The following is a 45,964-nucleotide window of genomic DNA, read 5'->3' on the forward strand; positions in this document are numbered from 1 at the left end:
GGCGTCGACGACGTGCTCGCAGTTGTCCAGTACGAGCAGCATCCGGCGGCCCGCGCAATGCTCGGCGAGCTGCGCAAGCGGGTCAAAGGCGAGCGGGTCGGCGGCAGCGCGCAGCCCCTCGGCGGCGCTGCCGCGGACCACGGTCTCGCGGGCGCCGAGCGCGGTGAGCACGGCTTCCGGCACGGTGTCGGGGTCCGCGACGGGGCCCAGCTCCGCGAACCACACGCCGTCCGGCCAGGCCCCGGGCGCGGCGGCCGCCGCGGCCTCCGCGCCCTCCTGCGACAGCCGCGTCTTCCCGGCGCCGCCGGGCCCGAGCAGCGTCACCAGGCGGTGACCCGACAGATCCGCGCGGAGCGCGGCCAGCTCCGCCTCGCGCCCGACGAACGAGGTCAGCCGCGCCCGCAGATTCCCGGCGGGCCGCGACGCCGGACCGGTGCCGGAGGCCGCGGCCGGACCGGTACCGGACGCAGCAGCCCGACCGGACGCCACAGCCGAGCCGGTGATCGCAGCCGCACCGGACGCCGGACCGGCACCGGAGGCCGCAGCCGGACCGGACACCCCAGCCGAGCCGGGGCTCGGAGCCGCACCGGACGCCGGACCGGGCACCGCAGCCGGACCGGACACCCCAGCCACACCGGACTCCGCAGCCGCACCCGATACCGCTCCCGCCTCCAACAGCTCCGCGTGCAACGCCCGCAGCGGCGGCGACGGGTCCGTGCCGAGGCGGTCGGCGAGGTCGGCGCTGAGGGCCGCGTACGCGTCCAGCGCCTCGGCCGTGCGGTCCGTGGCGCGCAGGGCGCGCAGCCGCAGGAGCTGCAGCGGCTCGTCGAGGGGGTGCCGGCGGCACAGCGCGGTGAGGGCGGGCAGCGCCTCGTCCGCGCGGCCGAGCGCGAGATCGGCGGCGAGGCGGGTGCGCCGCGCGTCCAGGTGCAGCCGTTCGATCCCGGCCGCCTCCGCGACCGCGTCCGGGAGGTCGGCGAGGGCGGGCCCGCGCCACAGCGCGAGCGCGTCGTCCAGCAGCGCGGCGGCCTTCGCCGGGTCGCCGTCCGCCAGTGCCCGCTCGCCCTCGCCGGCCAGCCGCTCGAAGCGGTGCAGGTCGACGTCGTCGGGCTCGGCGGCCAGGTAGTAACCGCCGGTCACGGAGACGACCGCGGCATGGCCGAGGGTCCGCCGCAGCCGCCCGACCAGCGCCTGGAGCGCGGCCCCCGCGTCCCGCGGCTCCGAGCCGGGCCCCCAGACCTCCGCGATCAGCGTGTCGGGGGTGTGCGGGCGCCCCGGCGTGCGCGCGAGGGCGGCCAGGAGTGCGCGCAGGCGGGCGCCGCCGAGGGCGACGTCGGTCCCGTCGTCCCGGCGTGCCTGGGTCGTCCCGAGGATTCCGTAGCGCACCGGCCCATTGTCGTTCACGCCCCGCACGCCGCGACCGTCCCCCGCCACTGTCCGCACCCCGTCGCCCCCACTCCCGCACGCCCCGTCTCCCCCATACGGCCCGGCCCCCGCCGGCCACCCGACGGCCACCGCGGATCCGTCACCACAGATCCGTCACCGCGATCCGCCACGTCACCACGGATCCACCGCCAAGGATCCAGCCTGCCTGGAACCACGGCATACCGCTCCTCGTTTTCCGTTGTACGATCCGCCGCCCGCCCATCCGCCACCGGACCCCGCCCACGACCCGCCGCGCACGACCCGCCCCGCATGCCCCGCCCACCCCTCAGGAGCACCGCACGATGACCACCGCAGTACAGCGCGCGGACCGGCGCGTCAGTCCCGTCTTTCTCGCGCTCGTCGCCGTCATGGCGGCGTCGGGCTGGTACGTGTGGACGGACAAGCTCGCCACGAACACCGGCGTCGCCGTGTTCCTTTTCGTGGTCTCGGGGTGGATCGTCTCGCTCTGCCTGCACGAGTACGCACACGCCCGTACGGCGCTGCACAGCGGCGACATCTCGATCGGCGCGAAGGGCTATCTGACGCTCAACCCGCTGAAGTACACGCATGCGCTGCTCAGCATCGTGCTGCCGGTGATCTTCGTCATCATGGGCGGGATCGGGCTGCCGGGCGGCGCGGTGTTCATCGAGCGCGGCCGGATCAGGGGCCGCTGGCGGCACAGCCTGATCTCGGCGGCGGGCCCGCTGACGAACATCCTGTTCGCCGCCGTGGTCACCGCGCCGTTCTGGCTGGGCGCGATGGACGGCGTGCCGCAGCCGTTCCGGTACGCGCTCGCGTTCCTGGCGCTGCTGCAGGTGACGGCCGCGATCCTGAACTTCGTCCCGGTGCCGGGGCTGGACGGGTACGGCGTGCTCGAGCCGTGGCTGCCGTACAAGCTGCGGCGGCAGGTGGAGCCGTTCGCGCCGTTCGGCCTGCTCGCGGTCTTCGGGCTGCTGTGGGCGCCGGGCGTGAACCAGGCGTTCTTCGAGGCGGTGGACGCGATCCTGCGGGTGCTGGGCGTCTCCCAGATCGACACCTACCTCGGCCAGGAGTTCTTCCGCTTCTGGCAGGGCGAGCCGCAGACGTTCTAGCGGGCCGAGCCCTCGGGGGCCTGCGCCTGCTCCTCCGCGGCCGTCCGCTCCTGCTTGGCCCGGCGCAGGTAGAACCACGCCATGTTGCTGGAGACGCCGGCCATCAGGACCCAGGCGATGCCGATGAGGTTGCCCGCCACGAAGGAGACGACGGCCGCGGCGACCGCCAGGACGCAGACGACGAGGGCGAAGACGGCGAGGCGCCGGGCCGGGCCGGACGGGGGCAGGGCGGGCATGGGACGGGGCTCCTGTCGGGGTACTGCGTATGCGGTCCCCTCCAGTGTCCCCCATGCCCGGCTCCGCCCGACTCCGGCCCGCTCCTCACCGCCGGACCGGCCACCCCGGCCCCGGCGACGCGCGGCCCCGGCCCCGGCCGCGGCCCTGGCCCCGCGCCCGTCGCTCACACGTCCGTGACGCGCAGCCCCGCGTGTGCCTTGTACCGCCGGTTGGTGGAGATCAGGTTGGCGACCAGGGACTCGACCTGGTGCGCGTTGCGCAGCCGGCCGGCGAAGACGCCGCGCATGCCGGGGATGCGCCCGGCCAGCGCCTGGACCACATCGGTGTCGGCCCGCTTCTCGCCGAGCACCATGACGTCCGTGTCGATCTCCGCGACCTCGGGGTCCTGGAGGAGCACCGCCGAGAGGTGGTGGAAGGCGGCCGTGACGCGCGACTCCGGGAGCAGCGCGGCGGCCTGCTCGGCGGCGCTGCCCTCCTCGGGCTTCAGCGCGTAGGCGCCCTTCTTGTCGAAGCCGAGCGGGTTCACGCAGTCGACGACGAGCTTGCCGGCCAGCTCCTCGCGCAGCGTTTCGAGGGTCTTGGCGTGGCCCTCCCACGGCACGGCCACGATCACGACATCCGCGCGGCGCGCGCACTCCGCGTTGTCCGCACCCTCGACGCCGAGGCCGAGCTCGTCCGCCGCGGCCTGCGCCCGCTCCGCCGCGCGCGAGCCGATGATCACCTTCTGGCCCGCCCTGGCGAACCGGTACGCCAGGCCGCGGCCCTGGTCACCTGTGCCGCCGAGCACGCCGACGACCAGGCCGGCCACGTCCGGAAGGTCCCAAGGGTCCCGCTTGAGCGCCTTCTTGGCCTCGGTGGCGACGTTCACGGGAGTCGTGGGCTGCGCATCGTCAGGAGTAGTCATGCCAGCGATACTGTCACGCCTTCACGCTGCCCTCGGTGAGTCCCGTACGCCAGTACCGCTGCAGCACGGTCATCAGGATCATCAGCGGCAGGACGGAGAGGAACGCGCCGCCGACGGTGTACTGGTACAGCTCCGGCTGCCGGTCGGCGTAGCCGGTCCAGGAGGTCAGCCCCAGCTGGATCGGGTACAGGCCGGAGTCGGAGAGCATCACCAGCGGCAGGAAGTAGTTGTTCCAGATGTGCACGAACTGGAAGAGGAAGACGGTGACCAGCGCCGGGATCATCAGCCGCAGCCCGAGGCCGGAGAAGATCCGCCACTCCCCCGCGCCGTCGATCCGGGCCGCCTCCAGCAGCGAGTCGGGCACAGCGGCGGCCGCGTAGATCCGGCAGAGGTAGACGCCGAAGGGGCTGACCACGCTGGGGATCAGCACGGACCAGTAGGTGTTGGACATCCCGAAGCCGCTGAAGAGGAAGTACAGCGGCAGCGCCAGGGCCGTGCCGGGGATCAGCACCCCGGCCAGGATGACGTTGAAGATCCCTTCCCGGCCCGGGAAGGGGAACTTCGCGAGCGCGTAGCCGGCCGCCGCGCACAGCAGCGTAGCGGCGAGCGCGCCGGCGCCCGCGTACAGCAGGGAGTTGGCGAACCAGCGGACGTAGATGCCGTTGTCGTACGTCAGCACCTCGCCGAGGTACTGGAGCGGGCGCGGGTTCGCGAACCAGAAGCCGAAGCTGCCGAAGAGGTCGCCGCTGCTCTTCGTGGCGGAGACCACGAGCCAGTACACCGGTACGAGGAAGTAGACGGCGGCGACGGTCAGCAGGGTGCAGGTGAGGATGCGGTAGCGCAGTGCCGAGGGGGTCACCGGCCGTCCTCCTTCCCCCGCTGGCCGACCAGCCGCAGGAAGCCGAACGACAGGACGCAGGCGACCAGCGCCAGCAGGACCGCCTCGGCCGCTGCGAGGTGCTGGTTGTTGCCGACGAACGCCTCGCTGTAGGCGTGCAGGTTGGGCGTGTAGCCGGAGTCGATGGAAGAGGCGAGCGGCCGCAACACCATCGGCTCGGCGAACAGCTGGAGCGCGCCGATGATGGAGAAGACGCAGGTCAGGACGAGGGCCGGGCGGATGAGCGGGATCTTGATGTGCAGCGCGACCTGACGCGCGTTCGCGCCGTCGATGCGGGCCGCCTCGTACAGCTCCTGCGGTACAGCCTTGAGCTGGGAGATCAGGACGAGCATGTTGTAGCCGGTGAACTGCCAGGTGACGATGTTGGCGATGGACCACAGGACGGTGCCGCGGGAGAGGAAGTCCACGTCCCAGCCCACCTCCTGGGCCATCTTCACCAGCGGGCTGATGCCGGGGACGTAGAGGAAGCCCCACAGGATCGAGGCGATCACGCCGGGCACCCCGTACGGCAGGAAGAACGCGCTGCGGAAGAACGTCACCCAGCGGGCGCTCGCGCTCTCCAGGAGCAGCGCGAGGACGGTGGCCAGGATGATCATGAGGGGGATCTGTACGGCACCGAAGAGCAGCACCCGGCCGAAGCCGGAGAGGAAGCGGTCGTCGGCCAGCGCCTGGCCGTAGTTGGCCAGCCCGGCGAAGACCTCGCGCTCCGCGCCGCCGAGGCCGAGCGGCCCGGTGCGCTCGGTCTTGTGCAGGCTCTGCCAGATCGCGTAGACGATGGGCGCGATGAAGCAGAGCAGGAACAGGGCGAGGAAGGGCAGCAGGAAGCCCGCGGCGGCGCGCGCGTTGCGGGCTTCCGTACGGGTCGGCCGTCTCACCCGCCGCTCTCCACCTTCAGGCCCTTGCCCTTGAGGTCGCTCACGGTCTGCTCCTGGACCTTCTTCAGCACCGAGCGGAAGGAGTCGCCGCTGCTCAGCGCCTCGGTGAAGGCGTCGCCCAGGCGCTGGTAGAGGGTGTCGACGCCGGGGCCCCACTGCCAGCTGGTGTCGACATGGTCACCGGCCTTCCGGAAGACCTGGCTGTACGCCTGGCCGCCGAAGAAGTCCTTGTGGACGTCCAGGTCGCTGGTCTCGTAGCCCTGCTTCGCGCTGGGGAACCCGTAACCGCCCTCGATGAGCAGCTTGATCGCTTCGGGGTCGGTGTTGAGCCAGACGGCGAAGTCGAGGGCGTCCTTGGGGTAGGCGGCGCCCGCGAAGACGGCGGTGGTCGAGCCGCCCCAGTTGGCCTGCGCGTCGGCGCCCTTCGTCCACTGCGGCAGCGGTGCGGCGCGCCACTTGCCCTTGGTTTTCGGCGCGTTGCCGACCAGCAGCGCGTCGCCCCAGCTGGCGCCGAGCCAGGCGGGGATGGCGCCGGTCTGGATGTCCTTGTACCAGGCGTTCTGCCGGTCCGGGATGGTCTTGACGAGCTTCTGCTTGACCAGTCCCTCCCAGTAGTCGGCGACCTTGCGGGTGGGCTCGTCGTCGATGGCGACGGTCCAGTTGTCGCCCTCGGCGGCGTACCACTTGGCGCCGGCCTGCCAGGCGTAGCCCGCGAAGCGGTTGCCGTTGGTGGGCGCGAAGGTCTCGATCCAGGCGCCCTTCCTGCGGATCTTCCTGGCCGCGGCCTCGTACTCGTCCCAGGTGGCGGGCGGCTCGATGTCCCACTTGTCGAAGAGGTCCTGGCGCACGAAGAGGCCCATCGGGCCGGACGCCTGCGGGATGGCGTAGACGCCCTTGCCGAAGACGGACTGCTGCCACTGCCAGCCCACGAACCTGCTCTTGTACCGCTCGCCGCCGACGGTGGTCAGGTCCAGCAGCCCGTTGTCCAGCAGGAAGCTGGGGACCACGGGGAATTCGATCTGGCCGAGGTCGGGCGGGTTGCCGGCCTTGATCGCGGCGTGCATCTTGGCGTACTGGGCGCCGTTGACGGCCGAGACCTTCTCGACCTTGACCTGGACCTCGGGGTGCTTGCTGTTCCACAGGTCGACGGGCTTGTCGATGCCGGGCACCCAGGACCAGAAGGTGAGGGTGATCTTCTGCCCCTCCTTGCGCTCCTTGGGCGCGGCCTTCTTGTCCTCACCGCCGTCACCGCACCCGGCCAGTGCGAAGCCGGCGGCCACCGCCGCGGCCCCGCCCAGCACCGTTCTGCGGCGCGCGCCGCCCGGAAAACTCGTGTCGTACGTCCTCATGCCAGCTCCTCCACGGGGATGCGGCGGAAGGTGATCGTCGAGTAGGCGCTGAAGTCGCCGGTTTCGTAGAGCAGTCCGACGGTGTCGGGGTCAATGCGGACGAGGTCGGAGTAGGCGGCCGGGAGGCCGCTGACGGTATGGGCGTCGTACCAGGTCAGGCCGTGATCGCGGCTGGCGCGCACGGTCATCAGGGCGCGGGATTCCCGGTCGGCGGGGGCGGAGAAGAGCAGCACGTCCGGGGTGCCGAGGTGCAGCACGCTGCCCTGGACGACGGGGGCCGCGAGGCCGGCCTGGGCCCGTAAGGGTTTCTCCAGGTGGGCGCCGCCGTCGGAGGAGTAGCCGTCGACGCGGGTGCCGGGCGCGGGGGAGTCATTGCGGGAGTTGAAGTAGAGGCGGCCGCCGGGGAGTTCGGCGGCGGTGGTCTCGTTGGCGTTGATGTAGCCGTTGGGGTTGGAGTCGGTGTAGCCGATCCGCCAGTTCTCGCCGGAGTCGTCGCTGAGCAGGACGTGGCCGCCGTTGTAGCGGCCCTCTTCGCCGGTGTCGCCGGGCACGGTGGGCGCGATGGAGTGGTTGGCGGGGACCACCAGACGGCCGGCGTACGGGCCCTCGCGGACCTGGAGCGCGTGGCCGGGGGTGGTGGCGTACCACCGCCAGTTCGACCGTTTGACCTGTGCGGTGATCTCGCGCGGGGCGCTCCAGGCCAGCCCGTCGTCGTCGCTGTACTGGACCCACACGCGGCGGCCGTCGGCGGCGGAGACCTCGCCCCGCAGGATGGCGCTCTCGGTGGCGCTGCCCGCGTTGTGTACGTGGACGAGCACGACGCGGCCGCGGTGCGGGCCGGTGTGCAGGACGACGGGGGCCGGGTTGCCGGCGGTGCCGGTGCCGTTGTCGTCGACGACGGTGAGCGGCCCCCAGGTGCGGCCGCCGTCGGTGGAGCGCTTGAGCACGAGGTCGATGTCGCCCGTGTCGGACGCCGAGGCGACGCGTCCCTCGGCAAAGGCCAGCAGGGTGCCGGCCCCGGTCACGACGACGGCGGGGATGCGGAAACTGGCGTAGCCGCCGGTCCCGGCTCTGAAGGGTTGCGAAGTCTCGTACGGCACGGGCAGCCCCTAACGACCGGACGTAGGACGTCCCTTGTCCTGCGGCGACCATAGGGAGCGCCCAACGGGCCGTCAAGGCACCCGACATGCCCCGTGTCGCTCGCCTCGCGCGAATGCCACAGGCAACGGAACTGCGGGTGAACTCCGGCTGTACGCAAGGGGTCGGGGCGCGGCGGACTTCCTGGAGAACCTCGCCCCCCGACCCGTTACACGACCGCCTTCAGCCGCTCCCGGATGGCGTCGAAGTGCCGGTGCATCGCCTCGACCGCGCGGTCGCTGTCGCCCGCCTCCAGCGCGTCGACGATCTCGCGGTGCTGACGCCAGGTCACCTCCGGCACCGAGCGGCTGCCGTCCAGGTCCTTGCGGACCCGGCGCAGCGCCTCCCAGAAGGCGTCCAGCACCTCGCTGAGCAGGTGGTTGCCGAGCGAGCGGTACAGCGCGAGGTGGAAGGCGCGGTCGGTGCCGCTCTTCACCCGGCCGGCCGCCGCCTCCTTCTCCATCCGGTCGACCAGGCCGCGCAGTACGGTCAGGTCCTCGGCCGGCAGGCTGCGCGCGACCGCCCCGACGAGCCCGGCCTCCAGCGCCTCGCGGACCTCCATCAGCTCGTACAGGCTCGCCTCGCCCTGGTGGTGACGGACCGCGGCCCGGAAGGCGATGCCCTCCACGAAGGGGTCCAGGGTGAGCTTGCCGACGTACGTGCCGAAGCCGTGCCGGATCTCGACGATGCGCATGGCCTGCAGCGCCTTGAGCGCCTCGCGGACGGAGTTCCGGCTGACGTCGAGCAGCTCGACCAGCTCGGCCTCGGTGGGCAGCGGGTCGCCGGGCACCAGCTTCCGCCGCAGGATGAGCCGCTTGATCCGCGCCTGGACGTCCTCGGACATCGTGCCGCGCGCCATGTGTCCGCCTCTCCGTTCCGCCGGGGTGGATCCGGGTGATCCGTCCGGCGACCTCTTGACCACCCGCTCCGGGCCGGGTCTATTGTGACCCAGACGTAGGACATCCCATGTCCTGCATCCGACCTCTGGCCGCCGGGAGCCCGTCATGGTCCTGCCCACCCCGCTGACCGGCGTCGTACCGCCGGTCTGCACCCCCCTCGACCCGCGCGGCGAGGTCGACACCGGCTCCCTCGGGCGGCTGGTCGAGCACCTGGTCACCGGCGGGGTGCACGGCCTCTTCGCCCTCGGCTCCACCAGCGAGGTCGCCTACCTCACCGACGCGCAGCGGGCCACCGCGCTGGCGGCCGTGGTCAAGGCGGCGGACGGCCGGGTACCGGTACTGGCGGGCGTCATCGACACCACCACCGCGCGGGTGGCCGACCACGCCCGCACCGCACAGGCGCTGGGCGTCGACGCGCTCGTGGCCACCGCGCCCTTCTACACCCGCACGCACCCCAGGGAGATCGCCGGGCACTTCCGCGCGCTCCGGGCCGCCGTGGACCTGCCGCTCTTCGCGTACGACATCCCGGTCTCCGTGCACAGCAAGCTCTCCCCCGCGCTGGTGCGGGAGCTGGCCGAGGACGGCACGCTGGCCGGGCTCAAGGACAGCAGCGGCGACGAGGGCGGGCTGCGCCGGCTCCTCGTCGAGCTGGGCGGCAGGGACGGCCGCCGCACCGGTCCCGCGCCCGGTTTCGCGGTCCTCACCGGCTCCGAGCTGACCGTGGACGCCGCGCTGCTCGCCGGCGCGGACGGCGTGGTCCCGGGCATCGGCAACGTCGACCCGGCCGCCTACGTCCGGCTGTACGACGCCTGCCGCACGGGCGACTGGGCGGGCGCCGCGGCCGAGCAGGAGCGGCTGGTCGCGCTCTTCGGCATGGTCGACGCGGGCCCGGAGGCGGAGATGGGCCGCAGCTCCTCGGCGCTGGGCTCCTTCAAGGCCGCGCTGCACCTGCTCGGTGTCATCGACCACCCGGCCACCGCGGCACCGCAGCTCCCGCTGGGCCCGGAGTCCGTGGCCGAGGTCGCCCGGCACCTGACCGCCGCGGGCCTGGAGCCGGTCCGGTGACCGAGGCCGCGCGCCCGGCGCGCGAGGCCGCCCTCCCCTGGTACCGGGAGGTCGGCGCGACCCGGTGGAAGTCGTTCTTCGGCGCCTGGATCGGCTACGTCCTGGACGGCTTCGATTTCGTACTGATCACCCTGGTTCTGACGGAGATCAGCGCCGAGTTCGAGCTGAGCACGGTGCAGGGCGCGAGCCTGGTCTCCGGCGCGTTCATCACCCGCTGGCTCGGCGGCGCGGTCCTCGGCGCGCTCGGCGACCGCTTCGGCCGCAAGGCGTCGATGGTGGCGAGCATCCTGCTCTACTCCCTCGGCACCTTCGCCTGCGGCTTCGCCTGGGACTACACCAGCCTCTTCGCCGCCCGGCTGCTGATCGGCATGGGCATGGCCGGCGAGTACAGCGCCAGCGCCACCTACGTGCTGGAGAGCTGGCCGGCCCGGGTCCGCGGCCGGGCCAGCGGCTTCCTGATCTCCGGCTTCTCGATGGGCTCGGTACTGGCCGCCGAGTGCTACAAGTGGGTCGTGCCCGCGCTCGGCTGGCGCTGGATGTTCTACATCGGGCTGGCCCCGATCGTGATCGCGCTGTGGGTGCGGCGCTCGCTCCCGGAGGCCGAGGAGTGGAGCGCGACGGTCGCCGGGCGGGAGACCCGGCCCAACCCCTTCCGCCCCCTGTTCGCCACACCGCTCCGCGCATGCGTCAACACCGTGCTGACGGTCGTGGCCACGTTGTCCCTCTTCGGCGTCTTCACACCGGCCGGCGCGGGCGCCGTCCCGGTGCTCTCCGTCCTCTCCGGCGTCACCCTGGCCGCGCTCGCCGTCCAGCTCGGCGGCCGCCGCGGCTGGCTGCTGTACCTCTCGCTGATCGTGACGGTCTTCGTTGCCTTCCTCTACACCTGGCCGATCCAGGCGCTGCTGCCGACGTATCTGAAGACCGAGCTGCACTACTCCCCCGGCCAGGTCACCCACGTCCTGTTCTTCGCCGGCTTCGGCACCATGGCCGGCTGCTGGCTGGCGGGCTTCGTCGGCGACTGGATCGGCGCGCAGAAGGCGTACGCGTGCACCCTGCTCGCCTCGCTGGTCTTCGTCTTCCCCGTCTTCGCCGCGCACGACAACCTGCTGGTCCTCGGCGTCCTGCTGTTCGTCCTGCAGGCCCTCAGCTTCGGCATCTCCGGAGTGCTGCCGCGCTACATCGGCGGCCACTTCCCGACCGGGACCCGGGCCGCGGGCCTGGGCTTCACGTACAACGTGGGGGCGCTGGGCGGCGCCGTGGCGCCGGTACTGGGCGCGAGCCTGGCCGAGGGCCGGTCGCTGGGCAGCTCGCTGGCGCTGCTGACCTTCGGCGGCACGGTCCTGGTCGTGCTGCTGGTCGGCTTCGACGTGCCGGCCCGGCTGCACCGGCTGCTCGACCCGGACGCGCCCCGCGACCACCTGGCCGCCGAGGAGTCCGCGGTGGCGGGCGCGGGGCCGGCCGGGCGCGTGCAGCAGGAGGCGTAGGAGATCCGCGGCACCCCACCGAACAGGCATTACTCGTCCGGGTGACGGCGTTCGAAGGGCGCTCCGGCGGCGTGCGTGCCGGGGCAGGATGCGGGCCATGGATGCCGTACGCGTCGCGCTGCTGCGCGAAGTCCTCGCCGGTACCGAATGGATCCAGGCCACCCGCCGCTTCGCCGGGTCGCTGCGCGCGTCCGTGGCGCCGCACGGCGGCGGGCTGCTGCTGGTCGGCAGCGCGGAGTACGAGCCCTGGCACCTGGCGGCGCACCTCGACGACGAGGCCGCGTGGTCGGGCCTGCCGGAGCTCTCCCCGACGCTGGTGCGGCACCGCGTCCCGCTGGGCGTCCCGGCGCACCTCTCGGTGGGCCTCGGGCGGCTGGAGACGGCGCGGCGGGGCGAGACGCTGCTGGTCGTGGCGCCGGACGCGCCGGGGCCCGGCCTGCTGGAGCGGGTGCACGACGCCCGGCGGAACGGCGCGACGGTGCTGGCGCTGGACGCGGGCGACCGGGATCTGGGGGCGCTCGCGCACGATGCGCTGACGGTGCCGGGGCCGGCGGGGCCGGCGGAGGTTCCGGAGCCCGAGCCGCCCGGGGCCGCCGATCTGGACCTGGACACCGTCCAGCACCTGGTCAGCGCCGCAGCGGGCGAGAACAGCCTGCCCGCGCCGCGCCGCCACCGCCGCTTCCGCGACCGGCTGTCCCGCCTGGCGGACCAGCTGACGGCGCCCCCTCCGCCGCGGTGGTGACGCCCGTCGGGGAGGGAGCGGGCGCCCCGGGTGCCTCGCGAATCGTCGGTGCCGGCGTCGGGCCTCCGCGGGTGGGGTCTCGGACTGCTTCGCTTGACGTCCGAGACCCCACCCGCTGCGGCCCGCCACCTTCTGTCGGATGTCGTGTGCCCGTAGCAGGCACGGGAAGCAGTGCTTGCCCGCCCCGTAGAATTGCTCGAATGCACGAAGAACTGCGTGGGGCCCTGGCCGGGGTCCTCGACGGGCTGCCGCCCAAGCAGGCCGCGGCCGCCGTCGAGCGGCTGATCGCCAATTACCGGGGGCGCACGCCGACGGACGCTCCGGTGCTCAGGGACCGCGCCGACGTCGCCGCGTACGCCGCGTACAGGATGCCCGCGACGTTCGAAGCCGTACGGTCCGCGCTGGCCGCGGCCGGCGAGCGGCTGCCGGACTGGGAGCCGGCCGTGCATCTGGACATCGGCGGCGGCACGGGCGCTGCCGCCTGGGCGGCGGCCGACGTCTGGCCGAAGCTGCGCACGACCGTGCTGGACTGGGCCGAGCCGGCCCTCGCGCTCGGCCGCGAGCTGGCCGCCGGCACGCTGCCCGACGTCCGCTGGCAGCGCCAGGTGATCGGCGAGGGGCTGACCGTCCCCGAGGACACCGACCTGGTCACCGTCTCGTACGTGCTCGGCGAGCTGACCGGTGCCGACCGGGAGGCGGTCGTCGCGGCGGCGGCCCGGGCACGGACGGCCGTACTGATCGAGCCGGGCACCCCGGACGGGTACGCGCGCATCCGTGCGGCCCGCGACCAGCTGATCGCGGCCGGATTGCGGGTCGTCGCGCCGTGCCCGCACAGCGCGGCCTGCCCGATCGTCCCGGGCGAGGACTGGTGCCATTTCGCGGCCCGGGTGAACCGCTCCTCGCTGCACCGCCAGGTGAAGGGCGGCTCGCTGCCGTACGAGGACGAGAAGTACGCGTATGTCGCGGCCACCCGCGTCGAGGCCCGCCCGGCCCCGGCCCGCATCGTGCGCAAGCCGCTGCTGCGCAAGGGCCAGGTGCTGCTGGACGTGTGCACGGCGGAGGACGGCCTGCAACGCCGTACGGTCACCAAGCGGCAGGGCGCCGTCTACCGGGCCGCGCGGGACGCCTCCTGGGGCGGCACGGTGCCGGGCGAGGAGTAGCCGGGCCGGGGAGGCGCCGGGACCCGGCGCTTCGGGGGTTGCACGGGCGCTCGCGGGGCCTGGTCTGCGCCCCCTGTGCGCCGCCGATGCGCCCCCGTACAACGCGTCCCGTACACCCCGAATCTCCGCTCCGGTCACCCAAGGAGGAGGATGGTGGCAGCATTGATCCCAGACCACCGCTCGAAGTGAGGGGATAGATGGAACGCAAGAGCAGGTTCTCCCAGTGGCTGCGCCGGCCGAGGAGCGGTTCGGACGGCGTCGATACGGACACGGGATCATCCGCGGCCCAGGGCGGCCGCGAGGACCTGCTGCTGGCAGCGGCCGACGCGGGTTTCCCGCTGGCCCCGGCGGCGCACCCCTCCGGCTACGGCTGTTCCTGTGAGCGCATCGGCTGTCCGACCCCCGGCCGGCACCCCGTCTCGTTCGGCTGGCAGACCGTCGCCACGACCGACCGCGAGAAGGTCACGCAGTGGCTGCGAAAACACCCGCAGGCCAATTTCGTCACCGCCACCGGCATCGCCCACGACGTGCTGGACGTCCCCCTCGAAGCGGGCCGCAGCGCGCTGGCGCGGCTGGAGGCCGAGGGCGTGGAGGTCGGCCCGGTCGTGCTGAGCGGCGCCGGGCCCCGGGAGGGCCGGATGCTGTTCTTCACGGCCACCCGCGGCACCCCGGACGACGAGGACGAGTGGTGGCCCTGCGAGCTGGACTGCCACCCCGAGACGATGGATGAGCACCCCGGGCTGCGCTGGCACTGCCGCGGCAGCTACGTCCTGCTGCCGCCCTCCCGGCTGCCCGGCGACCAGCCCGCGGTGCGGTGGCTGCGCGGCCCGGAGCGCCCGCTCCCGGACCCGCTCACCCTCCTGGAGGCGCTGACCGACGCCTGCGCGGTGTACGCGCGCGAGGACAACGAGCACGAGTCGGCGGCCTGGCCGATCGGCCGCTGAGCGGGCCCGGCCGGCCGGGCCCGCCGGCCCGGCCCTAGCCGTTCTTCGCTTCCGTGGTCCGGCCCTGCCGGTTGAGGAAGACCACTCCGCCGCCGTCGTCCTTGGCCGGCACCTTCACGACCTGCTCGGACACGGTCGTGAAGGTCATCTTGTTGCTCTTCGTCGTCGGCCCCTTGCGCACGGCCTGTACCGCCGGCTTGAGCGCGAAGGTGTGGCCGGCGGGCAGCGTCCGGTGCTGGAAGTGGTACGTCGCGAAGAAGGCCAGCGCGCCGCCGTCCTTCGTGCGCAGCGCCATCGCCGGGGCCTTGTACGGCTCGTCCACGGTCTCGGTGTGCTGGCCCGGCCGGTCGGCCGCGGCCTGCCGCTGCGCGCGCCAGCCGTCGGTGTCCGGGCCCGGCGCGAAGGTGCTGCCCTCGCCGGTCTTGAGGTACTTGGCGTACGTCTTGGCCAGCCGGCCCGGGTCGACCGTCAGCCCGGAGTCCTTGGCCGGTACCACCTCGGCGTGGCCGTCCTTGTCGGTGGCGAACTCCGGCACCTCGTCCTCGTCCAGCAGCAGGAGATAGGCGGCCTTCCACTTCTCGCCGATGCCGTTGCGGGTGAAGGCGACGAACCAGTGGCCGTTGTTGCGGTTGCTGACCGTGTCGGCGACGAAGAACTTCGGCCAGCCCGCCTGCTTGGGTATCGCGAACCGCGCGTCGCTCAGCTCCAGGGGCTTGAAGCCCGGGTTGCCGTTCGGGCTGACCTGGCGGCCGCCCTTGGTGATGGCCTCGTCGATGTCGTGCAGCGCGCCGGTCTCATAGGTGGCGTTCACCGCCGGGTCCAACGTCGTGTTGGCCTTGTTGTACCCGGCGACGAACTGCTTCAGGACCTTGCCGGCCTCAGCCTTCGACAGCGCCGGGATCTTCTCCCGTTCGCCGTGCACCGTCATGCACCCGCTCAGCGTCAGCAGTGCCGCGCTCGCGGTCATCATCGCGACGGGCACCCGGAACGGCGACCTGCGTGTCATGGGGCTCGGGCTCCTTCTGGGCAACCGGGGCGGACTCTGCGGCCGCCGGGGTGGCTCGATTCTGCGCCACCCTACCGGGGGCGAAGAAAAGAAGGAGCGTGGGGATCAGGTAGAGGCACCAGACCACGACCTGGACAACTGTCGGATCGGGCTGGAAGTTGAAGACTCCCTTGAGCAGCGTGCCGTACCAGCTGTCCGCGGGGATCTGCTCGCTGATGTCGAACGCCTTGCTGCCCAGGCCCGGGAGGAAGCGGGCCTCCTGGAGGTCGTGGACGCCGTACGCGAGGACGCCGGCGGCGACCACCACGAGCATCCCGCCGGTCCAGGTGAAGAACTTCGCGAGGTTGATCTTCAGCGCGCCGCGGTAGAACAGCCAGCCCAGCAGCACGGCGGTGAGCAGGCCGAGCACCACACCGATGAGCGGCTTGGGCGTACCGTCCGAACTCGCCTGCACGGCGGCCCAGACGAACAGCGCGGTCTCCAGGCCCTCGCGGCCCACCGCGAGGAACGCGGTGAGCACGAGCGCGGCGGTGCCCATGGCGAGCGCCGCGTCCAGCTTGCCGTGCAGCTCGGCCTTGAGGTGCCGCGCGGTGCGCCGCATCCAGAAGACCATCCAGGTCACCAGGCCCACCGCGATGATGGACAGCGTCCCGCCGAGCGCTTCCTGCGCCTCGAACGTCAGGGTCTGCGAGCCGAATTGGAGCACGCAGCCGAAGCCGAGCGCGAGCAGGACGGCGACCGCGATGCCGAGCCAGATGGGCTTCAGCGCGTCGCGGCGGTCGGTCTTGACCAGGTACGCGATGAGGATGCAGACGACGAGGCTGGCTTCGAGCCCCTCGCGCAGGCCGATCAGGTAGTTACCGAACACGTCGGTTCCCTCTCATTTCCGACGAAAGTCAGGCGAACAGCGCCCGGCCCCACCAGTCGTCCTTGTCCCGGACGCCCGGCGGAACCGCGAACACGGCCGAACCCACGTGCTGGATGTACTCGTTGAGCGCGTCATGGCGCGCCAGGTTCTTCTGCAGCGGCACGAAGCCGTCCCGCACGTCCCGCTGGTACGCGAGGAAGAACAGCCCCGCGTCCAGCCGGCCCAGGCCGTCCGTGCCGTCGGTGAAGGAGTAGCCGCGGCGCAGGATGCGGATGCCGTCGTTGGAGTCGGGGTGCGCGAGCCGCACGTGCGCGGTCGGCAGCATCGACTTCAGGTGCGGCGCGTCGAACTCCTTCTGGCGGCCGGCCGGGGCGCCCTCGCCCTTGCTGCGCCCGAAGACGTCCTCCTGCTCCTTGAGCGAGGTGCGGTCCCAGGTCTCGATGTGCATCCGGATGCGGCGCGCGACGAGGTACGAGCCGCCGGCCATCCAGCTCCCGGCCCCCTTCTCGTCCCGCTCCCCCACCCACACATGCTTGTCGAGCGCCGCGGTGTCCGTTCCCGCGATGTTCCGGGTGCCGTCCTTGAAGCCGAACATGTTGCGCGGGGTGTGCGCGTCCGGCGTCGTGGAGGAGGTCTTCCCGAAGCCCAGCTGCGACCAGCGCACGGCGACCTTGCCGAAGCCGATGCGGGCGAGGTTGCGGATCGCGTGCACGGCGACCTGCGGGTCATCGGCGCACGCCTGGACGCACAGGTCGCCGCCGCTGCGGGCCGCCTCCAGGTTGTCGCCGGGGAACTTCGGCAGATCGATCAGTGCCTCGGGCCGCCGGTCCTTGATCCCGAAGCGGTCCTCGCCGTCCTTCTCGAAGAGGGTCGGGCCGATGCCGAAGGTCAGGGTGAGCCGGGAGGGCTTGAGGTCCAGCGCCTCGCCGGTGTCGTCCGGCGGCGCCTCGGCGAGCCCGCCGACCGCGCCCTCGCCGACCGGCCGCCCCGCCGTCATCTTCGCGGCGGCGGCCGTCCACTCCTTGAGCAGATCGATCAGCGCTTGCCGGTCGTCCGTCGTGACGTCGAACGCGGCGAAGTGCAGCCGGTCCTGGACGGCGGTGGCGATGCCGGCCTGGTGCGCGCCGTGGAAGGGGACGGCGCTGCTGGAGCCGGCGGCCGGCGCGGGGTCGTCACCGGCGGTCAGCGCCGCCGCGGTGCCGCCGGCCGCGACCGCGCCGAGCGCGAGCCCGGCACCGCCCCAGCCGATCAGCGCGCGGCGGGAGGGGCTGCGCGGTGCCGCGTCCGGCCCGTCCTCGGCGGTCCGCGCCAGGTCCTCGGATTCAAGTGCCATGGAACCCTCCTACTGAGCGACGGCGGCGGCGAGCTTCGACAGCGGCTCCGCCAGCGCGCTGACGCCGTCCGACAGCGTCTTGCGGTCGCTCTTGGAGACGGTGTCGTACGCGACGAAGCCGTCGCCCTCGCGGTACTCGTCCAGCTGCTTCCCGATGGCCTCGAACTGCCGGTCCAGCTCGCGGACCAGCGCCGGGTCGTTCTTCTTCGCGACCGGCTTCAGCAGCTCGTACGCCTTCTCGGCGCCCTCGACGTTGGCCTGGAAGTCGACCAGGTCGGTGTGGCTGTAGCGCTCTTCCTCACCGGTGACCTTGCCGGTGTAGACCTCGTCCAGCAGCTCCTTGGCGCCGTTGGCCATGCTGGTCGGGGTGATCTCCGCCTTGCCGACCCGCTGCTGCCAGTCCTTCAGGTCCTTGATCAGCTGATCGGCGAGCTTCTTGTCGTCCCCGGAGATCTTCTTCTCCTTCCACAGGGACTGCTCCAGCTTGTGCCAGCCGGTCCACTTCTGACCGTCCTCCAGGCCGTCCTCGCGGACGTCGACCTTGGGGTCGATGTCACCGAAAGACTCCGCGACCGGCTCGGTGCGCTCCCAGCCGATGCGGGACGGCGCGTACGCCTTCTTCGCGGCCTCCAGGTCACCGCTCTTGACGGCCTCGGCGAACTCCTTCGCCTTCGGCAGCGTCTCGTCGGCCTGCTCCTGCACGTACTTGCGGTACTCGGCCACCGCCGCGTCCAGCTTCGGGTCCCGCTTCGCCGCGGCGCCCTTGCCGGTCGCGGTGACCTTCTGCCGGATGCCGTCGCCCTTCATGCCGGGCTTGCAGGCGATCTCGTACGAACCGGCCTTCACCTCGGCGGTGATGGCGGCCCTGGTGCCCGGGCCGATGTTCTCCCGCTCGGTGACGATGCGGTCGCCGGGGGCGTAGACGTACACCTCGGTGACCTTGCTGCCGGTGTTCTCCACCGCGAGCTTCACGTGCCCGGCCGGGAACTCCTTCTTCGACACCTTGCACGCGTCGTCGGAGGCGGTCACCTGCACGGCGCCGGCTTCACCGGCGTCACCCGCCACGTCGCTCTTGGCCGTGCACGAGGCTGCGGTCAGTGCGGCGGCCACGGTGATCGCGGCGGCGGTTGCGGAGCGGAGGGCTCGCATACGGGGGCTCCAGGCTTCTTCGGACGACGACGGCGGGCGGTCCGCCATTAACTAAGGCGGACCTAACTTATCCGAGGCTTACCTGATTCCCTTCCGCCCGTCCAGTGATCCCCCTCTCACTGACTACGAACCCATAACGGACCGCCTAATACCCGGCAATGCCCTGGCAATGCCCCCACCAAGGTAAGACCCGACAACCCTGTTGATCTGTCACCGGTGTTCAATGACGCCATGACGGAACTCCACGTATTGCGGGTGTTCCGCGGCCCGTCCGGCGACGGCGGAAACCCCCTCGGTGTCGTACCGGACGGGGCCGCGTTTCCCGGGCCCGCGGAACGCCAGGAACTCGCCCGTGAACTGGGCTTCAGCGAGACGGTGTTCATCGACGACGCGGGCCGCGGCGCGGTCGACATCTACACGCCGACCCTGCGGCTGCCGTTCGCCGGGCACCCGCTGGTCGGCACGGCCTGGCTGCTGCGCCACCTCGGGGAGCCCGTGGACGTGCTGCGACCGCCGGCCGGCGAGGTGCCCGTGCGGCACGACGGGGCGTTCAGTTGGGTACGGGGGCGCGCAGAGTGGGCGACGGGCCGCACTCCGCACCAGTACGCCTCCGTCGCAGAGGTGGACGCCCTGCCCGCGCCGCCGCCGGGCGAGGGCTGGCTGTACGCGTGGGCGTGGGAGGACGAGACGGCAGGGCGGGTACGGGCGCGGGGCTTCCCGCGCCGCGACGACAACATCGCCGAGGACGAGGCGACAGGGGCCGCCGCCATGGGGCTCACGCACGCGCTGGGGCGGGCGCTGGACATCCGGCAGGGGCGCGGCTCGCAGATCCTCACGCGGCCGCTCCCCGGGGGCTGGATCGACCTCGGGGGGCGGGTCGCGACGAGCGGGGTACGGCAGCTGGGTTAGGGCGCTTCCTGCCCCGGCTCAGGCGCTCAGGGGGCTGCGGCCGCCCTCGCCGAACTCCGCGCTCAGCTCGTGGAAGACCTCGATGTTCAGCGCGTACGCACGCTTGCACTCCTCGACCATCCGCTGCTTCTCCAGGTCGTCGACCGGCACCGCGTCCAGCAGCGCGCGGTACTCGCGCTTGAAGGCGGCGGGGTTGCCGATGTCCTCGAAGACGTAGAAGCGGACGCCGTCGCCCTTGCGCGCGAAACCCCATGTCTTCTCGGCCGTGCCGCGGACGATCTGGCCGCCGGAGAGGTCGCCGAGGTAACGGGTGTAGTGGTGGGCGACGTACCCCGCCGGCCAGTCGCGGGCGCACTCGGCGATCCGTGCCACGTACGTCTCCGTGGCGGGCAGCGGCCGGATCGCCCCGCGCCATCCCGCCCCGGCCAGGTGCGCGAGGTCGCGCTCCAGCTCGGGGGTGCGGGCCAGCTCGGGCCGGAGGAAGGGGCCGGCGACCGGGTCGGCGGCAAGGGTGCCTGCGGCACCCTCCAGGGCGCGGTACACGAACCAGAGCTGCTCGGTGTAGCGGCGGTAGGCCGCGACACCGAGGCGGCCGCCGAGCATGTCATTCATGAAGGAGGAACCCTGCACCTCCGTGTGCGCTTCACGGGTCGCCGTACGGACCAGGGCGGAGAACGGCGTGGGGAGGGCGGGAGCGTGCGCGTCCAAGGCGGGCCTCCAGGGACCGAGCGGTAGCGGCCGGGAACCGATTGTGGCAACTTAGGCTTACCTAAGTCAATCAGTTCCCGACAGCCTGTCGGCAAAAGCCTACCCGCGCACCCGGACCGGGAAGCGCTCGGCGAAGCGTTCAGGGAAGCGTGAGGATCTCCGCGCCGGTCTCCGTGACGACGAGGGTGTGCTCGAACTGCGCGGTGCGCTTGCGGTCCTTCGTCACCACCGTCCAGCCGTCCTCCCACATGTCGTACTCGTACGTGCCCAGCGTCAGCATCGGCTCGATCGTGAAGGTCATGCCGGGCTTGATCTCGGTCGTGTGGTGCGGGCTGTCGTAGTGCGGCACGATCAGGCCGGAGTGGAAGGACGTGTTCACGCCGTGGCCGGTGAAGTCGCGGACGACGCCGTAGCCGAAGCGCTTGGCATAGGACTCGATGACCCGGCCGATGATGTTGATCTGCCGGCCCGGCTTCACGGCCTTGATCGCGCGGTTCAGCGACTCGCGGGTCCGCTCGACCAGGAGCTTGGACTCCTCGTCGACGTTGCCGCAGAGGTAGGTGGCGTTGTTGTCACCGTGCACGCCGTGGATGAACGCGGTGACGTCGAGGTTCACGATGTCGCCGTCCTGCAGGACGGTGGAGTCCGGGATCCCGTGGCAGATGACCTCGTTGACCGAGGAACACAGCGACTTGGGGAAACCGCGGTAGCCGAGCGTGGAAGGGTAGGCGCCGTGGTCGCACATGTACTCGTGCGCGACGCGGTCCAGCTCATCGGTGGTCACGCCCGGCTCGATGAGCTTGGCCGCCTCCTCCATCGCCTGGGCCGCGATCCGGCCCGCGATGCGCATCCGCTCGATGGTGTCGGCGTCCTGCACCTCGGGGCCCGTGTACGGGGTCGGCGCGTCCTTGCCGACGTACTCGGGGCGCGGGATGGAGGCGGGGACGGGGCGCTGCGGGGAGATGGTCCCCGGGACAAGGAGAGACTGGCCAGACATGCCAGCGAGTGTATCCGCGAGCCATCGGGCAGGATGGCGTCAGGCAAGGGTACCGAGGCGGAGGAGGCCGGGATGGCACTGTTCAAACGGGGTACGGCGGGGAAGCCCGGCGAGTGGTACTACTGCCTCAAGCACGCCAAGGTCGAGGAGGGCCCGGAGTGCCGGGCGGCGGACCGGATGGGGCCGTACGGCACCCGCGAGGAGGCCGCGCACGCCATGGAGACCGCCCGTGAGCGGAACGTGGAGTGGGAGAACGACTCCCGCTGGACCGACAAGGGGAGCAGCGGCTCCTAGGGGGCTTCCGACGGACCCGCCGGGGGCCGGGCCGCGGTCGCCCGCGCCAAGTACGTCGCCAGCCGCGCCCGCGGCACCGGCTCGCCGCCCCGGCGCGGGTGCACCGCGTTCGTGAGCAGCACGAAGAACGTGTCCGTACGGGGATCGAGCACCAGGCTCGTGCCCGTGAAGCCGGTGTGCCCCGCGGCGCCGCGCTCCGCCAGCTCGCCCATGAAGCCGGGCTGCGCGACGCGGAAGCCCAGGCCGGGCGGCGCGAGCATCAGCGCGACCGTCTCCGGGCGCAGTACCGGCCCGCCGCCTGTGAGCAGCGCCCGGCACAGCACCGCGAGGTCCTGTGCCGTGGCGAAGAGCCCCGCCTGCCCGGCGACGCCGCCCAGCGCGTAGGCGTTCTCGTCGTGCACTTCGCCGCGGACCACGCCGCCCGTGCAGGACGGCCGCCGCGCCTTGAGCAGTACCTCGGCCTCGGTGGCGGCCACCCCGGCCGGGGCCAGCGGCCCGTACGAGGTGCTGAGCATGCCGAGCGGGCCGGTGATGCCGTCCCGGACGAGGACGTCGAGCCGCTCGCCCTCGACCGTCTCCAGCAGCCGCTGGAGGGCGATGAAGCCCAGGTCGGAGTAGCAGAAGGGGCCCGGCACGGCGGCCGCCGCGGCGGCCCACAGGGGCCCGAGCCGGTCGCTCCCCGGCCCGGCGGCCCCGTCGTACAGCGGCAGCTCGGCGGCCAGCCCCGAGGTGTGGGTGAGCAGATGGCGAATCGTTACGGCGGGCGCGAAGTCCGGCAGGTGGCGGGCCACCGCATCATCCAGCCCGAGCGTCCCGCGCTCCACCCGCTGCAGCACCGCGATCGCCGTGAACAGCTTCGACAGCGACGCCAGGTCGAAGACCGTGCCGGCGCGCACCGGCTCCCAGCGCTCCCGTGCCAGCGGCACCCCGCGCCCCCGGCCCACGTCGTAGGAACCGTACCGCAGCGCCCACCCCGCGGCCTCCTCGACCGCGACGACCGGCCCGCGCCCCGCCACCGCCACGACACCGGCGCAGCAGGGTGTCGGCCCTTCGGGCAGCGCGCGGATCTCCGCGACGAGCCGCCGGGTCCATGCCGGATCGAGCCCCGCCTGGGCGGGGGTGCCGTGGCGCAGTGGTGCGGGTGCGTTCAGAGCCGGTTCCCTTCGCCGGTCGTGCCGTCCTCCGTGGACTCCTCCCTACGCTGCCACGGACGGCACAGTCCCAGGAAGCACGCGAGCGCCAGAAGTGCACAGGAACCTTGTACGACGGCCATCGGCACGGCCGTCCGCTCGCCCGCGATGCCCACCAGCGGCGAGGCCACGGCGCCCATCAGGAACGTGGAGGTGCCCAGCAGGGCCGAGGCGGAGCCCGCCGCGTGCGAGGTGCGCAGCAGCGCCTGGGTGTTGGTGGTGGGCATGACCAGGCCCATCGAGGCCATCAGGACGAACAGCCCGGCGGCCATCGGCGCGAGCCCGACGGGGCCGAAGACACCGGTGGACATCAGCAGCAGCGCGGCGGCCGCGAGCGTGATCAGGCCCAGCCCGATCGCCAGCACCTTGTCCAGCGAGACCCGGCCGACCAGCACCTTTCCGTTGAGCTGGCCCAGCAGGACCAGCCCGATGGAGTTGACGCCGAAGAGCAGGCTGTACGTCTGCGCCGAGGCGCCGTAGATCTCCTGGACCACGAACGGGGAGGCGCTGATGTACGCGAAGAGCGCGGCGAAGGCGAAGGCGCTGACGAGCAGGTACCCGGCGAAGACCCGGTCGGTGATCAGCCCGCGCATGGTGTGCAGCGCGGCGCCGAGGCCGCCCGCGTGCCGGCGCTCCGGCGGCAGCGTCTCGTGCAGCTTCCGCCAGACGACGAGGGTGAGCAGCACGCCGATCACGGTGAGCACGACGAAGACGCCGCGCCAGTCGGTGATGCGCAGGATCTGCCCGCCGATCAGCGGGGCGACCACCGGCGCGACGCCGGAGATCAGCATCAGGGTGGAGAAGAAGCGGGCCATCGCCACGCCGTCGTACATGTCGCGGACCACGGCCCGGGCGATGACGATGCCGGCCGCGCCCGCGAGGCCCTGGACGAGCCGCGCCGCGATCAGAAACTCGGCGTTGGCGGCGACCGCGCACAGCGCGGTCGCCAGTACGTAGATCACCATCCCGATGAGGAGCGGGCGGCGGCGTCCCCACTTGTCGCTCATCGGCCCGACGACCATCTGCCCGAGGGCCATGCCGGCGAGGCAGGTGGTGAGGGTCAGCTGGACGGTGGCGGCGGGGCTGTGCAGGGACCGGGTGACCGCCGGCAGGGCCGGCAGGTACATGTCCATGGAGAGCGGCGGGACAGCGGTCAGGCCGCCCAGGATGAGGGTGACGAGGAGGCTCGTGCGGCGGGCCGCGGGGGTCGGCGCGGGGCCGGCGGCCGTGCTGGGTATTCGGGGACAGGGGCGGCTCTGATGGCTCTCGGCCGTGGCGGGGCCGGGGTCCGACATGAGTGTCTCCATGATTTGTAGATGTACGCACCATGGTGTCATGTCCTGACGGACCCCGGCCTGTTTTTGACCCCCGGGCGGCCGGATCAGGCGGGCTTCAGACCCGGGTCGCCCGCCTCGGACACGAAGGACGCGGCGGTGGCGACCGGCGCGCCCTGCGTGGTCACCGCGGACACGGTCCGGTAGTCCGCGCGCGCCTTCTCCTGGTCCAGCTCGACCGTCACATAGCCGCGGCGGCCGTTGTAGAACTTCATGTGCGGGTTGGCCGCCATGTACGCGTCCCAGTTGGCGGGCTTGTCGGCGCCGTCCTTGCCACTGGCGATGGAGGTGGTCACGAACTCCACGCCCTGCGTACGCGACCCGGGATCCCCGAAATCCTTCTTGATGTCGAAGGCATAGTGCACATGCACATCGCCCGTGAGAACCACGAGGTTCTCCACACCCGCCGCCTCGGCCCCGGCCAGCACCCGCTCCCGGGAGGCGCTGTAGCCGTCCCAGGAGTCCATGCTCACCTTGTAGTCCGCGGCGGTCGTGGAGCGCCGCTCGGAGAACGTGACCTGCTGCGGCACGACGTTCCACAGCGCGTTCGAGCCGCGCCAGCCGTCGGTCAGCCAGCGCTCCTGCGTGGCGCCGGTCAGCGTCCGGGCCGGGTCGGTGGACTCGGGGCCGGGGGCGTGCCAGCCGTCGCCGTACGCCTGGTCGGAGCGGTACTGGCGGGTGTCGAGGATGTCGAACTGGGCGAGCGTGCCGTACTGCACCCGGCGGTAGAGCTGCATGTCGGAGCCGCTGGGCTGCTGCGGGCGGCGCAGCGGCTGGTTCTCCCAGTACGCGCGGTACCCGGCGGCGCGGCGGGCCAGGAACTCGGCCGGCGGCAGGTTGTTCTCGCTGATGTCCGACGCGTAGTTGTTCTCCACCTCGTGGTCGTCCCAGGTGACGACGAAGGGGTGGGCCGCGTGGGCGGCCTGGAGGTCCGGGTCGGACTTGTACAGCGCGTACCGCAGCCGGTAGTCCTCCAGCGTGACCGTCTCCTTGTTGAAGAGCGCGGGCAGCGTGCGGTCGGTGTAGTTGCGGGCGCCGCCGACCGCATTCACCGGGTACTCGTACAGGTAGTCCCCGAGATGGAAGACGACGTCCAGGTCCTCCTCCGCCAGGTGCCGGTAGGCGGTGAAGTAACCGTCGTGGTACGCCTGGCAGGAGACGGCCCCCAGGCGCAGGCTCTGAAGGCGCGTGCCGCGGGCGGGCGCGGTGCGGGTACGGCCGACCGGGCTGATCCACTCCCCGGCACGGAACCGGTAGTAGTACACCCGGTCCGGCCCGAGCCCGGTCGCCTCGATATGTATCGAGTGATTGAACTCCGGATGCGCCTCGGCCTTGCCCTGCCCGGCAATACGGGCGAACTTCTCGTCGTGCGCGATCTCCCAGCGCACCGCGACGCGCGCGTCGGGCATCCCGTTGCCCGGCTCGTACGGGCGGGGCGCCAGCCGCGTCCACAGCACGACCGAGCCCGGCAGCGGATCGCCGGAGGCGACACCGAGCGTGAAAGGGTTCTCGGAAAGGGTCTTCCCGTCCACCTCGGCAGCGTAGGCCGCGCCGGTGCCCGGCAGATTGGTCGCGAAGGCGAGCGTCGCGGCGGCCCCGGCGACGGTGAGGAAGCGGCGGCGCCCGAGGTGCTCGGCGGCGGCCCGCAACTGCTGATCCTGCTGGGAATGCTGAGTCATCTGCCCCTGCCCTGGCTGGAGTGGATCCGGGAGATCCGGCGTCTCCAGCGATTGCAGAGGCACGGGGCGGCGACGTGCTGTCGGATGTACTACGCAACGATGACGGCGGGATGAGGACTGAGCCCGCAACGGGCACTGCGGGGCAAAGCCGCACCGTTCGGCCTCGGGCGGGGCGCCACGTGTGAGGTGACTTACGCTGCCGCCATGAGTGACATGAACAATCCGAAGGTGGCCGTGGTGACGGGCGCCGGCTCCGGGATCGGCCGCGCGGTCGCGCTGGAGCTGGCCGGCGCGGGCTGGTCGGTGGCGCTGGCGGGGCGGCGCGCGGAGGCCCTGGAAGAGACGGCGGCGCTGGCGGGGCAGGGCGCGGAGGGTGCGGAGGCCCCGAAGGAGACGGCCGCCCTGGCCGCCAACGGTGCGGAGCTGCTCACCGTCCCCACCGATGTCACCGACCCCGCCGACGTCGCGGCGCTCTTCTCCGCCGTACGCGACCGCTTCGGCCGGGTCGACCTGCTCTTCAACAACGCCGGTACGTTCGGCGCGCCGGGGCCGCTGGAGGACCTCGCTTACGAGGACTGGCGCACGGTCGTCGACGTCAACCTCAACGGCGCGTTCCTCTGCGCCCAGGCGGCCTTCCGGGCGATGAAGGACCAGTCGCCGCAGGGCGGCCGCATCATCAACAACGGCTCGATCTCCGCGCACGTACCGCGCCCGCACTCCATCGCGTACACCGCGACCAAGCACGCCATGACCGGCCTCACCAAGTCCCTCTCCCTGGACGGCCGTCCGTACAACATCGCCTGCGGCCAGATCGACATCGGCAACGCGGCGACGGAGATGACGGGCCGCATGCAGACCGGCATCCTCCAGGCCAACGGCGAGCTGGCGGTGGAACCGGTGATGGACGCGGCGGACGTCGCCCGCACGGTCCTCCACATGGCCGCCCTTCCCCTGGAGGCAAACATCCAGTTCGCGACGGTCATGGCTACGGCTATGCCGTACATCGGGCGGGGCTGAGGGGGCCGGGGCGAGGCCGGGTGCCGGGGCGAGGCTGAGGGAAAGTCGGGGCGGGCGCGGCGGGGACTCCCTCCCCCCTCCCCCCTCTCCCTCGTGACGGGCGATCACACTCCCGTCACATCCCCACCACACTCCGCCCCGACCTCCTCCACCACCCTCCACCAGCGCTTTCGCACCCCATCCCAGATCGCCACCACCCTCGGTACGATCCCGCGCATGCCTCCCCACAACGACCTGGATGACCAGGGCATCGCGCTCCTCATGGAGTCCGGCACGCCACGGGAGCGCCGCGCGGTACTGCGCCGCCGGCGCCACCGCCCGTCGAGCCCCCGCGACGCCCGCCTCACCCAGCTCGTCGTCTCCCTGCTCTTCCTGGCCGGCGGCATCGGCGCCCTCATCGAACACGTCGACGCACACACCTCGGCCCGCACGGTCGCCGCGTACCTGGCCCTGATCGCCCTGTGCGCCGTCTCCGCCGAACTCAGCCGCCGCGGCCGCACCCGCATCAGCTTCTGGCTCCTCTGCACCGGCATGATCGCCCTCGGCCTCACCACCCCCTTCCTCCTCTGAAGCCACCCCCACCCCACACTTTTCGTGCAGTTGTAGAGACGGCTTTGTGCAGAAGCTCGGGCGAGCATGTGCCGAAACGCGACACCGAGGGTCCGCCCCACGCAAGGAAATCTTTCCGATGGCCCCTCCGCCCAGAAGCATCCAGAGCAGGGGCACGAGCGTAAGCACGCGAACCAAGAGCAGAATGCCCGGTGGCGACGACCGGGCCAAAGGCCAACAGGTCGTCGCCACCGGGCACGGGTTGCTACGCGGCGCTGTACTCGCGATCCCGGCGGGACATTCGTGTACCGCCCCACGTGCCGAGGGCCACGAACAGCGCTGCCAGGCCGGCGATTGCGGCTCCGTAGGAGGCCGGCTTCCAGGAGGCGGTCACCGGGTTGGCCGCGCCCTCGGGGTCGTAGCGGACGCGCAGGGTGTCGCCCCGCTTGACGCCGGTGGCGCAGCCGTCGCCCTCCTTGAGGTCGAGCGGGATCGCCTGGCCGTTCGGCTGCTGCAAGGTGCACCGGTTGGTCTTGCCCTGCTTTACCGACACGACCTTGGCCTCGGTCACGCGGCCGCGGTCCTGCAGCGCGGTGTCCTGCCCCGCGAAGAGGGAGAGAACGCCCAGTCCTGCGGCCGCAACGACCATCGGCAGGAGCTGCCACGTTCCCCGCTTGTTCCGGGGCATGCGCCGCAGCACGAAGAACGGTGTCAGCACGGAGGCGAGCGGCAGGAGGATCACCCCCAGCACGAAGCCCGTGCCCCTGAGCCACGGGCTCAGCGGGGCCGCGGGCCCCCACCACGGGAGCCCGGCGATCCCGGCCGCGCACACGAGGTAGAACAACAGCCATCGCAGCAATGCCGATCGGCCTTCACCGGATTGTTTCTCGGCAGTCCCCCGCGCGCCTACGGCGAACTCGCCTTCTTCCCGAGCCATTTACTGATCCCACTTCCGGATTGCCGCAGTCCTGCCGGACTCGTTCTTCTTGCCGTCAGTCAACGACGATGTCGCTCGGATCGACCACCTTCAGGGTGCGGGCGAATGCGTCGAACTCGTCGATGTTCGCGGACATCCAGCCGATGTCGTCGCTGATGGTGCGCATGGACAGGTCGATGCCGTACGAGTCGACGCGCCATCCGTAGTTGACCGACATGCAGAGGGCTTCGCCGCCCTTCGGCACGAAGTGGCGGATGGAGCGCAGCCCCTTGCCGAGGTTGTCGGTGGTGAAATCCACGATCTGGGGGTCCTGCGCGGCGCCGGGCTCGTTGCGCTGCACCAGCGTGTCCAGTACCTGTTCCACCGGCCCTTCCGACGGGGTCCCGTAGAAGAAGAACGGCAGGAGGTCCTTGCGGAGGTCCGGAGCGTACGCGAACAGGTGCTGCATGGGGATCTTCTGCGGGAACTGCTCGGAGAAAGCCTCGAGCACGCGCGCGAGCTCCTTCTCCTGCGACTTGTCACGAGAGCCCCCGTCCGAGAGGAGGGCACAGTGCAACTCCGCGCTCTTCTTCGCCCACTTCCGCCGCTGCCGGTCGGCGCCCCTCCCCTCGAGGATGGGGACGGCAATCCACCCGTCCGCCGGGTCTTCGGTGAAGTCGAGTGCGTACGGAAGGCTCATGCTGCGCTCCAGCGGAAGGTGGTCATGACGGCGTCGAAGAGTTCGGTGAGGATCTCAAGGAATTCCTGCGGAGTACCTTCGGGCGTGAGGGTGGTGAACGAGACGATGAGCCACTCGCTCACCTCCCCGGGATCCGGCACCGGCACGACGTAATTGATCTGCCGGCTCGGTACCGAGTCCTCCTTCTTCGGGTTGGCGGGGACGGACCGCTGGCAGCGAACGCCGGGCACTTCGTCCAGCTCGATGTCCTCCGACGGCCCGAAGTCCTTGGTCAGGTGCCTCATGATCTCGGCCGGCGAGGTCTGCGCGGCGAGGCCCGGGGAGACCTTGGAGACCAGGAAGGAGGCGGGCGCGAGGAATCCGTGGATCGGCTCCACGGGGAGGTAGATGTCGACGCCGTTGCGGCGCCTGGCGTCGGCGACCGCCCGGTTGAGCCGGTTGTGCAGCTCGAGCCGGACCTCCGTCACCTTGTCCTTGGGGGTCGCCGGATCCACGAATTTGACGGAGTGATCCACGATCCCCTTGATCGCGTCCTGCGTCTCGGACTTCGATCTCAAGGGGATGCGGTCCCACCCCGGCGGCATCAGGATGGTGTAGCCGCCAACCGCCATTTTTGGGGTTTCCACGGTGCTAATTCCTCGCGTTCAAAGGGAGCCGGTTACCAGGCCGACGAGGCAGGTACCTTCCAGGTGTTGCCCTTGAAATCGTTGTAGGCGTCCCAGCTGGGCTTCTGCCAGCCGCCCGTCGCGTCGCCGACGGCATTCAGCGTGTCGTTGTCGCCGAGCGCCTTGTCACCGACGTCCGCGGCGAAACCGGTCCACTGCATGCCGACCGCGCCGGCGTATGCCGCGTGTCCACCGTTGACGGTCGCCTGGGACACGGCACCCGGGTGCGCGGCGGCATTCGACTTGATCCCCTGGAGGATGCCGATCGCTTCGTCGTCACCCTGGTTCAGGATCTTGCCCAGCTTCCCGATGTCGGCGGTGTCGCCCGCGACCTTTCCGGCGTCCCTGGAGATGAGCTTCCGCAGGGTGTTCATCTCCGACCTGATGGCTGCCTTCGAGGCGTCGTCCGTGGCATTTGCGAGTGCGCGGGAGAGCTGATTGCGCATGCCCTTGGTGGCGGAAAGCCCTTCCTTCAGACGTGCGACGCGGCTCGTGGTGGCCGCGGTACGCGCGGTGGCACCCGCTGCCTTCAAGCCCTTGACCGCGAGCCCACCGGCAGCGAACGTGACCAGACCGATGCAGTCGAACGCCACGTCCATCCAGGACGCCTTTCCGGCGGCCACCAGCATTGTTCGCCCGGCGACCACCGCGAGGCCGATCGCGAGGCCCGCCCAGACCAGGAGATTCACCCCGGGAATGAACATCGCCACAATGGCGAGTGCCGTTCCGATCCAGCCGAGGATGTCGAGGAACAGCTTGAATCCATCGGCATGCTCGGCCACCCAGCCGACGGCGTCGTCCCAGAGGCTGTCCTCGATGTCGTCATCGAGCGCGTCCTCGATTTCACCGGCGATTTTGTTGCCGAGTCGCAGGTAGTGGCTCACCGCATCCGCCATGCGGGTTTTGGCCTCGTCTACCTTGTCCTCGTCCTTCTCGTCGACCTTGGCCTGGCTGAGCGCCTTGCGGGTCTCCTCCTGCGCGTATTCCAGTTCCTTGGCCCACTCGCGCAGGTGACCGCTCACCTTGGTGTATCTGCCTTCGACCTTGCTGAGCTTGTCCGCGAGGTCGCCGGCGCCCTCCCTGAGCTTGTCTGCGTACTTGCCCTTGAGGTTCTGGTTGTGCCCGGCCTGGCGGAGCAGTCGCGCCTGATCCTTGATAGTCGCGGCGATGTTCTCGAGACGCCGCGCCTCCTCGCGGATGTCGTAGGGGTCGCCGGGGGTCGGGTCCCCGTCGGAGATGGGACTCCAGTCGACTGGTCGGTTGCCCATGTGTCTCTCGCCCCTACTCGCTGTCGATCTTCTCGAAGCCCCGGATGACCTTCTTCACGTGGTCTTCCGTGCCCTTCATCTGCTCCATGAGCTCTTTGCGGTGGTCGTCCCAGTTATCGGAGAACTCCTCCATCGCGCTGATGATGCGCGTATGGCCGTACGCCTCCGACATCGCCCCCTGGTTCGCTCCGCAGTTGTTGAACTCCTTGCTGAGCTTGCTGAAGTGGCTCTTCATCGTGTTGAGCTCGTCGTAGTCGACTATCAGGTCGCCGTCGCTCAATTCCTCCGACCTCCCCGTTGTTCGATCCTGTAGGAAACCACCTGCCGGTCCGCGCACTCGCGGGCCGGCAGGCGGAAAACTCTCAAAAGTTCTTAGCCCACCGGCACAGTCACCGTGAACGCCTCCCCGTTGCCCAGGTGCAGCAGGCCCTTGCCCGGGGTCACCGGGCCGCCCACCGTGCTGCGGCTCAGGCGGACGCCGATCAGTTCGCCGCTCGAGGTGTCCTGCGGGGACAGCAGCAGGCCGCGCTTGGACTTCTTCAGGTCGACCTGCCAGCCGCTGAAGCCCGAGCAGACGTCGTCCTCGTCGCCGGCGATGACGATGCCGATGCCGCGGTCCGCGCCGGTCGAGATCAGCCTCTTGAACTCGTCCTCGGCGTCGCAGTCCTCGAGGAGCTCGCCGTCGTCGATCAGGATGACGATCGGGCTCTGTACGGACGCCGTCGACACGGCCTCCTGGAGCTCGTCCGCCTCGATGTCGCTGCCCGTGAAGACCGCCACGACGCCCTGAAGGCCCTTCAGTTCGCGCAGCGGCGAGGTCCGCGGGGCGCAGACGACGAGGCGGGCGCCGCGGCCCACGTACGTACGCGCCAGGTTCATCAGCACCGTCGAGCGGCCCGACTTCGCCGGGCCCGCGATCACGAAGGCCGGGATGCCCTGTGCCAGGTCCGGGCCGAAGGCCATCAGGTCGTCGCCGCCGACGCCCACCAGGCCCCACATCAGCGAGGCGGACGCCACTGGGTCGATGTGCTGCCACGCCTGGTCGAAGCTGATGCGGCTGGGCAGCGAGTCCACCCGGAACGGCCGCAGGGCCCGCGGCACCGCCGCGTCCCGGCGGGTCGCCCCGTCACCGATGGCCGCCAGGGCCGCGTTCTGCCCCTGACCGGTGGAGTCCTCGCTCAGCAGCGCGAACTGGATCTCGGTACCCGTCTCGTTGCGGAACGCACGGCCCGGCGGGATCTCGTCCGGCACCTTGCGGCTGTTGATGCCCAGCATCGAGAAGTCGGTACGGTCCGCGAGGCGCAGACCGATCTTGTCCTCCGTCAGCGAGGCGATCCGGCCGGTCAGCAGCTGCCTGTCACCGGTGATCACCAGGTGGACGCCGACGCTCGCGCCCTCGCGCATCAGGGTCAGCAGCTCGTCGGTCAGCTCACCGTGCTCCAGCTCGCCCAGCGAGGACATCCAGCCCTCCCAGCGGTCGAGCAGCAGCACGATGTGCGGCAGCCGCCGGTCCTCCGGCGTGGCGGCACGCTGCTCGCCGATGTCCGCGAAGCCGGACTCCGCGAGGAGCTCCTGCCGCCTGCTCGTCTCCGCCGACAGCCGGCGGATCAGACGGACGGCCCGCTCGCTCTGGTTGCGGCCCACCACGGCGCCGCAGTGCGGCAGCTTGGTCAGCGCGTTCAGCGCGCCGTTGCCGCAGTCGATGCCGTACAGGTGGACGTCGGCGCAGGAGAGGGTGCGGGCCAGCGAGCCCGCGATCGTCCGCAGCGCCTGGGAGCGGCCGCTGCGCGGCGCGCCCGCGATGAGCAGGTGGCCAAAGGTCGCGAAGTCGACCGCGACCGCGCGCCGGGCCTGGCTCGACGGCAGGTCCTCGATGCCGTACGGCGCCGGGGGCAGCGCGCCCATGCCCTGCACGGGCGGCAGGTCCTCGGGCAGCAGGGTCTCCGCGAGAGCCGGCAGCCACGGGCTGTGCGGCTGCGCGATCTGCAGGTGCGCGTTGGCCTCGCGGACGGCGTCGACCAGCACCTTCAGGTCGGTGATCTCCTCTTCCTCGCTCTTGGCGGCCGCGGGCTTCGCCAGCGCCGGGCGGCCCAGGTCCGTCCAGTCCAGCTCCCCGGTCCACGGGGCGATGGCCATCGGGTCCACGGTGCCGGGGCGGCGGCCGCCGACGCGGCCGGACTGGAACGGGATGAGCGAGGCCGCACCGGTACGCACGTAGGCGCGACCGGGGTTGTTCTTGGAGATGTTGCCGGCCTCGGGCGAGTCGATGACGTCCGTCGACTCGCCGCCGTCGGTGACCCGCAGGGCGATACGGAGGTTGGTGTTGGCCCGGATCTCCGGCGAGACCACGCCGGACGGCCGCTGGGTGGCCAGCATCAGGTGGATGCCGAGGGAACGGCCTCGCTGGGCGATGTTGACCAGACCGGTGACGAAGTCCGGCAGGTCGCGGACCATGGACGCGAACTCGTCGATGACCAGCAGCAGCCGGGGCAGCGGCGCCATCCCGGGGTTGCGGCGCACCAGGTCCTGGTAGTCCTCGATGTCCTTCGCCCCGACCTGCGCCAGGATGTGCTCGCGGCGGTGCAGTTCGGCGCCGAGCGACTCCAGGGCGCGCTCGACGAGGTGGGCGTCCAGGTCGGTGACCATGCCGACGGTGTGCGGCAGGTGGACACAGTCCTTGAACGCGCTGCCGCCCTTGTAGTCGACGAGCACGAAGGTCATGTTCTCCGGCGTGTTCGCCACCGCCAGCGCGGCGACGATCGTCTGCAGCAGTTCCGACTTACCGGAACCCGTCGTACCCGCGATGAGGCCGTGCGGGCCGTCCTTGCGGATGTCGATGCCGAACGGTCCGTCGTACGACTCACCGACCATCGCCAGCGTGGACTGCCCGCCGGTCTGCCAGCGGGCGACCACCGCGCCGGCCGTCGGCGGCTCCAGCCCGAGGACGTCGAGGAGCCGGCTGGAGTCCGGCAGCGCGCTGTCCGTCGCCTCGCCGCTGATGTCGCGCAGCGGCGAGAGCGCCCGGGCCACGCGGGCGCACCAGGCCGGCGAGACGAAGTCGGGCCGTACGCCCAGGATCTTGGCCGCGCCCTCCTGCTGCACGCGCAGCCGCAGCACGTTGGGGTCGTACTGCTCCACGGCCGCCGGCGCCGCCGGTGCGGGGGCGCCGCTCTGGTTGTCGAGGGAGAGCATCACGGCGGCGGTGTTGGTCAGCGCCGGGTTCTCGGGCGCGGACGACTTCTTCCGCTTCTTCTTCCGGCGCGACCGGCCGGCCTCGGCCGCCTTCTTCCGCTGCTCCTCCTCGTGGGCCCGCTGCAGTACCTGGAGGGCGTCGCTCGCGCCGCCGCCGACCTGCCGCTCGTGCCGGGCGTGCCGGGCATTGCGGGGCTCCGCGATCACGATGCCCTTGCACTCGCCCGGCAGGAAGCGCTCCTCGGCGTCCAGGCAGATCGCGTACATCGATACGGCCGGGCCTTCCTGCAGCAGCCGTACGACGCCGGGCATCGAGCGCAGCCGGCGCGAGCCGTCCCAGACGACGACGATGTCGGGGTCGGCGAAGCCCGCCTGGTTGTTGTTCTCCTTGGCGGCCTTCTGCCGGGCCTCCAGGATCTGGGTGAGTTCGCCGATACGGGCGCCGACGGTCTCGGTGTCGTTGCCGATGAGGACGTTGGCGTCCTGCGCGGTCGGACGGGCGTGCGGCAGCCAGCGGACCCAGTCCCAGCCGGCCTGCGCGTTCGCGTCGGTGAGTACGTAGAACTGCACGTCCAGCGGGCTGTGCAGGGCGGCCGCCTGGGTCACGGCCCATCGCGCCAGGCTGCGCGCGGTGTCGCCGGGACCGGCGAAGCCGATCACGCCGAGCTGGCCCAGGTGCAGGGCGACGGGGGTGTCGGGGATGTCCCAGGTGACCTGGCGGCGGTGGTCGTCCTGCTCGGGGTCGTCGAGGACGACGGCGGAGGGCAGCCGGCCGGTGCCCACCCGCAGCAGCAGGTGGTCGGCGTCGTAGCGGCGGCGCTCCCACAGCCGGGTGCGGGGGCCGGTGGCGTTGGCCCAGATGGTGCCGGGGTCCGGGTGGTCGAGGTTGCGGTCGCCGCGCTCCAGGACCAGCGCCTCCTGCGCGTCGCGCTCGATGCGGGCCTTGTGCTCCTCGTACTCCTCGACCTGCTTGGCGTGCGACTTGCGGCCGTGCTTCTTGTCCCAGAAGTAGTTGCCGAGCATGATCAGCGGGCTGAAGACCGCCATGACCAGGTACGTCGCGCGCCCCATCACCATCGCCATGGTCACGGCCATGACGAGCGGGGACAGTGCCATCAGCCACGGCAGCGGCCGGGCCTCGTGCTCCTTCGGAGGCGAGGGCAGGCGGAACTTGGTGGTGCGCTCCGGGGGGCGCAGCCGCGGCGGTCTGTTGTAGTCGAGCGCGGAGCCGTCGTCGGACCACTTCAGGGCCGCGTCCGGGGGCGTGTAACCCGCCACGTCGAGCAGGGTGTTGCCGAGGGAGAGCTGGCAGCCGACCGGCAGCTGCTGTCCTTCGAACGGCTTGCCGTCGACGAGCAGCTGTCCGGGCTTGGACTCCTGGCCCTCGGGTGCCGCGCCCGGCAGGCCGGGCTGTCCGCCCGGCTGCTGTCCCGGCGCCTCGACGCCCTGCCCGCCGCCGTGCACGGCCAGGCGGAGGTCGTCGGCGGAGACCACGTAGAGCGTCAGCGCGCGCTGGGGCATCTCCGGGTCGTTGATGAACAGTTGGCAGTTCTGGCCGGAGCCGATGTCGTACCGGCCGATGCCGAGCCGGTACACGGCGCCGGCGTCGGGCCCGCCGGCCACCCGGACCTCGATGACACCGGCCTGCTCGCCGGGCAGCGTCCCGGAGGGGTCGTCCAGGCTCACCACCGCGCCGTCGCGCAGCGGAGAGCTGGTGACGGTGTGGGCGGGGTCCACGTGGTAGTTGTCGACGTAGAGCGCGGGACCCGGCTGCCCGGGCGCCACCCCGCCCCGTACCCGGGCCGCCAACTCCCGGGCGATGGCGTCGATGCGGGTCTCGGGGTCGGCATCGAGGACGAGGTCTTTGCTGGCGTGCGTATAGGGGTCGACGACGGTCAGCTTCAAACGCACTTAGCTCCTCCTCGAAATGCCTTCTAGGAGAGAGAGAATATCGTCCCGGGAGCTCGGTCGTGCACCTGCGGCATACCTCAACAATGTCCCGTTTTTAGGGGAGTTATTGGACGCCGTGACGGCGCTTATGTGCGCCTGTGACGGTGAGCGACTAAGGTGCCCAACGGCGTGTGCCTCGTAACCGGTGCGCGCCACGCGTATGCCGGGAGGGGGACCTCGCGGTCGTCAAACGGAGGGAATGGGGAGCGTCATGGCTAAAGACCTTGATGTCACATATGAGGACATGCGGGCCGCCGCGAAGAAGATGAACCGCGAGAAGGAGCGCATCGAGGAGAAGCTCCACGACCTGAAGACCTACATCGACGGTCTGCTCGAGAACGGCTTCGTCACCCGGCAGGCGTCGAAGAAGTTCGGTCACGACTTCGAGGAGTTCAAGCAGGGCATGTCGAAGACCAACGAGGGTCTCGACGGTCTGGCGCAGTACCTGGAGAAGGCTGCGGACTCCTTCGAGAACCTCGACACCGAGCTCGGCAAGTAAGTCGGCATCAGCCGCGGTTGAGCTCACCTGCGCACAGCGCACGGGGGTGTGGGCGGTGTTGGCCCGGATTGGCCGACACTGCCCTCACCCCTTTTTTGCTTTCTGCGGCATGGTGTGAGGAACGCAATACTCGGCCGGACCGTCACGTCGCCCGCCCGGAATTTCTTCATTTCCTCTCCATTTTCTTTACATCTCGGAGAAGGGCGTGCCTCGCCGAGGCGCGGCACCGGCCGCGGATAACGGAGAAGAGCGGCGCCCGGCCGCTGGTAACGGGGAAGAGCGGCACCGGCCGCTGGTAACGGGGAAGAGAAGAAAGGCGGACGAGTCGGCCTGTACGCCGGGTTCTGTCTCCCGGGGCCCTTGCGGGCCGCGGGGAGGCGGCCATCCATCTAGGGCTGCCGTTGCCGGCAGCCTCGTGCGGTCCACCCGCGGACTCGGGCGGGCAGCCCTCGATCATCCGCGCAGGGCCGTCAGCCGACGGCCCCTCTTGACCTTGCTCCAGGTGGGGTTTACCTAGCCCTCCGAGTCACCTCGGAGGCTGGTGGTCTCTTACACCACCGTTTCACCCTTACCGGCGCCTCGCGGCCCCGGCGGTCTGCTTTCTGTGGCACTGTCCCGCGGGTCACCCCGGGTGGGCGTTACCCACCACCCTGCCCTGTGGAGCCCGGACGTTCCTCGGGGAGGTCCGAAGACCCCCACGCGACCGCCCGGCCGGCTCGTCCGCCGTACCGGCCATGCTACCTGGCCGCCGGAACGAAACGGACCGGGTCCCGGCCCGGCTCCGCGGCCGTGAGGCGGACCCGGAGGGGGTGGCCGAGCGGAAGCGGCGGGCCGTCCGGGTCCGCGTCGACGCGGCCGACGACGGCCGGTTCGCAGAGGTGGACCGTGCCCTGCTGCGGCCGGTCCTCCCGGAGGTCCACGACGTACGCGTCGAAGAGCTCGCCCACCCGGTCCCGCAGCACCGCCGCCTCCACCAGGTCGACGGACTCCCGCTCCGCCTGGTGCGCGCGCCGCCCGCCCGCCGCCATCTCCTCGGGCAGCGCGGGCAGCGCCGCGCGTACCCACTCCGGTACCGGCTCCCCCGCCGCCGCGGCCAGGCACACCTCGGAGACGTACCGGTCCACCAGGCGGCGGATCGGCGCGGTGGCGTGCGTGTAGGGCGCGGCGACCGCGGCGTGCAGCGCGTCCCCGGGGGCGGGCGCCTCACCGTCGAAGACGGTGTACCCCGCGCCGCGCAACAGCGCCGTGCACTCCTGGAGGAACGCGGCGTGCGTGGTGCGCCGCGGATCCAGACCGCGGATCAGCTGCGCGTACGAGGTGTGGTGCGGCCAGTCGATGCCCAGCGCGCGGGCGCAGCGGTGCAGGCGGCCGACCGCGCCGTCCGGAGCGGCGGGGAGGGTGCGCAGGGTGCCGGTACCGCAGTCGAGCATCAGGTCGGCCGCGGCCATGCCGGTGAGCAGGGAGAGCTGCGCGTTCCAGCCGTCGGCGGGGAGCGGCGCCCGGTACGCGAGGCGGTAGCGGCCGTCCTCGACGACGATCTCCTGCTCGGGTACGTCCAGCGAGATCCCGCCGCGGGCCCGCTCGCGCTCCTCCCGCAGCAGCCCGATGTCGCGCAGCAGGGACAGCGGCTCCTCGGCGGTGCCGGAGTCGATCGTGCGCTGTACGCCGTCGTAGTCGAGCCGGGCCCGGGAGCGGACGACGGCCCGCCGCACGTCCGCCGCGACCAGCGCACCGTACTCGTCGAGGTCCAGCTGCCACAGGACGGCCGGGCGGTCCTGGTCGGGCAGGAGGCTGGCGGCGCCCTCGCCGAGTACGGGCGGGTGCAGCGGCACCCGGTCGTCGGGGAAGTACAGCGTCAGCACGCGCCGGTGCGCCTCGGCGTCCAGCGCGCCGCCGGGCGCGACGAACGCGGCGACGTCGGCGATGGCGTAGTACACGCGGAAGCCGCCGGGCGCGCGGCGCGCGAGGTACATCGCCTGGTCCAGGTCGGCCGCACCGGGCGGGTCGATCGTGAACAGCGGCAGGTCGGTGGCGTCCTCGGCCGGCATACGGGGACCGCGCGCGGCGCGCGCCGCCTCCTCCCGCACCTCGGCCGGGAAGTCCGCCGGGACCTCCATGCGCGTCCGCAGCTCCCGCAGCGCACCGCGCAGCAGGGCCTCGTCCTTGTCGGTCACTCGCATCGGGCGACGGGGCATGGTTCGAGGTTAGAGCGGCGGGGCGGGGCGGGCCCGGTGAGCGCCCGTCCCGCCCTGGGCCGTGGCGCAGCCCTTGTGGTCAGCTCTTGGCCCTCGTACGCAGCGCTCAGCCCCTGTACGCAGCTCTTGGTCCTCGTACGCAGCGCTCAGCCCCTGTACGCGGCCTCCAGGCGGGCGATGTCGATCTTCTTCATCTCCATCATGGCCCGCATGACCCGCTGCGCGCCCTCGCCGTCGGGCCCGCCGAGCAGCTCGGGGAGCGCCCGCGGCACGATCTGCCAGGACAGGCCGTACTTGTCCTTGAGCCAGCCGCACTGGCTCTCCTCGCCGCCCTCGGTCAGCCGGGCCCAGAGCTCGTCGACCTCCTCCTGCGTCGCGCAGTCGACCGAGAGCGAGACCGCCTCGGAGAAGGTGAAGGCCGGGCCGCCGTTGAGCGCGAGCAGCTCCTGGCCCGCGATCTCGAAGCGGATGACCATGACCGAGCCCTCGGGGCCCGGGCCGCTCTCTCCGTACCGCTGCATGTCCAGGATGCTGCCGCCGCCGAAGACGGACCCGAAGACGGAGAGGTAGTGGTTCACCGCCTCCTCGGCCTGGTCGTCGAACCACAGACACGTCGTGATCTTCTGCATGGTGCGCTCTCCCGGTTCAGGAACGGCGTCGTGGGCCGAAGCTACTCCGGGCGGGGCGGCCCGGCACGGATGCGCGCGGGCCGTACGCGGAACGGATGCCCGTACGCGCGGCGGATAAAGTTCACCGGGGCCGCACCCCGTACCGCTACGACCGTTTGAGGAGACCACCGTGCTCGTTCTGCTGCCGCCGTCCGAAGGGAAGGCCGCAGGCCAGGCCGGGGACCCGCTGGACGTGGCCGCGCTGTCCCTGCCGGGCCTCACCGCCGCGCGCGAGACGGTGCTGACCGAACTGGTCGAGCTGTGCGCGGCGGACGCCGGCAAGGCCCAGGAGGTACTGGGCCTGAGCGAGGGACTGAAGGGCGAGGTCGCGAAGAACGCCGCGCTGCGGACGGCCGGCGCGCGCCCGGCCGGGGAGATCTACACCGGCGTCCTGTACGACGCGCTGGGCCTCGCGACGCTGGCCCCGGAGGCGCGCGCGCTCGCCGAGCGCTCGCTGCTCGTGTTCTCCGGGCTGTGGGGCGCGGTGGGCATCGCCGACCGGATCCCTTCGTACCGCTGCTCCATGGGAGTGAAGCTGCCGGCGCTCGGGGCGCTCGGCGCTTACTGGCGCGGGCCGATGGCGGAGGTCATGCCGGAGGCCGCCGGGGACGGTCTGGTACTGGACCTGCGTTCCGCGGCCTACGCGACAGCCTGGAAGCCGAAGGGCGAGGTCGCCGAGCGGACCGCGACCGTGCGCGTGCTCCAGTCGAAGATCGTGAACGGCGTCGAGAAGCGGTCCGTCGTCAGCCACTTCAACAAGGCGACGAAGGGCCGGATGGTCCGCGACCTGCTCTCGGCGGGCCTGGAACCGGCCGGCCCCGCGGAGCTCGTGGAGGCGCTGCGGGGACTCGGGTACGCGGTGGAGGCCGAGGCCCCGGCGAAGGCCGGCAAGCCGTGGTCCCTGGACGTGATCGTCACCGAGGTCTGACACCAATCGATCTGGTCCCAGTCGATCTGACACCAGTCGATCTGGCCTCAGCCGATCCGCCACCAGTCGACCCGCCACCAGTCGATTGCACAGGATGCAACGCTCGTTGCGAAGAATGCGGCCGAGGCGCACTATGAACGCGTGACTAGTGCTGCCTCTGCCTCCGCTGCCGCGTCCCCCGAGGGCTCAGTCCTCGGGCTCGCCCCCGTGATCCCCGTCGTCGTCATCGAGGACGCCGCCGACGCCGTACCGCTCGCCCGCGCGCTCGTCGCGGGCGGCCTGCCCGCGATCGAGGTGACGCTGCGCACCCCGGCCGCGCTCGACGCGATCCGGGCGATCGCGGCCGAGGTCCCGGACGCCGTGGTCGGCGCGGGCACGGTGATCACGCCCGAGCAGGTCCGCGAGACGGTCGCGGCGGGCGCCCGCTTCCTGGTGAGCCCGGGGTGGTCGGCGCCGCTGCTGAGCGCGATGAAGGACTCCGGCGTACCGTTCCTGCCCGGCGTCTCGACGACGTCGGAGGTCGTGACGCTGCTGGGCGAGGGCGTCACGGAGATGAAGTTCTTCCCCGCGGAGGCCGCGGGCGGCACGGCGTACCTGAAGTCGCTGGCCTCGCCGCTCCCCCAGGCCCGCTTCTGCCCGACGGGCGGCATCACGGAGGAGAAGGCACCGTCGTACCTTGCGCTGCCGAACGTCGCGTGCGTGGGCGGCACGTGGATGCTCCCGGCGGAGGCGGTACGCGCGAAGGACTGGGACCGGGTCTCGCAGCTGGCCCGCGGCGCGGCCGCACTGGCCTGACGGCACAACGCCCCTCAGGGGCGCGGGGCACTGCGCGACCGGCCACGACGGCGCGGCAGTCGGCAGCCGGGGCGCGGCCCCACCCCGGTGGCCGCGTCGGCCGGGCTCACCGCAGGTGCGACGTGTCGTTCAGCAGCCGCAGCGACGCGTTGCCGTCCGCGTAGTACGCGATCGCCGACAGCGACGCCGCGGAGAGTTCCATGCGGAACAGCGACTCCGGCGGGGCGCCGAGCGCCAGCCGGACCAGCGTCTTGACCGGCGTCACATGCGTGACGAGCAGGACCGTCTTGCCGGCGTACCGCGCCTGCAGCCGGTCCCGCGCCTGTGCGACCCGCCGCGCGACGGCCGCGAACGACTCGCCGCCGCCGGTCGGTTCGGCCTTGGCGGAGGCGAGCCAGGCGTTCAGGTCCTCCGGGTAGCGCTCGCGCACCTCGGAGAAGGTCAGCCCCTCCCACGCGCCGAAGTCCGTCTCGCGCAGCCCGTCCTCGATGCGGACGTCCAGGCCGAGCCGGGCCGCGATTGTCTCGGCGGTCTCCCGGCAGCGGCGCAGCGGGGAGCTGACGATCGCCTGCACCGTGCCCCGTACGGCGAGCGCGGCGGCGGCCTCACGGGCCTGCAGGCGCCCCGCTTCGGAGAGTTCGGGGTCCGAGCCGCCGCTCCCGGAGAACCGCTTCTCCGGGGTCAGCGCGGTCTCGCCGTGCCGCAGCAGTACGAAGGTGGTCGGCGCCCCGAGGTCGGCGGGGGCCGCCCAGCCCGAGGGCGGCGTGGCGGTGGCGGTCGCCCCGGCGGGCTCGCGCACCTCCGCCGCCAGCGCCGCGCGCGACGCGCCCGGCTCCCACTGGCGGCCCGCCGCGCCCGCGTCCATCGCCTCGTTGGCGAGCCGGTCGGCGTGCTTGTTCTGCGCGCGCGGAATCCACTCGTACGTGACCCGGTCGGGCGGGAAGACCGCCTTGGCCGTGGCCGCGAGCGGCTGCATGTCCGGGTGCTTGATCTTCCAGCGCCCGGACATCTGCTCGACGACGAGCTTGGAGTCCATCCGGACCCTGATCTCCGCCTCCGGGTCGAGCGCGTGGGCGGCCCGCAGCCCGGCCACCAGGCCCCGGTACTCGGCGACGTTGTTCGTGGCCGTACCGAGGTACTCGGCGGCCTCGGCCAGCGTCTCGCCGGTCTCGGAGTCGATGACGACGGCGCCGTAACCGGCGGGCCCGGGATTGCCCCGCGACCCGCCGTCCGCCTCGACGATGAACGTCCGCGGCATGGGGCCTACAGGCCCGAGTCCGGCGTACGGACCAGGATGCGGCTGCAGTTCTCGCAGCGCACGACCTGGTCGGGGGCCGCGGCCCGCACGTCGTTCAGCTCGGTGATGTCCAGCTCCAGGCGGCAGCCCTCGCAGCGGCGCTGGTAGAGCCGGGCAGCGCCGACGCCGCCCTGCTTCTCGCGCAGCCGGTCGTACAGCTTGAGCAGGTCGGCCGGGATGTCGGCGACGGTCAGCGCGCGCTCCTTGGTGACCGCGGCGGCCTCGTCGTCGATCTCGGCGAAGGCGGCGTCGCGGCGGCTGACGGCGTCGGCGACCTTGGCCTGGATGGCCTCCACCCGCTCGGTCAGCTCGGTGACGCGCTCCTGCGCGGACTCGCGGCGCTCCATGACCTCGAGGACGACGTCCTCCAGGTCGCCCTGGCGCTTGGCGAGCGAGGCGATCTCGCGCTGGAGGTTCTCCAGGTCCTTGGGCGAGGTGACCGCGCCGGAGTCCAGCCGCTGCTGGTCGCGGGCGGCGCGCTGGCGCACCTGGTCCACGTCCTGCTCGGCCTTGGTCTGCTCGCGGGCGGTGTCGCTCTCCTCGGTCTGCGCGGCGACGAGCAGGTCGCGCTGCTGGATGAGGTCGGCCTCCAGGGTCTGGAGCTCGGCCAGCTCGGGGAGGTTGTTGCGCTTGTGCGCCAGCTGGGTGAGCCGGAGGTCCAGGGACTGGACGTTCAGAAGGCGGATCTGGTCTGCGGGCGCGGCGTTCAGTTGGGGGCTCCTGGTGAGTCGGGGGTCGTGGAGGACGCCGCGTGGGCGGTCCAGGGGTCGGTGACCGTACGGGAGACGTGCGTACGCAGGTCCCAGCCGTGCCGGTCGGAGATCTCGTCGAGCTGCGCGGCCGCCTGCTCGCACCACGGCCACTCGGTGGCCCAGTGCGCGGCGTCCAGCAGCCCGAGCGGGCTCTTCTGGGTGGCCTCGGAGGCCGGGTGGTGGCGCAGGTCCGCGGTGAGGAAGGCGTCCACGCCCGCCGCGCGCACCTCGTCGAAGAGGCTGTCGCCGGAGCCGCCGGACACCGCGACCGTACGGACGGTACGGTCCGGGTCGCCGGCTGCGCGGATGCCCTGCGCGGTGGCCGGCAGCCGCTCGGCGGCGTAGCGGGCGAACTCCGCGAGGGTCATGGGGCGGTCGAGCTCGCACACCCGGCCGAGGCCGCGGCGGCCCGCCGGGTCGCTCGCGTCCGGCACCAGGGGGCGCAGCACGCGCAGGTCGAGTGCGCCGGCGAGGGCGTCGGAGACGCCGGGATCGGCGGTGTCGGCGTTGGTGTGCGCGACGTGCAGCGCGATGTCGTTCTTGATCAGCGTGTGGACGACCTTGCCCTTGAAGGTGGACGCCGCGACCGTCGTCGTCCCGCGCAGGTAGAGCGGGTGGTGGGTGACGAGCAGATCGGCGCCGATCTTCACGGCTTCGTCGACGATCTCCTGTACCGGGTCGACGGCGAAGAGCACGCGCTGTACGGGCGCTTCGGGGTCGCCGCAGACGGTGCCGACGGCGTCCCACGCCTCTGCCCGCTCGGCGGGCCACAGGGCGTCGAGGGCGGAGAGGACTTCAGACAGTGCGGGCACGGGTGGAAGGTTACCTCCCAGCACCGGCGGAACGCCCAGCCGCGGTGGCCCCGGAATGCGGGGCGCACCTGCGGCGGGTGCCCGGCGCACCCGCGGTGGACCGCCGCCGGACGCCGCGCTGCCCCCGTACGGGCCGACCCGGCTGGCACATCCGTCACATCACTCGCAGGCGAATCGGACAACAGCCACTCATACGCGTGAAGTGACCCATCACGCGTTGATCGACACGAAGTGCGAAAACTAGCTTCGACCGTGACTGGAGGTGACCATTCCATGACTGCCTGTGCAATCGAAGGCGTTGGAACCGACGGGAACACCGAGGACGTCACGGAGACCGCCGCTGCCGGACCGCCCGAGCTCCCCGGACTGCGGGGGCTCAGCGGGCTGCCCCACCGCCCCGCCGCGCTGACGCTCACCGCCGACGGGTCGTACGCCGCGCGGCTCGTCCAGGGGCCGGGCGGCGCCTGGTACCCCGAGCGCTGGACGCTGGACGGCTGCGAGCCGTACGCGGTACCGCTCCCCGGCCGCCGTCCCGAGCAGCCGGACAGCAAGCTGCTGCCGCTCAGCGACGGCCGGGTGCTGATCCTGCGCCGCACGGAAGGCCACTGCACGGTCGCCCTCCTGTACCCCACGGGCCCGGGCACCGGCGAACTCCCGCTGGGCGCCGTGGAGACCGCGGAGCTGACGCTGCTGCCGCCCGCCCCCGGGGGCACGACGGCCCACGCGCTCGCCCCCGTGGGCGGCGACGGCGCGGGCCGGGCCACCGCCGTGTGGCTGCTGCACGGCGGGGCCGAGGGCCCGCAGCGGATCGCCCTGGTGCCGGGCCGCTGCACCGGCGGCGCCTGGCTGGACCGGGAGGGCCGGCTGCTGGCCCTGGACCGCGAACTGGACGGCCTCACCAAGACCGTCGTGGTCGACCTCGGCCGGGACGGCGAGGTCAGCCCCCTGCTGCAGATCACGGAGCGGAGCAACGACCGGCTGCTGCTGGCCGACCCCGAGAGCGGGCTGATCCTGCTGCGGTCGGACGCTCCCGGGTACGACCGGATGGGCTGGGGCGTACTGGGCAGCACGCTGCCCGTGCGGTTCCCCGAAGCGCTGCGCTCGGCGGACGCCGCGCTGACCCCGTTTGCCGTGCAGCCGGGACAGGCGCTCGCCCCGGAGAGCTGCGCGGTGGCCTTCCGAGTGGACGCGGCGGCGGGCACCTGGCTCGCCACGTGGCGGCCGACGGCGAAGCGGCTGGACCGGCCGGCCGCGCCTCCAGGGTGGCTCGCCGGCACGGGCCACTGGACGCCGGACGGCGAGCTCCGGCTGCCGTACGCGACGCCGGCCACCCCGTGCGGCGTGGCGCGGGTGACCGTCCCGGGGGACGCGGCGGACGCGGCCCCCACGGACGCCGCGGCCCCGTCGTCCGCCCTCCCCGTACCGCGGTCGAGACCGGTCCCCGCATCGCATTTGCAACGCCTCACACGCCTCCCCTGGAACACCTCGTCCGCTTTGCCGCCGACTTCCGGAATCCGCACGGCCCCCTCGGGGTATCCGAACGACTGCACAACATCCCCACAATCGGACCCGGCCGCGGGGGAACCGCGCACGGACCGGACGCATCCCCAAATGTGCAGGCCAGTACCGCTGCAGCAGGCGCCACTGGCGGCCCGGGAGGCCCGGTAGAGCGGCAAAGCACGCCCCGTTAGAATTCGAAAGGGGGCTACGCAGCCGGTTGACCCGGCCACCGACGGTGATGCCGGGAGGTACCCCGGCGCAGCTGGCGGAGGTCCCGATGCGTACACCTGTAAGCGATCTGACGGAGTGACACTTTCCATGTCCGAAGCCCGAACCGACACGACCGAGGCGCGCCCGCAAGGGTCCCCCGCCCAGGCCGCCACGGCCGCAGGCTCCGGCAAGCACCGTGGCCCGGCAGCGAGCGAGGACGCGGCCGCGTCCGGCGCCGGGCGGCACCGCCGGCCCAAGAACTCCCGGGAAGCCTGAGCAGCACCGGCCCTCCCGAGTCGGGGGGGGGGGGGGGGGGGGGGGGCGGCGGGGGGGGGGGGCGGGCGCGCGCGCCCGGCGGGGGGGGGGGGCGCTGG

At 72.0% G+C, this 45,964-nt stretch carries 43 protein-coding genes and 1 other RNA gene (1 of these 44 cut by a window edge); 15 read left to right on the forward strand and 29 right to left on the reverse strand.

Annotated elements, in window-relative coordinates:
* Nucleotides 1-1,386 carry the start of an AfsR/SARP family transcriptional regulator gene (locus ACIGXO_RS12195; RefSeq protein WP_399784165.1) on the reverse strand. 2,232 nt of this gene lie to the left of the window's left edge, so 1,386 of the gene's 3,618 nt are visible here — the first part of the coding sequence; the start codon lies at nucleotides 1,384-1,386; its stop codon lies off the left edge, out of view.
* A 341-nt stretch (nucleotides 1,387-1,727) separates the two neighbouring features.
* Between ACIGXO_RS12195 and ACIGXO_RS12200 the strand changes: the two genes are divergently transcribed.
* Nucleotides 1,728-2,516, forward strand: coding sequence for a site-2 protease family protein (locus tag ACIGXO_RS12200; RefSeq protein ID WP_399784168.1), 789 nt, complete (start codon nucleotides 1,728-1,730; stop codon nucleotides 2,514-2,516).
* Here the strand turns inward: ACIGXO_RS12200 and ACIGXO_RS12205 are convergent.
* From ACIGXO_RS12205 to ACIGXO_RS12235, 7 genes are all read right to left on the reverse strand, one after another.
* The gene (locus ACIGXO_RS12205; protein ID WP_399784170.1) at nucleotides 2,513-2,752 is read right to left on the reverse strand and encodes a hypothetical protein; all 240 of its coding nucleotides are present in this window, start codon (nucleotides 2,750-2,752) and stop codon (nucleotides 2,513-2,515) included. The two genes, ACIGXO_RS12200 and ACIGXO_RS12205, sit on opposite strands and share 4 nt — an antisense overlap.
* 164 nt (nucleotides 2,753-2,916) lie before the next feature.
* Nucleotides 2,917-3,657, reverse strand: coding sequence for an NADPH-dependent F420 reductase (gene npdG, locus ACIGXO_RS12210; protein WP_399784172.1), 741 nt, complete (start codon nucleotides 3,655-3,657; stop codon nucleotides 2,917-2,919).
* A gap of 13 nt (nucleotides 3,658-3,670) precedes the next feature.
* Nucleotides 3,671-4,516, reverse strand: a complete 846-nt coding sequence (locus tag ACIGXO_RS12215) for a carbohydrate ABC transporter permease (protein ID WP_399784175.1) — start codon at nucleotides 4,514-4,516, stop codon at nucleotides 3,671-3,673.
* Nucleotides 4,513-5,430, reverse strand: a complete 918-nt coding sequence (locus tag ACIGXO_RS12220) for a carbohydrate ABC transporter permease (protein WP_399784179.1) — start codon at nucleotides 5,428-5,430, stop codon at nucleotides 4,513-4,515. The genes ACIGXO_RS12215 and ACIGXO_RS12220 overlap by 4 nt, the downstream gene beginning before the upstream one ends.
* Nucleotides 5,427-6,779 carry an ABC transporter substrate-binding protein gene (locus ACIGXO_RS12225; RefSeq protein ID WP_399784181.1) on the reverse strand — a complete coding sequence of 451 codons (1,353 nt, stop codon included), beginning with the start codon at nucleotides 6,777-6,779 and terminating at the stop codon, nucleotides 5,427-5,429. The genes ACIGXO_RS12220 and ACIGXO_RS12225 overlap by 4 nt, the downstream gene beginning before the upstream one ends.
* The gene (locus ACIGXO_RS12230; RefSeq protein ID WP_399784184.1) at nucleotides 6,776-7,879 is read right to left on the reverse strand and encodes an exo-alpha-sialidase; all 1,104 of its coding nucleotides are present in this window, start codon (nucleotides 7,877-7,879) and stop codon (nucleotides 6,776-6,778) included. Before ACIGXO_RS12230 ends, ACIGXO_RS12225 begins: the two co-directional genes overlap by 4 nt.
* Nucleotides 7,880-8,085: 206 nt before the next feature.
* The gene (locus ACIGXO_RS12235; protein ID WP_399784187.1) at nucleotides 8,086-8,775 is read right to left on the reverse strand and encodes a FadR/GntR family transcriptional regulator; all 690 of its coding nucleotides are present in this window, start codon (nucleotides 8,773-8,775) and stop codon (nucleotides 8,086-8,088) included.
* A gap of 145 nt (nucleotides 8,776-8,920) precedes the next feature.
* Between ACIGXO_RS12235 and ACIGXO_RS12240 the strand changes: the two genes are divergently transcribed.
* The 5 genes from ACIGXO_RS12240 (at nucleotide 8,921) to ACIGXO_RS12260 (ending at nucleotide 14,210) form a co-directional block, all read left to right on the forward strand.
* Entirely contained in the window at nucleotides 8,921-9,880 is a 960-nt protein-coding gene (locus ACIGXO_RS12240) for a dihydrodipicolinate synthase family protein (RefSeq protein WP_399784190.1), read from the forward strand.
* Nucleotides 9,877-11,364: a sialate:H+ symport family MFS transporter gene (locus ACIGXO_RS12245; protein WP_399784193.1), complete on the forward strand. Its 1,488-nt coding sequence runs from the start codon at nucleotides 9,877-9,879 to the stop codon at nucleotides 11,362-11,364. Before ACIGXO_RS12240 ends, ACIGXO_RS12245 begins: the two co-directional genes overlap by 4 nt.
* 97 nt (nucleotides 11,365-11,461) lie before the next feature.
* A complete protein-coding gene (locus tag ACIGXO_RS12250) occupies nucleotides 11,462-12,106 on the forward strand; it encodes a hypothetical protein (RefSeq protein ID WP_399784195.1) in 645 nt (214 codons plus the stop codon).
* A 200-nt stretch (nucleotides 12,107-12,306) separates the two neighbouring features.
* A complete protein-coding gene (locus ACIGXO_RS12255) occupies nucleotides 12,307-13,266 on the forward strand; it encodes a small ribosomal subunit Rsm22 family protein (RefSeq protein ID WP_399784198.1) in 960 nt (319 codons plus the stop codon).
* A gap of 197 nt (nucleotides 13,267-13,463) precedes the next feature.
* Nucleotides 13,464-14,210, forward strand: coding sequence for a bifunctional DNA primase/polymerase (locus ACIGXO_RS12260; protein WP_399784201.1), 747 nt, complete (start codon nucleotides 13,464-13,466; stop codon nucleotides 14,208-14,210).
* A 34-nt stretch (nucleotides 14,211-14,244) separates the two neighbouring features.
* Here ACIGXO_RS12260 and ACIGXO_RS12265 read toward each other — a convergent pair whose 3' ends face one another.
* Genes ACIGXO_RS12265 through efeO form a run of 4 tightly spaced genes read right to left on the reverse strand, consistent with a single transcriptional unit; the run spans nucleotide 14,245 to nucleotide 18,566 of the window.
* Nucleotides 14,245-15,138 carry a hypothetical protein gene (locus ACIGXO_RS12265; protein ID WP_399784203.1) on the reverse strand — a complete coding sequence of 298 codons (894 nt, stop codon included), beginning with the start codon at nucleotides 15,136-15,138 and terminating at the stop codon, nucleotides 14,245-14,247.
* A complete protein-coding gene (gene efeU / locus ACIGXO_RS12270) occupies nucleotides 15,089-16,084 on the reverse strand; it encodes an iron uptake transporter permease EfeU (protein ID WP_399784206.1) in 996 nt (331 codons plus the stop codon). Before efeU ends, ACIGXO_RS12265 begins: the two co-directional genes overlap by 50 nt.
* 28 nt (nucleotides 16,085-16,112) lie before the next feature.
* Nucleotides 16,113-17,417, reverse strand: coding sequence for an iron uptake transporter deferrochelatase/peroxidase subunit (gene efeB, locus ACIGXO_RS12275; RefSeq protein WP_399784209.1), 1,305 nt, complete (start codon nucleotides 17,415-17,417; stop codon nucleotides 16,113-16,115).
* A gap of 9 nt (nucleotides 17,418-17,426) precedes the next feature.
* Nucleotides 17,427-18,566 (reverse strand): iron uptake system protein EfeO, encoded by a 1,140-nt coding sequence (efeO, locus tag ACIGXO_RS12280; protein WP_399784212.1) that lies wholly within the window; start codon nucleotides 18,564-18,566, stop codon nucleotides 17,427-17,429.
* Nucleotides 18,567-18,797: 231 nt separating this feature from the next.
* Between efeO and ACIGXO_RS12285 the strand changes: the two genes are divergently transcribed.
* Nucleotides 18,798-19,475, forward strand: coding sequence for a PhzF family phenazine biosynthesis protein (locus ACIGXO_RS12285; RefSeq protein WP_399784216.1), 678 nt, complete (start codon nucleotides 18,798-18,800; stop codon nucleotides 19,473-19,475).
* An 18-nt stretch (nucleotides 19,476-19,493) separates the two neighbouring features.
* Here the strand turns inward: ACIGXO_RS12285 and ACIGXO_RS12290 are convergent, their stop codons facing one another.
* Nucleotides 19,494-20,183, reverse strand: a complete 690-nt coding sequence (locus tag ACIGXO_RS12290; RefSeq protein ID WP_399784219.1) for a heme oxygenase (biliverdin-producing) — start codon at nucleotides 20,181-20,183, stop codon at nucleotides 19,494-19,496.
* 139 nt (nucleotides 20,184-20,322) lie between these two features.
* Nucleotides 20,323-21,180, reverse strand: coding sequence for a type I methionyl aminopeptidase (map, locus tag ACIGXO_RS12295; RefSeq protein WP_399784222.1), 858 nt, complete (start codon nucleotides 21,178-21,180; stop codon nucleotides 20,323-20,325).
* A 72-nt stretch (nucleotides 21,181-21,252) separates the two neighbouring features.
* Here map and ACIGXO_RS12300 point away from each other — a divergent pair, with 72 nt between their 5' ends.
* On the forward strand, nucleotides 21,253-21,474 hold the full coding sequence (locus ACIGXO_RS12300) for a hypothetical protein (protein WP_399784225.1): 222 nt from the start codon (nucleotides 21,253-21,255) through the stop codon (nucleotides 21,472-21,474).
* On the opposite strand, the gene ACIGXO_RS12305 is transcribed toward ACIGXO_RS12300, so the two are convergent.
* The 3 genes from ACIGXO_RS12305 to ACIGXO_RS12315 form a co-directional block, all read right to left on the reverse strand.
* A complete protein-coding gene (locus tag ACIGXO_RS12305) occupies nucleotides 21,471-22,607 on the reverse strand; it encodes a serine hydrolase domain-containing protein (protein WP_399785623.1) in 1,137 nt (378 codons plus the stop codon). The genes ACIGXO_RS12300 and ACIGXO_RS12305 overlap by 4 nt on opposite strands.
* 14 nt (nucleotides 22,608-22,621) lie before the next feature.
* On the reverse strand, nucleotides 22,622-23,959 hold the full coding sequence (locus ACIGXO_RS12310; protein ID WP_399784228.1) for a multidrug effflux MFS transporter: 1,338 nt from the start codon (nucleotides 23,957-23,959) through the stop codon (nucleotides 22,622-22,624).
* Between the two features lie 86 nt (nucleotides 23,960-24,045).
* Complete coding sequence (locus ACIGXO_RS12315; protein ID WP_399784231.1) at nucleotides 24,046-25,677, reverse strand: alkaline phosphatase D family protein; 1,632 nt, start codon at nucleotides 25,675-25,677, stop codon at nucleotides 24,046-24,048.
* Between the two features lie 204 nt (nucleotides 25,678-25,881).
* Between ACIGXO_RS12315 and ACIGXO_RS12320 the strand changes: the two genes are divergently transcribed.
* Together ACIGXO_RS12320 and ACIGXO_RS12325 are read left to right on the forward strand one after the other, a co-directional pair.
* The gene (locus tag ACIGXO_RS12320) at nucleotides 25,882-26,694 is read left to right on the forward strand and encodes an SDR family oxidoreductase (RefSeq protein WP_399784234.1); all 813 of its coding nucleotides are present in this window, start codon (nucleotides 25,882-25,884) and stop codon (nucleotides 26,692-26,694) included.
* Between the two features lie 216 nt (nucleotides 26,695-26,910).
* Nucleotides 26,911-27,264 (forward strand): hypothetical protein, encoded by a 354-nt coding sequence (locus tag ACIGXO_RS12325; RefSeq protein ID WP_399784237.1) that lies wholly within the window; start codon nucleotides 26,911-26,913, stop codon nucleotides 27,262-27,264.
* 244 nt (nucleotides 27,265-27,508) lie between these two features.
* Here the strand turns inward: ACIGXO_RS12325 and ACIGXO_RS12330 are convergent, their stop codons facing one another.
* The 6 genes from ACIGXO_RS12330 to ACIGXO_RS12355 all read right to left on the reverse strand — a co-directional run bounded on the left by ACIGXO_RS12330 (nucleotide 27,509) and on the right by ACIGXO_RS12355 (nucleotide 35,895).
* On the reverse strand, nucleotides 27,509-28,102 hold the full coding sequence (locus tag ACIGXO_RS12330) for a hypothetical protein (protein ID WP_399784240.1): 594 nt from the start codon (nucleotides 28,100-28,102) through the stop codon (nucleotides 27,509-27,511).
* Nucleotides 28,103-28,235: 133 nt separating this feature from the next.
* Nucleotides 28,236-28,859, reverse strand: coding sequence for a hypothetical protein (locus tag ACIGXO_RS12335; RefSeq protein WP_399784243.1), 624 nt, complete (start codon nucleotides 28,857-28,859; stop codon nucleotides 28,236-28,238).
* Nucleotides 28,856-29,470 (reverse strand): hypothetical protein, encoded by a 615-nt coding sequence (locus ACIGXO_RS12340; protein WP_399784245.1) that lies wholly within the window; start codon nucleotides 29,468-29,470, stop codon nucleotides 28,856-28,858. Before ACIGXO_RS12340 ends, ACIGXO_RS12335 begins: the two co-directional genes overlap by 4 nt.
* 47 nt (nucleotides 29,471-29,517) lie before the next feature.
* The gene (locus ACIGXO_RS12345; protein WP_399784248.1) at nucleotides 29,518-30,792 is read right to left on the reverse strand and encodes a hypothetical protein; all 1,275 of its coding nucleotides are present in this window, start codon (nucleotides 30,790-30,792) and stop codon (nucleotides 29,518-29,520) included.
* A gap of 13 nt (nucleotides 30,793-30,805) precedes the next feature.
* Nucleotides 30,806-31,072, reverse strand: coding sequence for a hypothetical protein (locus ACIGXO_RS12350; RefSeq protein WP_399784251.1), 267 nt, complete (start codon nucleotides 31,070-31,072; stop codon nucleotides 30,806-30,808).
* A gap of 92 nt (nucleotides 31,073-31,164) precedes the next feature.
* The gene (locus ACIGXO_RS12355; protein ID WP_399784254.1) at nucleotides 31,165-35,895 is read right to left on the reverse strand and encodes an FtsK/SpoIIIE domain-containing protein; all 4,731 of its coding nucleotides are present in this window, start codon (nucleotides 35,893-35,895) and stop codon (nucleotides 31,165-31,167) included.
* Between the two features lie 250 nt (nucleotides 35,896-36,145).
* Between ACIGXO_RS12355 and ACIGXO_RS12360 the strand changes: the two genes are divergently transcribed.
* Nucleotides 36,146-36,433 carry a WXG100 family type VII secretion target gene (locus ACIGXO_RS12360; protein WP_399784257.1) on the forward strand — a complete coding sequence of 96 codons (288 nt, stop codon included), beginning with the start codon at nucleotides 36,146-36,148 and terminating at the stop codon, nucleotides 36,431-36,433.
* 317 nt (nucleotides 36,434-36,750) lie between these two features.
* Here the strand turns inward: ACIGXO_RS12360 and rnpB are convergent.
* The 3 genes from rnpB to ACIGXO_RS12375 form a co-directional block, all read right to left on the reverse strand.
* Nucleotides 36,751-37,152, reverse strand: an RNA gene (gene rnpB, locus ACIGXO_RS12365) — RNase P RNA component class A.
* 18 nt (nucleotides 37,153-37,170) lie between these two features.
* On the reverse strand, nucleotides 37,171-38,628 hold the full coding sequence (locus ACIGXO_RS12370) for an RNB domain-containing ribonuclease (protein ID WP_399784260.1): 1,458 nt from the start codon (nucleotides 38,626-38,628) through the stop codon (nucleotides 37,171-37,173).
* 146 nt (nucleotides 38,629-38,774) lie between these two features.
* Nucleotides 38,775-39,257 carry a VOC family protein gene (locus tag ACIGXO_RS12375; RefSeq protein ID WP_399784263.1) on the reverse strand — a complete coding sequence of 161 codons (483 nt, stop codon included), beginning with the start codon at nucleotides 39,255-39,257 and terminating at the stop codon, nucleotides 38,775-38,777.
* A gap of 169 nt (nucleotides 39,258-39,426) precedes the next feature.
* Between ACIGXO_RS12375 and yaaA the strand changes: the two genes are divergently transcribed.
* Entirely contained in the window at nucleotides 39,427-40,224 is a 798-nt protein-coding gene (yaaA, locus tag ACIGXO_RS12380; RefSeq protein WP_399784265.1) for a peroxide stress protein YaaA, read from the forward strand.
* 141 nt (nucleotides 40,225-40,365) lie between these two features.
* Nucleotides 40,366-41,019 carry a bifunctional 4-hydroxy-2-oxoglutarate aldolase/2-dehydro-3-deoxy-phosphogluconate aldolase gene (locus ACIGXO_RS12385; protein WP_399784268.1) on the forward strand — a complete coding sequence of 218 codons (654 nt, stop codon included), beginning with the start codon at nucleotides 40,366-40,368 and terminating at the stop codon, nucleotides 41,017-41,019.
* 106 nt (nucleotides 41,020-41,125) lie between these two features.
* On the opposite strand, the gene ACIGXO_RS12390 is transcribed toward ACIGXO_RS12385, so the two are convergent.
* Genes ACIGXO_RS12390 through ACIGXO_RS12400 form a run of 3 tightly spaced genes read right to left on the reverse strand, consistent with a single transcriptional unit; the run spans nucleotide 41,126 to nucleotide 43,880 of the window.
* Entirely contained in the window at nucleotides 41,126-42,277 is a 1,152-nt protein-coding gene (locus ACIGXO_RS12390) for a bifunctional RNase H/acid phosphatase (protein WP_399784271.1), read from the reverse strand.
* A gap of 5 nt (nucleotides 42,278-42,282) precedes the next feature.
* Nucleotides 42,283-43,026 carry a zinc ribbon domain-containing protein gene (locus ACIGXO_RS12395; protein WP_399785625.1) on the reverse strand — a complete coding sequence of 248 codons (744 nt, stop codon included), beginning with the start codon at nucleotides 43,024-43,026 and terminating at the stop codon, nucleotides 42,283-42,285.
* On the reverse strand, nucleotides 43,023-43,880 hold the full coding sequence (locus tag ACIGXO_RS12400; protein WP_399784274.1) for a Nif3-like dinuclear metal center hexameric protein: 858 nt from the start codon (nucleotides 43,878-43,880) through the stop codon (nucleotides 43,023-43,025). Before ACIGXO_RS12400 ends, ACIGXO_RS12395 begins: the two co-directional genes overlap by 4 nt.
* Before the next feature lie 273 nt (nucleotides 43,881-44,153).
* Here ACIGXO_RS12400 and ACIGXO_RS12405 point away from each other — a divergent pair, with 273 nt between their 5' ends.
* Nucleotides 44,154-45,548 (forward strand): hypothetical protein, encoded by a 1,395-nt coding sequence (locus ACIGXO_RS12405; protein WP_399784278.1) that lies wholly within the window; start codon nucleotides 44,154-44,156, stop codon nucleotides 45,546-45,548.
* A gap of 150 nt (nucleotides 45,549-45,698) precedes the next feature.
* Nucleotides 45,699-45,866 (forward strand): hypothetical protein, encoded by a 168-nt coding sequence (locus tag ACIGXO_RS12410; protein WP_399784280.1) that lies wholly within the window; start codon nucleotides 45,699-45,701, stop codon nucleotides 45,864-45,866.
* Nucleotides 45,867-45,964: the final 98 nt, after the last annotated feature.

The organism is Streptomyces sp. NPDC053542 (genome assembly GCF_044544685.1).
GTDB lineage: Bacteria > Actinomycetota > Actinomycetes > Streptomycetales > Streptomycetaceae > Streptomyces.

Coding starts and splice junctions, on each gene's coding strand:
- ACIGXO_RS12200 (WP_399784168.1), top strand. CDS start 1,728: ATGACCACCGCAGTACAGCGCGCGGACCGGCGCGTCAGTCCCGTCTTT.
- ACIGXO_RS12205 (WP_399784170.1), bottom strand. CDS start 2,752: ATGCCCGCCCTGCCCCCGTCCGGCCCGGCCCGGCGCCTCGCCGTCTTC.
- npdG (WP_399784172.1), bottom strand. CDS start 3,657: ATGACTACTCCTGACGATGCGCAGCCCACGACTCCCGTGAACGTCGCC.
- ACIGXO_RS12225 (WP_399784181.1), bottom strand. CDS start 6,779: ATGAGGACGTACGACACGAGTTTTCCGGGCGGCGCGCGCCGCAGAACG.
- ACIGXO_RS12235 (WP_399784187.1), bottom strand. CDS start 8,775: ATGGCGCGCGGCACGATGTCCGAGGACGTCCAGGCGCGGATCAAGCGG.
- ACIGXO_RS12240 (WP_399784190.1), top strand. CDS start 8,921: ATGGTCCTGCCCACCCCGCTGACCGGCGTCGTACCGCCGGTCTGCACC.
- ACIGXO_RS12250 (WP_399784195.1), top strand. CDS start 11,462: ATGGATGCCGTACGCGTCGCGCTGCTGCGCGAAGTCCTCGCCGGTACC.
- ACIGXO_RS12255 (WP_399784198.1), top strand. CDS start 12,307: ATGCACGAAGAACTGCGTGGGGCCCTGGCCGGGGTCCTCGACGGGCTG.
- ACIGXO_RS12260 (WP_399784201.1), top strand. CDS start 13,464: ATGGAACGCAAGAGCAGGTTCTCCCAGTGGCTGCGCCGGCCGAGGAGC.
- ACIGXO_RS12265 (WP_399784203.1), bottom strand. CDS start 15,138: ATGACGGTGCACGGCGAACGGGAGAAGATCCCGGCGCTGTCGAAGGCT.
- efeB (WP_399784209.1), bottom strand. CDS start 17,417: ATGGCACTTGAATCCGAGGACCTGGCGCGGACCGCCGAGGACGGGCCG.
- efeO (WP_399784212.1), bottom strand. CDS start 18,566: ATGCGAGCCCTCCGCTCCGCAACCGCCGCCGCGATCACCGTGGCCGCC.
- ACIGXO_RS12285 (WP_399784216.1), top strand. CDS start 18,798: ATGACGGAACTCCACGTATTGCGGGTGTTCCGCGGCCCGTCCGGCGAC.
- map (WP_399784222.1), bottom strand. CDS start 21,180: ATGTCTGGCCAGTCTCTCCTTGTCCCGGGGACCATCTCCCCGCAGCGC.
- ACIGXO_RS12300 (WP_399784225.1), top strand. CDS start 21,253: ATGGCACTGTTCAAACGGGGTACGGCGGGGAAGCCCGGCGAGTGGTAC.
- ACIGXO_RS12310 (WP_399784228.1), bottom strand. CDS start 23,959: ATGTCGGACCCCGGCCCCGCCACGGCCGAGAGCCATCAGAGCCGCCCC.
- ACIGXO_RS12315 (WP_399784231.1), bottom strand. CDS start 25,677: ATGACTCAGCATTCCCAGCAGGATCAGCAGTTGCGGGCCGCCGCCGAG.
- ACIGXO_RS12320 (WP_399784234.1), top strand. CDS start 25,882: ATGAGTGACATGAACAATCCGAAGGTGGCCGTGGTGACGGGCGCCGGC.
- ACIGXO_RS12325 (WP_399784237.1), top strand. CDS start 26,911: ATGCCTCCCCACAACGACCTGGATGACCAGGGCATCGCGCTCCTCATG.
- ACIGXO_RS12335 (WP_399784243.1), bottom strand. CDS start 28,859: ATGAGCCTTCCGTACGCACTCGACTTCACCGAAGACCCGGCGGACGGG.
- ACIGXO_RS12340 (WP_399784245.1), bottom strand. CDS start 29,470: ATGGCGGTTGGCGGCTACACCATCCTGATGCCGCCGGGGTGGGACCGC.
- ACIGXO_RS12345 (WP_399784248.1), bottom strand. CDS start 30,792: ATGGGCAACCGACCAGTCGACTGGAGTCCCATCTCCGACGGGGACCCG.
- ACIGXO_RS12360 (WP_399784257.1), top strand. CDS start 36,146: ATGGCTAAAGACCTTGATGTCACATATGAGGACATGCGGGCCGCCGCG.
- ACIGXO_RS12370 (WP_399784260.1), bottom strand. CDS start 38,628: ATGCCCCGTCGCCCGATGCGAGTGACCGACAAGGACGAGGCCCTGCTG.
- ACIGXO_RS12375 (WP_399784263.1), bottom strand. CDS start 39,257: ATGCAGAAGATCACGACGTGTCTGTGGTTCGACGACCAGGCCGAGGAG.
- ACIGXO_RS12390 (WP_399784271.1), bottom strand. CDS start 42,277: ATGCCGCGGACGTTCATCGTCGAGGCGGACGGCGGGTCGCGGGGCAAT.
- ACIGXO_RS12405 (WP_399784278.1), top strand. CDS start 44,154: ATGACTGCCTGTGCAATCGAAGGCGTTGGAACCGACGGGAACACCGAG.
- ACIGXO_RS12410 (WP_399784280.1), top strand. CDS start 45,699: ATGTCCGAAGCCCGAACCGACACGACCGAGGCGCGCCCGCAAGGGTCC.